Annotated in this window: 24 protein-coding genes and 1 pseudogene; 17 read left to right on the top strand and 8 right to left on the bottom strand. The window is 64.6% G+C overall.

Translation table 11 applies throughout. The features are described from left to right. The 6 genes and pseudogenes from E8F11_RS25230 to E8F11_RS25205 all read left to right on the top strand — a co-directional run. Nucleotides 1–495: pseudogene (locus E8F11_RS25230) on the top strand (calcium-binding protein); the annotation flags it as partial. 833 nt (nucleotides 496–1,328) lie between these two features. After that, the gene (locus E8F11_RS25225) at nucleotides 1,329–12,005 is read left to right on the top strand and encodes a peroxidase family protein (protein WP_280291649.1); all 10,677 of its coding nucleotides are present in this window, start codon (nucleotides 1,329–1,331) and stop codon (nucleotides 12,003–12,005) included. Between the two features lie 854 nt (nucleotides 12,006–12,859). Continuing rightward, nucleotides 12,860–23,290, top strand: coding sequence for a peroxidase family protein (locus E8F11_RS25220; protein WP_280291648.1), 10,431 nt, complete (start codon nucleotides 12,860–12,862; stop codon nucleotides 23,288–23,290). Between the two features lie 279 nt (nucleotides 23,291–23,569). After that, the gene (locus E8F11_RS25215; protein ID WP_280291652.1) at nucleotides 23,570–24,811 is read left to right on the top strand and encodes a glutamine synthetase family protein; all 1,242 of its coding nucleotides are present in this window, start codon (nucleotides 23,570–23,572) and stop codon (nucleotides 24,809–24,811) included. A gap of 60 nt (nucleotides 24,812–24,871) precedes the next feature. Further along, the gene (locus tag E8F11_RS25210) at nucleotides 24,872–26,200 is read left to right on the top strand and encodes an MFS transporter (protein ID WP_280291647.1); all 1,329 of its coding nucleotides are present in this window, start codon (nucleotides 24,872–24,874) and stop codon (nucleotides 26,198–26,200) included. Between the two features lie 99 nt (nucleotides 26,201–26,299). After that, nucleotides 26,300–26,920, top strand: coding sequence for a TIGR04282 family arsenosugar biosynthesis glycosyltransferase (locus tag E8F11_RS25205; RefSeq protein ID WP_280291646.1), 621 nt, complete (start codon nucleotides 26,300–26,302; stop codon nucleotides 26,918–26,920). Between the two features lie 13 nt (nucleotides 26,921–26,933). Here the strand turns inward: E8F11_RS25205 and E8F11_RS25200 are convergent, their stop codons facing one another. The 4 genes from E8F11_RS25200 to flgA all read right to left on the bottom strand — a co-directional run bounded on the left by E8F11_RS25200 (nucleotide 26,934) and on the right by flgA (nucleotide 29,522). Continuing rightward, nucleotides 26,934–27,725, bottom strand: a complete 792-nt coding sequence (locus tag E8F11_RS25200) for a flagellar brake protein (protein ID WP_280291645.1) — start codon at nucleotides 27,723–27,725, stop codon at nucleotides 26,934–26,936. A gap of 47 nt (nucleotides 27,726–27,772) precedes the next feature. Beyond that, nucleotides 27,773–28,240 (bottom strand): flagellar export chaperone FlgN, encoded by a 468-nt coding sequence (flgN, locus tag E8F11_RS25195; protein ID WP_280291644.1) that lies wholly within the window; start codon nucleotides 28,238–28,240, stop codon nucleotides 27,773–27,775. 49 nt (nucleotides 28,241–28,289) lie between these two features. Next, on the bottom strand, nucleotides 28,290–28,631 hold the full coding sequence (gene flgM, locus E8F11_RS25190) for a flagellar biosynthesis anti-sigma factor FlgM (RefSeq protein WP_280291643.1): 342 nt from the start codon (nucleotides 28,629–28,631) through the stop codon (nucleotides 28,290–28,292). Nucleotides 28,632–28,760: 129 nt separating this feature from the next. Continuing rightward, the gene (gene flgA / locus E8F11_RS25185) at nucleotides 28,761–29,522 is read right to left on the bottom strand and encodes a flagellar basal body P-ring formation chaperone FlgA (protein ID WP_280291642.1); all 762 of its coding nucleotides are present in this window, start codon (nucleotides 29,520–29,522) and stop codon (nucleotides 28,761–28,763) included. Nucleotides 29,523–29,594: 72 nt separating this feature from the next. Between flgA and E8F11_RS25180 the strand changes: the two genes are divergently transcribed. After that, on the top strand, nucleotides 29,595–30,527 hold the full coding sequence (locus E8F11_RS25180) for a chemotaxis protein CheV (RefSeq protein WP_280291641.1): 933 nt from the start codon (nucleotides 29,595–29,597) through the stop codon (nucleotides 30,525–30,527). A gap of 45 nt (nucleotides 30,528–30,572) precedes the next feature. Beyond that, nucleotides 30,573–31,400: a protein-glutamate O-methyltransferase CheR gene (gene cheR / locus E8F11_RS25175; RefSeq protein WP_280291640.1), complete on the top strand. Its 828-nt coding sequence runs from the start codon at nucleotides 30,573–30,575 to the stop codon at nucleotides 31,398–31,400. Between the two features lie 144 nt (nucleotides 31,401–31,544). Here the strand turns inward: cheR and E8F11_RS25170 are convergent, their stop codons facing one another. The 4 genes from E8F11_RS25170 to E8F11_RS25155 form a co-directional block, all read right to left on the bottom strand. Continuing rightward, on the bottom strand, nucleotides 31,545–31,970 hold the full coding sequence (locus E8F11_RS25170; RefSeq protein ID WP_280291639.1) for an organic hydroperoxide resistance protein: 426 nt from the start codon (nucleotides 31,968–31,970) through the stop codon (nucleotides 31,545–31,547). Nucleotides 31,971–32,049: 79 nt separating this feature from the next. Continuing rightward, on the bottom strand, nucleotides 32,050–32,895 hold the full coding sequence (locus E8F11_RS25165) for a helix-turn-helix transcriptional regulator (protein ID WP_280291638.1): 846 nt from the start codon (nucleotides 32,893–32,895) through the stop codon (nucleotides 32,050–32,052). A gap of 43 nt (nucleotides 32,896–32,938) precedes the next feature. After that, nucleotides 32,939–34,357, bottom strand: coding sequence for an aminotransferase (locus E8F11_RS25160; protein ID WP_280291637.1), 1,419 nt, complete (start codon nucleotides 34,355–34,357; stop codon nucleotides 32,939–32,941). 40 nt (nucleotides 34,358–34,397) lie between these two features. Beyond that, nucleotides 34,398–35,492 carry a polyamine ABC transporter substrate-binding protein gene (locus E8F11_RS25155; RefSeq protein WP_280291636.1) on the bottom strand — a complete coding sequence of 365 codons (1,095 nt, stop codon included), beginning with the start codon at nucleotides 35,490–35,492 and terminating at the stop codon, nucleotides 34,398–34,400. A 150-nt stretch (nucleotides 35,493–35,642) separates the two neighbouring features. Here E8F11_RS25155 and E8F11_RS25150 point away from each other — a divergent pair, with 150 nt between their 5' ends. The 9 genes from E8F11_RS25150 to E8F11_RS25110 form a co-directional block, all read left to right on the top strand. After that, the gene (locus E8F11_RS25150; RefSeq protein ID WP_280291635.1) at nucleotides 35,643–36,293 is read left to right on the top strand and encodes a TetR family transcriptional regulator C-terminal domain-containing protein; all 651 of its coding nucleotides are present in this window, start codon (nucleotides 35,643–35,645) and stop codon (nucleotides 36,291–36,293) included. A gap of 77 nt (nucleotides 36,294–36,370) precedes the next feature. Beyond that, nucleotides 36,371–37,093: a response regulator gene (locus E8F11_RS25145; protein WP_280291651.1), complete on the top strand. Its 723-nt coding sequence runs from the start codon at nucleotides 36,371–36,373 to the stop codon at nucleotides 37,091–37,093. Between the two features lie 4 nt (nucleotides 37,094–37,097). After that, nucleotides 37,098–37,871, top strand: a complete 774-nt coding sequence (locus tag E8F11_RS25140; protein WP_280291650.1) for a transporter substrate-binding domain-containing protein — start codon at nucleotides 37,098–37,100, stop codon at nucleotides 37,869–37,871. After that, the gene (locus tag E8F11_RS25135) at nucleotides 37,868–40,114 is read left to right on the top strand and encodes an ATP-binding protein (protein ID WP_280291634.1); all 2,247 of its coding nucleotides are present in this window, start codon (nucleotides 37,868–37,870) and stop codon (nucleotides 40,112–40,114) included. Before E8F11_RS25140 ends, E8F11_RS25135 begins: the two co-directional genes overlap by 4 nt. Nucleotides 40,115–40,294: 180 nt before the next feature. Next, entirely contained in the window at nucleotides 40,295–41,692 is a 1,398-nt protein-coding gene (locus tag E8F11_RS25130) for an amino acid permease (protein ID WP_280291633.1), read from the top strand. A gap of 465 nt (nucleotides 41,693–42,157) precedes the next feature. After that, a complete protein-coding gene (locus E8F11_RS25125; RefSeq protein WP_280291632.1) occupies nucleotides 42,158–42,940 on the top strand; it encodes an enoyl-CoA hydratase-related protein in 783 nt (260 codons plus the stop codon). A 19-nt stretch (nucleotides 42,941–42,959) separates the two neighbouring features. Continuing rightward, nucleotides 42,960–44,120 carry an acyl-CoA dehydrogenase family protein gene (locus tag E8F11_RS25120; RefSeq protein WP_280291631.1) on the top strand — a complete coding sequence of 387 codons (1,161 nt, stop codon included), beginning with the start codon at nucleotides 42,960–42,962 and terminating at the stop codon, nucleotides 44,118–44,120. Between the two features lie 74 nt (nucleotides 44,121–44,194). After that, nucleotides 44,195–46,282 (top strand): acetate--CoA ligase family protein, encoded by a 2,088-nt coding sequence (locus E8F11_RS25115; RefSeq protein WP_280291630.1) that lies wholly within the window; start codon nucleotides 44,195–44,197, stop codon nucleotides 46,280–46,282. Between the two features lie 103 nt (nucleotides 46,283–46,385). Next, nucleotides 46,386–46,917 (top strand): thiamine pyrophosphate-binding protein (locus E8F11_RS25110; protein ID WP_280291629.1); only part of this gene is annotated, 532 nt, incomplete at its 3' end.

Here is a 46,917-nt window from a genome sequence, read left to right as displayed (position 1 = left end):
GGCAACGACATCTATGAAGTGACGGATGTCGGCGACGCGGTGATGGAACTGGCCAACGCCGGGCTGGACTCCGTGTGGACCGGGCTCGCGTCATACGTCCTGGGCGACAACGTCGACAACCTGAACTTCGGCGGTACGGGCAACTTCATCGGTGCCGGCAACACGCTGGACAACACCCTGGTGGGGGGCGCGGGGAACGATGTGCTGGCGGGCGGTCTTGGCAACGACATCATGAATGGCGGCCTGGGCAACGACATGTTCGTGTTCGGCAGCGGCCATGATGCGGTGCTGGGCTTCGGCGCCAACCCGGATGGCGCTCATGACCAGATCAACGTCGCGGGGCTGGGCATCACCGCGGCGAGCTTCGCCGCCGATGTGGCCATCAGTGGTGTCGCCGGCAGCACCGTGGTGACCATTGGCGCCAATACCCTGACCCTGGTGGGCGTGGCCGATGCCGCGAGCATCACCCTGGCGGACTTCATCCTCGCGGGTTGATTCATCGAGCTGGTCTGACGGGGTGAAGTGCCTGGCACTTCACCCCGTTTTTCATGGCGGGAGAAGTCTGTCCCCATTGCTTGCGCATCTTTGATCCAGGCTTCCACGCCGATCTGTGATGGACGCCGGAACTGTCGGGGTCACAGCCTGGGTTGCTGCATTTTTCTAGCAAGAAAGATGCCTTTGAAATGCCCGGATTCCTCACTTGAATCAACGGTGGTATTCCGCTGATAAATGGGAGTGTCGCGCGAGCCGCTCTGGAACGGGGCTTTCGGTGGTGTGGAATGTGGCGTGCCAGGACTGCCGGGACAGTATTACCGCATGTTTAAGAGTTCCTGGAGTAGGTGTTTTTAACATTTTTTTTTAAATTCAATTGTTTAATGCATTTTTACATTTTGAAACATGTCGCGACGTATTCTTGACAGTGCTTGGGCACAGAACTTTAGTCAGGAATGAGAAATTGTCATTTCTCGGCAGACTGCATCCAGGACGGGACGTTGCAGCCTTTGGCAGCTTGATCTGCTGGGGAGACCGTCATCATGGATATCGAGTGGTCGGGGCATCGCGTGCTGGAATGCCTACCGATTTGCGTCCGCATTTCGGGCCTGTTCCACGGGCCGCCTACCGCGTGTATCTGACCGCCGCCAAGCAGAGCGCGGCGCGTCATTGATCCGAATCATTCCTCTGAGACCTGAGCCCTTATAAGGGCTCGGTGCTTTCGTTCGCGGATTCGATTCGGTCTTTTCTTCGACTTCTTCGTTGCAAACGTGGAATCGCTCCCGCGTGGGCGTGATTCAGCCTGACTTTTTGCTGTCGGAACTGAGGACATATAAATGGCCAACTTCATTCGATCTGACCTCGAGTTCATTCTTCAGCAGATCCTCATCGCTGAAGCCCACGCAGCCGGCAAGAACCTCGCCTCCCTGTTGCCCAACAGCCAGGTGCCCTTCGGTCTGCGTACCGTCGATGGAAGGTTCAATAATCTGATCCTCGGTAAAGACGGGTTCGGTTCGGCCGATCAATTCTTCCCGCTGATGCTCGAGCAGGCGTTCCGCAATGACCTGGATGGTGACACCATCGACCTCAACGGTCCGGCCCCCGGCGGCCTCGTCACCAACACCAACTTCGCCACCACCGGACCGGTAGCCGGCAACGTGGTCGACGCCGATCCACGGATCATCTCCAATCTGATCGCCGACCAGACCAGCAACAACCCCGCAGCGGTTCAGGCGTTCGTCGATGCCGGACAGGGGGCCTTCGCCGATGGCACCCAGATCGATCCGGCAACCGGCCTGCCATTCGCGACCGGAACCCTGCTGGACCAGAACAACATCCCGATTCCCTCCGGGACGCTGCTGACCATCCCGAACACCGCCCCGGACGTGGGGCTCTCGGCACCGTTCAACACCTGGTTCACCTTCTTCGGCCAGTTCTTCGACCATGGCCTGGACCTTATCCAGAAGGCCAACAACGGCACCGTGTTCATTCCGCTGCAGCCGGATGACCCCTTGTTCGTGCCGGGCGGTGCAAGCAACTTCATGGTCCTCACCCGGGCCGACAACCTCGCGGTGGGGCCGGGAGCCGACGGCATCCTGAACACCGCGGACGATGTGCACCGTCACCTGAACACCACGTCGCCCTTCGTCGACCAGAACCAGACCTATACCTCGCACCCATCGCACCAGGTATTCCTGCGCGCCTATGAGCTGAATGCGGCCGGTCAGCCGGTGGTCACCGGCAAACTGATCACCAATCGCAGCCTGGGCGCTGATGGCCTATTCGGCTCCGCGGATGACGTGGAACTCGGCGGCATGTCCACCTGGGCGGTGGTCAAGGCCCAGGCACGCGACCTGCTGGGGATCAACCTGACCGATGCCGACGTGGGCAGTGTCCCGCTGCTGGCCACCGACTTCTATGGCAATTTCATCAAGGGCCCTAATGGTTTCCCGCAAGTGGTGATGGCGGGGTTCGACGGGATTGGCGGTACCTCTGATGACTTCCTTGTCGAGGGCAATCCAGCGGCCCCCATCAGCCTGGTCGGCGCGGTGCGCACCGGGCATGCCTTCCTCGTCGACATCGCCCATAGTGCCAATCCCTTCGATAGCCAGACCGGGGTCCAGAAACTGCCGGATGCCGATGCGGTCGCCGGCGTCGACGATGGCATCGGCGGCACCTATGACGACGAACTGCTGGGTCAGCACTTCATGGCCGGCGATGGCCGGGTCAACGAGAACATCGGCCTGACCGCCGTGCACCACGTGTTCCACTCCGAGCACAACCGCCTGGTGGACCACACCAAGTCGGTGATCCTGGCGTCCAACGACCTGGCCTTCCTCACCCCGTGGTTGATGCCGGGCACCGCGCCGGCCACCTTCCCGGTCACGCCGGCGGAAATCGCCGCGCTGGACTGGAACGGCGAGCGGCTGTTCCAGGCCGCCAAGTTCGGTACCGAGATGCAGTACCAGCACCTGGTGTTCGAGGAGTTCGCGCGTAAGGTTCAGCCGCAAGTGGATGCCTTCCTCGCACCGGATGGATTCGATGCCACCATCGATCCGGCGATAGTCAACGAGTTTGCCAGCGTGGTGTTCCGCTTCGGCCACTCGATGCTGGTCGAGACCATCGAACGCCGCGATGCCAACCTCTTTCCGGACGAGATCGGCCTGATCCAGGCCTTCCTCAACCCCTTGGCGTTCAATCAGGTCGGCGGCGTAACCGTCACAGCGGAGCAGGCCGCCGGTGCCATAGTCCGGGGCGTGACCCGCCAGCAGGGCAATGAGATCGATGAGTTCGTCACCGAAGCGGTGCGCAACAATTTGCTGGGGTTGCCCCTGGACCTGCCCGCTCTCAACATCAGCCGCGGCCGCGACACCGGCGTGCCCTCGCTTAACGCGGCGCGCCGCGAGTTCTACCAGATGACCGGCGACAACCAGCTCAAGCCCTACACCAGTTGGGTCGACTTCATGGGCAACCTCAAGCATGAAGCGTCGCTGGTGAACTTCATCGCGGCCTACGGCACCCACGGGACCATCATCAATGCGACCACCCTCGCCGCCAAGCGTGCCGCTGCGGCTGCCATAGTGTTCGGCGGCGTCGGCGAGCCTGCCGATCGCCTGGACTTCCTGAACAGCACCGGTGACTGGGCCAATGACTTCAATGGCATCACCACCACCGGTGTGGATTTCGTCGACTTCTGGATCGGCGGCCTGGCCGAGAAGCAGATGCCGTTCGGTGGCCTGCTCGGCTCCACCTTCAACTTCGTCTTCGAGACCCAGCTGGAGGCACTGCAGAACGGTGACCGCCTCTACTACCTGGCCCGTCTCGCGGGGCTGAACTTCCTCACCGAAATGGAGAACAACTCCTTTGCCAAGCTGGTGATGCTCAACACTGATGCGCGGCACCTGCCGGCGGATGTCTTCTCGACCCCGGCATTCATACTCGAGGCCAATCCGCTGCTGCAACGCACTGGCCTGAACGACGCCGGGCCGGATGGTGTCCAGGGTACGGCCGACGATGTGCTTGGCCCGGATGGTTTTCCCCTCAATTCCGACCCGCTCGGCGGCAGCGCCCTGATCCCGCTGGTGATCCGCGATAACCCCGCGACACCCGGCGTCGACACCAACTACCTGCGCTACACGGGCGTAGACCACGTGGTGCTCGGTGGCACCGACCTTGACGACACCCTGATCGGCAGCATCGGCGACGACACAATCTGGGGTGACGCCGGCAACGACCGGCTGGAAGGCGGCGATGGCGTCGACAATATCGAGGGCGGTGACGGCAACGATATCATCACCGACCTGGGTGGCGACGACGTCCTCAAGGGCAATGCCGGCGACGACGTCATCCACGGCGGCAACGGCGAAAACCTCATCCTGGGCGGTGACGGCAGCGACTTCATCATCACCGGCGAAGACGTTACCGAGACCTTCGGCGGACAGGGTAACGACTTCATCCTCGGTTCCCAGATGAACCTGCAGACCTTGGGTAACGAAGGCGATGACTGGATCGAGATAGGTACCTCGGACGGCGCCGGCGGCGACAACTTCGACCCGCTGGAAGCCAGCACCGTGCAAGGCCATGACGTCATCATCACCGGTGGCGGCTTCGACGAGGCCGACGGTGAAGGCGGCGACGACATCATGGTCCTGTCCGACGGCGAAGATCACTTCAATGGCGGTGGCGGCTTCGACTGGGCCAGCTATGACAACGATCCGCTCGGCGTGTCGGCCGACCTGCTGGTCAACGACCTCATCGAGCCGCCGGTGGCGCCCTCGAACCAGGGAATACTCGACCGCTTCGCCTTCGTCGAAGGCCTGACCGGCTCGCAATTCGCTGATGTGCTGCGCGGCGATCATGCCGACGCGGTGGAAATCAATGTACCCGGCGCGCTGAACGGCGGACTCAACGCCGCGGGCATCGCCCGCATCACCGGCCTGCAGGACTTCCTCAACCAGATGCTGGGTACCGCAGCGGTGCCCGTGGTGACCTCCTTCGCTTCCGGCAACATCATCCTCGGTGGCGGTGGCAGCGACATCATGGAAGGCCGTGGTGGCGATGACCTGCTCGACGGCGAGCGCTTCCTCAATGTGCGCATTGCGGTGGCCGGCCACGTGCCGCAGCCGGGGCAACCGGTCATCACCACCGTCGACAGCCTGACCGAGCTGATACCCTTCATGCTGTCCGGCGAAATCACGCCCAGCCAGCTCAGTATCGTCCGTGAAATCAATACGGCCGCCGTTGCCTCTTTCGACACGGCGGTGTTCTCCGATGTCCTGGCCAACTACATCGTGACCACCGATGCGGTCACCGGCGTGACCACGGTCCAGCACCAGGTGGTGGATGTCGATGGCAATGTGGTGGCGGGACCCGACGGCACCGACCGCGTGGTCAATATCGAGCGGCTGCAGTTCGCCGACCAGGCCGTGGTGCTGGTGGCCGGACTCAACGCCGAGCCGGTTGGCCAGCTGACGATCGATGACACTACGCCAGCGGTGAATCAGGTGCTGACGGTCTCGGCGGCGGATATCACCGATGCCGACAATCCGGGGACCGGCGCGATCACCGGCCCCATCAGCTTCGTCTGGCAGGTCGAACGGATCGCCAACACGGGCATTTTCGAGGACCTCCGCGCTGAGGGTGCCAACAACCCGGCGACGGTCCACGGCACTACCTTCCGCGTCACGCCCGATCTCGACGGGCTTTCATTGAGGGTCAGGGCGGTCTACCAGGACGCCAACGGGACGCTGGAAAACGTGTTCTCGGCGGCGACCACGCCGGTCACCGGCGTCATAGTCGTAGCCCCGCCGGCGCCGATTCCGGAGGAGAGCCCCACTGTCAGCCCGGGTAACGGCCTGCACATGATCCGCAGCGACCTGCAGTTCATCCTCGATCAGATCCTAATCTCGGAACAGCATGCGGCCGGCGCGGACCTGCTGTCCCTGCTGCCCAACTCGCGGGTGCCCTTCGGCATACGCACGGTAGACGGCTCATTGAACAACCTGGTCGTGGGACAGACCAACTTCGGTGCCGCGGACCAGGACTTCCCGCTGCTGGTGCCCCAGCAGTTCCGTAATGACCTGGACGAGGCTCCGTTCAATGGCATCACCAACACCAACTTCGCCACCACGGGCCCTGTGGATGGCAATGTGGTCGACTCCGATCCGCGGATCATCTCCAACCTGATCGTCGACCAGACCATCACCAACCCGTCGGCGGTGCAGGCTTTCCTCGAAGCGGGGCTGGGCACCCAGGCGGTAGATCCGGTCACGGGTGCGCTGCTGTTCAATGCCGATGGCACGCCGATCATCCTCGACCTCGCCGGGGTGGTCATCCCGCGTGGCCAGACCCTGACCATCCCCAACACCACGCCTGACGAGGGTCTGTCGGCACCGTTCAACGCCTGGTTCACCTTCTTCGGGCAGTTCTTCGACCACGGCCTCGACTTTGTGCAGAAGGGTGAGAACGGTACGGTGTTCGTTCCGCTGCAGCCCGACGATCCGCTGATCACCCATGGTCCGGACGGTATCGCCGGCACCGGCGATGAGGTGACCAACCCGGCCCTGCAGTTCATGATGGTCACCCGTGCCGTCAATACCCAGGTCCTGCCTGGCGTTGACGGTATACTGGGGACCGCTGACGATGTGCATACGCAGAACAACCAGACCACGCCCTTCGTCGACCAGAACCAGACCTACACCTCGCATCCGGCGCACCAGGTCTTCCTGCGTGCCTATGAGCTGGTTGGGGGGGTGCCGGTTTCAACCGGCCGGCTGATCACCAACAGGGACCTGGTGGACGGCATCTTCGGCAACGGCAACGACATCGAGCTTGGTGGGATGGCCACCTGGGGCGTGGTCAAGGCCCAGGCACGCGACCTGCTGGGCATCGAGCTGAGTGACTTCGATGCCCTCAACGTGCCGCTGGTCCGTGTGGATCCGTATGGCAAGTTCGTTCCTGGCCCGAATGGCTTCGCTCAACTGATCGTTGACCTCGGTGCGGACGGCATCGCCCAGACGACGGACGACGTGCTGGTTGAAGGCGATCCGGCCGCGCCGATCAGTCCCACCGCGGTCGGCGCCCTGCGCACCGGCCATATGTTCCTCGCCGACATCGCCCACAGCGCCAACCCCTTCAGTGCCTTCGGCGTCCCGCTGACTGCGGATGCCGATCTCATTGCCGGAGTCGACGATGGCCTGGGCACCACCTACGACGACGAACTCCTGGCCGAGCACTTCATGGCCGGTGACGGCCGGGTCAACGAGAACATCGCCCTTACCGCCGTGCACCACGTGTTCCACGCTGAACACAACCGCCTGGTCGGGCATATCAAGGACGTGGTGATCGCCAGCAATGACGTCGCCTTCGTCAACCAGTGGCTGCGGACGCCGATCACGACCCTGCCCACCACGCAAGGGGAGATCGACGCCCTGCAGTGGAATGGCGAGCGCCTGTTCCAGGCGGCGCGCTTCGGCACCGAGATGCAGTACCAGCACCTGGTGTTCGAAGAGTTCGCCCGCAAGGTGCAGCCGCAGGTGGACGTGTTCCTGACCGAAGGCCAGGGCTACGACGCGACCATCAACCCGGCGATAGTCGCCGAGTTCGCCCACGCGGTGTATCGCTTCGGCCACTCGATGCTGCTCGAGACCGTGGATCGGCTCGACCCCAACTTCGCCTCCAGCGAGATCGGCCTGGTGCAGGCCTTCCTCAACCCGCTGGCGTTCAATGCCAACGGCACCCTCACCGCTGAACAGGCGGCCGGCGCCATCGTGCGCGGCGTGACCCGGCAACAGGGCAACGAGATCGACAACTTCGTGACCGATGCACTGCGCAACAACCTGCTCGGCCTGCCGCTCGATTTGCCGACCGTCAACATGACCCGCGCCCGCGACACCGGCGTACCGTCGCTTAACAGGGCGCGTCTGGACTTCTACACCACCACCGGCGATGCCCAACTCAAGCCCTATTCGAGTTGGGTCGACTTCGCGATGAACCTGCGGCATGAGTCGTCGATCATCAACTTCATCGCCGCCTACGGCACCCACGTGAGCGTGACCAGTGCGACGACGCTGGCCAACAAGCGCCTGGCGGCCATGGAGCTGGTCTTTGGCACGGATCAGAACGGGGATGGGGTGGTGGCGGCCGACCGCCTCGACTTCCTGAACGGCCCCGCCGCAACCACTGGCGTCGACGACATCGACCTCTGGGTCGGTGGCCTGGCCGAGCGGCAGATGCCCTTCGGCGGCCTGCTGGGCTCGACCTTCAACTACGTGTTCGAAAACCAGATGGAGAAGCTGCAGAACGGCGACCGTTTCTACTATCTGGAGCGCACGGCGGGGCTGAACTTCCTCACCGAACTGGAGAACAACTCGTTCGCCAAGCTGATCATGGCCAACACCAATGCCACGCACCTGCCGGGTGACGTGTTCTCGACACCGGCCTTCATCCTCGAGGCCAACTCCCTGGCACAGCACACCGGCCTGAACGAGGCCGGGCTGGATGGCATCCAGGGGACGGCCGACGATGTGGCGGGTGCCGACGGCCTGTTCGGCAATTCCGATCCGCAAGGCGGTAGTGCCCTGCGTCCGCTAGTGATACGCGATGACCCGACGACCCCGGGAGTCGATGCCAACTACCTGCACTACACCGGCGAAGACCATGTGGTCCTGGGCGGTACCGCAGGCAATGACATCCTCATCTCCGGCATTGGCGACGATACGCTGTACGGCGATGCCGGCAATGACAGGCTCGAGGGTGGCGATGGCGTCGACATGATCCAGGGTGGCCCTGGCGACGACATCATCACGGACCTGGGTGGCGACGACAACCTGCAGGGTGGCGACGGCAACGACGTGATCCATGCCGGTAACGGCATCAACCTGATGCTCGGTGGCTTCGGCAAGGACTTCATCATCACCGGCGAGGACGAGTCGGAGAGTTTCGGCGGCCCGGGCGACGACTTCATCCTGGGCGTACGGCCGAACGAAATGGTGTTCGGTAACGAGGGCGACGACTGGCTCGAGCACGGCATGGCCGACGGCAGTGCCGGCGAGAACTTCGACGCCCGCGGCCTGGACGCCATAGTCGGCAATGACGTGTTCATCGGGCAGGGCACCATCGACCGGATGGAAGGTGAGGGCGGCGACGACATCATGGTCGGCAATGGCGGCCCGACCGACCGCTACATCGGCGGTTCCGGTTACGACTGGGCAGCGTTCAAGGATGATCCGGGCGGCGTGAATATCGATATGCGCTTCCGTGCCTTCAACGAAGCCCCGCTCGGCGCCTCCGCGGCGTCGGTACTGGCCCGCTTCGAATCCACCGAAGGCCTGTCGGGGTCGGCATTCGGCGATGTCCTGCGTGGCGATGATTTCGACGCGGCGGCCATTTCCGTCTCCGGCTTCACCGGCAGCATACTGACCAACCTGGATCTGATCGACGGTCTGCGCGCCTTCCTGGGGGCTGCCGCCGCCGGTCCGGACGGTATCCTGGGCAATGCCGACGACAGCTTCGGCGCCGGCAATGTCATCCTCGGTGGCAACGGTAGTGATCTCATCGAGGGCGGTGGCGGCGATGACCAGATCGATGGCGACAAGTGGCTGAACGTCGCCATCAGTGTGCGTGCCAACATCGATGGCACGGGGGCGGAGATTGCCCGCTTCAGCAACCTTACCGAACTCGTACCCTTCATGACGTCGGGGTTCTTCAATCCGGGGCAACTGGTCATCGTGCGCGAGATCCTGCCGGGTGCAGGCTTCAGCTATGACACGGTCGGCTTCACCGGCAATGCCGCCGATTACACGGTCAGCATCGACAACAACGGCACTGCGCTCGACATCAGTGACGACATCGTCACCGTGACCGACGGGGAAGTCGGCCGGGATGGCGTCGACCGATTGACCGGTGTGGAACGGCTGCAGTTCGCCGATCAGGCAATGCTCCTGGCCCCTTCGGGCAATTTCCTTCCGCAAGGGCTGGTGACGGTGAACGATGTGACGCCTGAAGTTGGCACCCTGATGAAGGCGTCCATTCCCGGAGTCACGGATGCGGACAACCCTGGCGGTTTGGTCACCGGCCAGGTGGCCTACTACTGGCAGGTGGACAACGGTGATGGCCTGTTCAGGGACATCATCCAGATCGATGTCGCAGCTGCGGACCAGACGGCGAGTGGCGAAACCTTCAGAGTGACTGCCGATCTCGCCGGCCAGACCCTGCGGGTCAAGGCGATCTACAGGGATGCCCATGGTGTGGTGGAAACCGTGTTCTCGGCACCGACTGCACTGGTGTCGGCCACTCCGGCCCAGGATGCGGCCACGGGCGAACCAGCCATCAGCGACACCAGTCCGACCGAAAGCCTGGCGCTGGCGGCGTCCCAGGGCACCATCGATGATCCGGATGGTCTCACCACCTCGATCTTCAACTTCCAGTGGCAGGCGTCGAGTGACGGGGTCGCCTTCACCAATATCGCTGGTGCTACCAATCGCAGCTTCACCCCGACTACCGCACAAATCGGCCAGCAACTGCGGGTGGTGGCGAGCTTCACCGATGACCTCGGCGGCGCGGAAACGCGGACGTCCGCGACAACGGGGGTGGTGGGGGCGGTGATCCTGGGGACCCTCGGAGCCGATGTCCTCAATGGCACCATAGGTGGTGACCTGATCAATGCCGGCGACGGCAACGATACGCTGTTCGGCGGTCTGGGCGACGACACCCTCAATGGTGAGTCTGGCGACGATATGCTGATCGGCGGGGCCGGGGCCGACTTGATGGCCGGTGGCCTGGGCAACGACACCTATGAGATGACCGATGCGGGTGACGTGACTGGCGAGTTCTTCGGTAGCGGGGTGGATACGGTCTGGACTTCCGTATCGAACACCACCCTGACGGCCAACGTCGAGAATCTGTACTTCGGCGGCCTGGGCAACTTCGTCGGCACCGGCAATGCGCTGGACAATATCATCGTCGGCGCCATGGGCGATGACCTGCTGATTGGTGGCGGGGGCGTGGATACTCTGTTCGGCGGTGCCGGCAACGATACCTACGAGGTGAGGGAGTTCGGCGATGCCGCGGTGGAGCAGGCCGATCAGGGCATTGACACCGTCTTTACCTCGCAGACGTTCTACGCACTGCCCGTCAATGTCGAGAACCTGCACTTCGTCGCCACGGCCGATGTCGTAGGCATCGGCAATACGCTGGCCAACAACATGGTGGGCGGCAGCGGCAACGATCTGCTCATCGGCGATGCGGGCGCGGATACCATGTCCGGTGGCGCCGGCAACGATACCTACGAGGTGGCGGACCTGGGTGATAGCGTCGTGGAGCTGGGCGGGGAAGGGAATGACAGTGTCCGGACTTCGCTGGGGAGCTACGCCCTGACGGACAACGTCGAGAACCTGTTGTTCACTGGCAGCGGTAACTTCTTCGGTGTGGGCAATGCGCTGGCCAACAACATGGTGACGGGGAGTGGCCATGATGTGCTCATCGGCGGGGCGGGCGCAGATACCATGTCCGGCGGCCAAGGCAACGACACCTATGAAGTGATGGATGTCGGCGATGCGGTGGTGGAACTGGCCAACGCCGGGCTGGATACCGTGTGGACCGGGCTCGCGTCCTATTTCCTGGGCGATAACCTCGACAACCTGAACTTCGGCGGTACGGGCAATTTCCTCGGTGCCGGCAACACGCTGGACAACACCCTGGTGGGTGGCGCGGGGAACGATGTGCTGGCGGGCGGTTTTGGCAACGACATCATGAATGGTGTCCTGGGCAACGACATGTTCGTGTTCGGCAGTGGCCATGATGCGGTGCTGGGCTTCGGCGCCAACCCGGATGGCAGCCAGGACCAGATCAACGTCGCGGGGCTGGGCATCACCGCGGCGAGCTTCGCCGCCGATGTGGCCATCAGTGGTGTCGCCGGCAGTACGGTGGTGACCATCGGCGCCAACACCCTGACCCTGGTGGGCGTGGCCGATGCCGCGAGCATCAACCAGGCGGACTTCATCCTGGCGGTCTGAGGTCTCGCCAGGCAACCGACTAATTGCGGGAAGAGAAAGGGGTGAAGCTCCAGGAGCTTCACCCTTTTTTCATGACTGGAGAAATCCTTCTACTCGATTGGGCACGTCTATTCCAGGCTTCCAAGTCGCTGTGCGATCGGCGCCTGTTTTCTGACGATGCCATCGCATCCGTGCAGCTGTCCAAGCAAGAAAGATGCCTCTGAAATGCCCGGATTCCTCACTTGAATCAACGGTGGTATTCCGCTGATAAGTGGGGAGCGTCCAGCGGACCGCTCTAAATCGGGTGTTTCGTTGGTATGGAGAAGAGCATGCCAGGACTGCCGGGAGAGTGATACCGCATGTTGAATGGATTCTAAGGTTATTTCTTTTGTGTATTTCCTTTTAATTCAAGTATTTATTGAATATTTACATTTTGAAATACATTGCGACGTATTCTTGACAGTGCTTGGGCCCGGAACTTTAGTCAGGGTGTGAACGAGCATGACTATTTTTTGGCAGGTCACTGCGTTGATGGACGTATTCGCCGCAGCAGCCACCAGAAAGCCAGGGAGAACGTCGTCATGAGTATTGCTTCAGGCCCGCGCGGGGGGGCGGCTGTCTCCTCGACCTTTGCCTCCTCGGGGGTCCGCTTCCACGGCCCGCCCTGCGATTGAGCAGTAGTGCCGCCACCGTCGCCGACGGGGCGGGCTGGGACAAATCACCTTAGTCGGAACTGAGCTTCTACCAAGGCTTGGCGGGTTCGGCCGCGACTTCGATTTGCCCGGCTTCATCGATTTCCTACGAAGAAACGTGGAATCGCACCCGCGTGGGCGTGATTCGGCCTGACTAATTGCTGTCGGATTGAGGAAACAAACATGGCCAACTTCATCAAGTCTGACCTCGAGTTCATTCTTGAGCAGATTCTCATCGCTGAAGCCCACGCGGCGGGGGCGGACCTGTCGGCGTTGCTACCCAACGCACAGGTGCCCTGGGGCCTGCGCACCATTGACGGTTCCTACAATCACCTGGTCTTCGGCCAGGAGAGCTTCGGTTCGGCGGATAACTTCTTCCCGTTCATGCTCGATCAGCGCTTCCGCAATGAGGGCGACGATGTCTTCGACCTCAACGGTCTCGCCCCGGGCGGCGAGCTGACCAACAACAACTACGCCACCACCGGGCCCCTGGCCGGCAACGTGGTGGACGCCGATCCGCGGATCATTTCCAACCTGATCGTCGACCAGACCATGAGCAATCCGGCGGCGGTCCAGGCCTTCCTCGACGCTGGTCTGGGCACCCAGGCCGACGGCACCCAGATCGACCCGAGCACGCTGCTGCCGTTCCCGGTAGGCACCCTGCTGGGTGGCGATGGCTTGGCGGTCCAGCCGGGGCAGCCCCTGGTTATCCCCAACACCACACCTGACGAAGGGCTGTCCGCACCCTTCAACACCTGGTTCACTTTCTTCGGCCAGTTCTTCGACCATGGCCTGGATCTGGTGCAGAAGGGCAACAGCGGCACCATCTTCATCCCGCTGCAGGAGGACGATCCGCTCTTCGTTCCCGGGGCCGCCACCAACTTCCTGGTGCTGACCCGTGCCACCAACGTGGCCGTGGGCGCTGGCGCCGACGGCCTCATGAACACCGCTGACGACGTGCACCGTCACCTGAACACCACCTCACCCTTCGTCGACCAGAACCAGACCTATAGCTCGCACCCCTCGCACCAGGTGTTCCTGCGCGCCTACGTCTCGACCGCCAATGGTCCGATGGCCACCGGTGAGCTGATCACCAACCGCAACCTGGGCGTCGATGGCAGCTTCGGCACCGGCGACGATACGCCCATTGGCGGCATGGCCACCTGGGCAGTGGTCAAGGCCCAGGCCCGGGACATCCTCGGCATCAACCTGACCGACGCCGACGTCAACAACATTCCGCTGCTGGCCACCGATGCCTACGGCAACTTCATCAAGGGGCCGAACGGCTTCCCGCAGGTAGTGATGAAGGGCTTCGACGAGATCGCCGGAACCGCCGATGACGTGCTGGTGGAAGGCAATCCACTGGCGCCCATCAGCCTGCTCAATGCAGTGCGTACCGGCCACGCCTTCCTCGACGATATCGCCCACGCCGCCAACCCCTATGACAGCCAGACCGGCCAGCTCAAGGGGGCCGATAGCGACTTGGTCGCCGGGGTCGATGATGGCGTCGGCAACACGTTCGACAACGAGCTGCTGGATGCTCACTACATCGCTGGTGACGGCCGGGTCAACGAGAACATCGGCCTGACCTCCGTGCACCACATCTTCCACGCCGAGCACAACCGCCTGGTGCAGCAGACCAAGGACGTGATCCTTGCCTCCGCCGACCTGGCCTTCCTCAGCCAGTGGCTGCTGCCGGGCACGGCGCCGGCGGCGTTCCCGACCACGCAGGCGCAGATCGATGCGCTGCAGTGGCACGGCGAGCGCCTGTTCCAGGCCGCCAAGTTCGGCACGGAGATGCAGTACCAGCACCTGGTGTTCGAAGAGTTCGCGCGCAAGGTGCAGCCCAACGTCGATGAGTTTCTGGCGCCCAACGGGTTCGACTCCACCATAGATCCGTCCATCGTTGCCGAGTTCGCCCATGTGGTGTATCGCTTCGGCCACTCCATGCTGACCGAAACCATCGACCGCCTGGACCCGAATTTCGCCAACAGCGAGATCGGCCTGATCCAGGCCTTCCTCAACCCGCTGGCCTTCGCCGCCAGCGGCCCGACCGCAGAGGAAGCGGCTGGCGCCATCATCCGCGGGCTGACCCGCCAGCAGGGCAACGAGGTCGACGAGTTCGTCACCGAGGCGCTGCGCAACAACCTGCTGGGCCTGCCGCTGGACCTGGCCACCATCAATATCGCGCGCGGCCGCGATGCGGGCGTGCCTTCGCTGAACACGGCACGTCGCAGCTTCTTCGAGGCGACCGGTGACAGCCAGTTGAAGGCCTATACCAGCTGGGTCGACTTCATGGGCAACCTCAAGCATGAGTTGTCCCTGGTCAACTTCATCGCCGCCTACGGCACTCACGGGAGCATCGTCAATGCGACCACTCTCGCGGCCAAGCGGGATGCTGCGATGCTGCTGGTTTTTGGCGACCTGGATCTCAATGGCGACGGTGTGATCGGTGTGGGAGAACAAGGGCCTATCGACCGTCTGGACTTCTTGAACAGCACGGGTGACTGGGCCAATGACTTCAATGGCATCACCACCACCGGCGTGGATTTCATCGACTTCTGGGTCGGCGGCCTGGCCGAAAAACAGATGCCGTTCGGCGGCCTGCTGGGCTCCACCTTCAACTTCGTCTTCGAGACCCAGATGGAGGCGCTGCAGAACGGTGACCGCTTCTACTACCTGGGACGCCTGGCGGGCCTGAACTTCCTCACCGAGATGGAGAACAACTCCTTCGCCAAGCTGGTGATGGCCAACACCAACGTCACCCACCTGCCGGCGGATATCTTCTCCACTCCGGCCTTTACCCTGGAGGTAGATCCGACCCGGCAGTTCACCGGCCTGGGCCTCACCGGGCGGGACGACCCTTCCGACCCTGCGGCGATGTTCGCGCTGGTGATCCGTGACAACCCCGAGACCGTCGGCCCGGATACCAACTACCTGCGCTACACCGGCGAGGACCACGTGGTGCTGGGTGGCACGGCCGGCAACGACATCATGATCGGCAGCATCGGCGACGACACCCTCTGGGGCGATGAAGGCAACGACCGCCTGGAAGGTGGCGACGGCGTCGATAACCTCGAAGGCGGCGCGGGTGACGACATCATCACCGACCTCGGCGGCGACGACACCATCCGCGCCGGGGACGGCAACGACGTCCTGCATGGTGGCAACGGCTTCAACCTGTTGCTGGGCGGCGCCGGTGACGACTTCATCGTCACCGGTGAAGACGTCTCCGACACTTTCGGCGGCCCGGGCAACGACTTCATCTACGGCGCCAAGACCAACCTGCCGACCGCGGGTAACGAAGGCGACGACTGGATCGAGATCGGCACCCAGGACGGCGCACCCGGCGACAACTTCTCCCCCTTCGCCGCTGATGACGTGTTGGGCAACGACGTGTTCATCACCGGCGGCGGCTTCGACGAGGTGATGGGCGAGGGCGGCGACGACATCACGGTCGCCTCCGACGGCTCCGACCACGTCGACGGTGCCTCAGGCTTCGACTGGGCCAGTTACAGCCGCGAGACGCGCGGGGTGACCGCCAACTTGCTGATCGACGACTTCGTCGAGCCCCCGGTGACGGCATCCAACGCAGGCCTGATGGACCGCTTCGCCGGCGTGGAGGGTCTGTCCGGCTCGGCCTTCGGCGACGTCCTGAAAGGCGACAACTCCGATGCCGACTCCATCCCCGGTGAAGGCGCCAACGGCAGTGTCCTGACCAACATCGCCCTGATCAACGGCCTGCAGGACTTCCTCAACCAGATGCTGGGTACCGCGGCGGTACCCGTCGTGACCTCCTTCGCTTCCGGCAACATCCTCCTCGGCGGCGCCGGCAGCGACATCATCGAAGGTCGCGGCGGTAATGACCTGATCGATGGCGACAGCTGGCTCAACGTGCGGGTGCAGATAGGCGCCAATCCCATCGACAGCGTGCTGACCATCAGGGACCTGATCCCACTCATGCTCTCCGGCGCGGTCAACCCGAGCCAGCTGAGCATCGTCCGCGAAATCCTGGATGACAACAATCACGTGGATACCGCGGTCTATTCCGGCCCCCGCGCCAACTACACCGTCACCACCCTCAACGGCGTCACCACTGTCACCGACAACGTCGGCACGGCCGCCCTCACCGAGGGCACCGATTCCCTGGTCAACATCGAACGCATCCAGTTCTCTGACCAGACGCTGGTGTTCGATGCGGCCATCGGCCAGTTCGTCGAGCCCGATCCGCTGCTGGGCCTCAACAGCCTGCCGGTGGGCACGGTGACCATCCTCGATGCCAACAGCAACGCCGTGGACAACACCCCGGCCGTCGGCCAGCTGTTGCGGGCCTCGGTGGCCGGCGTGACCGATGCGGACATCACCGGCGGAACCCTGGCCGGGCGGCCGGTCACCTTTGTCTGGCAGTTCGAGGTGGCGCCCGGCATCTTCCAGGACATCGTCACCCTGGGCGGCGATGCGCCCTCGACAGCATCCCGCGACACCTTCCGCGTCACCGGTGACCTTGACGGCGTGGCGATCCGCGTCAAGGCGATCTACCTGGACGATGCAGACGTGATGGAGACCGCCTTCTCCACGCCCACCGCCGCGGTGGAGGGCATAGTGCCCACCACGCCGGTGGCGCCGATTCCGGCCGAGAGCCCCACCGACCCCATCAATGGCGGCGTGCACCTGATCCGCGGGGACCTGCAGTTCATCCTCGACCAGATCAGGATCTCCGAGCGCCATGCGGCCGGCGAGAGCCTGGCGGATATTCTGCCGAACTCGCGGGTGGCCATGGGGCTGCGTACCGTGGATGGCTCGTTCAACAACCTGGTTACGGGACAGGAAGAGTTCGGCGCGGCGGACGCTCCGTTCCCGACGATGCTGGATCAGTTCTTCCGCGACGAAAACGACGAGGACCCCTTTGCCGGTACCACCAATACCAACTATGCCCAGGACGGGAACGTGGTGGACTCCGACCCGCGGACCATCTCCAACCTGGTGGTGGACCAGACCATCTCCAACCCGGTGGCGGTGCAGGCATTCGTGGACGCCGGGATGGGTGTGCTGGCTAATGGCACGCAGATCAACCCGGCTACCCAGCTGCCGTTCGCAGTGGGCACGCTGCTGGACCTGAATGGTGCGGCCGTTCCGGCAGGGCAACCGCTGTTCATTCCCAACACCGCGCCTGACGAAGGCCTGTCGGCCGGCTTCAACTCCTGGTTCACCCTGTTCGGCCAGTTCTTCGACCATGGCCTGGACCTGGTACACAAGGGCGGCAACGGCATCGTCTTCGTGCCGCTGGCCGACGACGACCCGCTGGTGCTTGGGGGCGATGGCGTGCTCGGCACCACGGATGACCTGCCGGTGGCACAGCGCTTCATGCTGCTGAGCCGGGCCACCAACACCCTGGTACAGGCTGGCGCTGACACTGTGCTGGGCACCTCGGACGACATCCACCAGCACACGAATCTGACCACCCCCTTCGTCGACCAGAACCAGACCTACACCTCCCATGCCTCGCACCAGGTATTCCTGCGCGAGTACGAGCTGAACGCTGCGGGTGATCCGGTCGCCACCGGCAACCTGCTGGACGGCGCCACCGGCGGCCTGCCCACCTGGGCGGAGGTCAAGGCGCAGGCCCTGATGCTCGGCATCATCCTTACCGATGCCGATGTCACCAACCTGCCGATGCTGGTCACCGACGCCTATGGCAAGTTCGTGCCCGGCGCCAACGGCTTTGCCCAGTACGTCACTACCACCGGGACCGTCGAAGGCGTGGCGGGCGGCCTGGCGGTGCCCGGCAACGTGGTGCGCACCAACCATGCGTTCCTCGACGACATCGCTCACAGTGCCAACCCGCGTAGTTCCACCACCGGGGCCCTGCTGACGCCAGACGCCGACGGCGTCGCCGGCACCGACGATGGCAATCCCAACACTTACGACAACGAACTGCTCGACGCCCACTTCGCCACCGGCGACGGCCGCGGCAACGAGAACATCGGTCTGACGTCGGTGCACCATGTGTTCCACGCCGAGCACAATCGCATGGTCGAGCACATCAAGGATGTGGTGCTGGCCAGCAACGACCCGGCCTTCATCGCCGAATGGCAATTGTCGCCCGGTGTCTGGAACGGCGAACGCCTGTTCCAGGCGGCGCGTTTCTCCACCGAGATGCAGTACCAGCACCTGGTGTTCGAGGAGTTCGCCCGCAAAGTACAGCCGCAGGTCGACATCTTCTTCGCGCCGACCCAGGTTTATGACTCCACCATCAATCCGGCCATAGTCGCCGAGTTCGCCCATGTGGTGTACCGCTTCGGCCACTCCATGCTGACCGAGACCGTGGACCGCCTCGACGCCAACTTCGTCGACAGTTCCATGGGCCTGATCGATGCCTTCCTCAATCCGCTGGCGTTCAACCAGCTGAGCAACGGCGCGGGAGGCACCGTCACGGTCAGCGCCGACGAAGCGGCCGGCGCCATCGTCCGTGGCATGACCCGTCAGCTCGGCAACGAGATCGACGAGTTCGTCACCGAGGCCCTGCGCAACAACCTGCTGGGCCTGCCGCTGGACCTGGCCACCATCAACCTGACCCGGGGACGGGATACCGGCGTGCCCTCGCTCAACGCGGCCCGCCAGGAATTCTTCACCATGACCGGGGACACCCAGCTCAAGCCCTATGCCAGCTGGCTGGACTTCGCGATGAACCTGAAGCACCAGGAGGCGGTGGTCAACTTCATCGCCGCCTATGGCACCCATGTGTCGGTGACCAGCGCCACCACCCTGGCGGACAAGCGCGCCGCGGCCTTCGCCCTGGTATTCGGCGGCGACGGTGCGCCGGCCGACCGGATCGATTTCCTCAACGGACCGGCGGCTGCCACCGGGGTGAATGACATCGACCTGTGGGTCGGCGGCCTGGCCGAGAGGCAGATGCCCTTCGGCGGCCTGCTGGGCTCCACCTTCAACTTCGTCTTCGAGACGCAGATGGAGAAACTCCAGGACGGCGACCGCTTCTACTACCTGGAGCGTACCGCCGGCCTGAACTTCCTCACCGAGCTGGAGAACAACTCCTTCGCCAAGCTGGTGATGGCCAATACCAGCGCCACTCACCTGCCGGGGGATATCTTCTCCACCCCGGCCTTCACCCTGGAAGTGGACCCGACCCAGCAGTTCACCGGGCTCGGTGCCACCGGACGCGATGATCCGCTGGGTACCAGCCCGCTGATCCCGCTGGTGCTGCGCAGTGCCAACTTCCTCAAGTACACCGGAGAGGACCACGTGGTGCTGGGTGGCAGCGCCGGCAACGACACCCTGATCTCCAGCATCGGTGACGATACCCTGCACGGCGATGCCGGCAACGACCGCCTGGAAGGCGGCGACGGCAACGACATGATCTTCGGTGGTGCCGGTGACGACATCCTCACGGACAAGGGGGGTGACGACAACATCCAGGGCGGTGAGGGCAACGACGTCATCCATGGCGGCAACGGCATCAACCTGTTGATCGGTGGCTTCGGCAACGACTTCATCATCAATATCGAAGATGCCTCCGAGTCCTTCGGCGGTGTCGGCAACGACTTCATCCTCGGCGTGCGGGCCAACGAGTTCGTCTTCGGCAACGAGGGCGACGACTGGATCGAACGCGGGATGCCCGACGGCGCGGCCGGCGACAACTTCGATTCCTTCGGCAATGACCCGATCATCGGCCATGACGTCTTCCTCGGCGAGTTCGGCATCATCGACCGCATGGACGGCGAGGGCGGTGACGACGTCATGATGGGCAACGGCGGCGAGGGCGACCGCTACGTCGGCATGTCGGGCTTCGACTGGGCGGTGTTCAAGGATGACCCGGCCGGAGTCAGCATCGACATGCGCCTGCGCGCCTTTAACGAGGCCCCCATCGCCCCCGGCGCCACCTCCGTGCTGTCGCGCTTCGAGTCCACCGAAGGTGTGTCGGGCTCGGCCTTCAGCGACCTGATTCGCGGCGACGATGCCGATGCGGCGCTTATCGCCACTTCAGGCGCCCATGGCAGCGTGATGACCAACTTCAGCCTGATCAGCGGGCTGCAGGCGTTCCTCGGCACGGCAGCGGCAGGGGGGGATACCCTGGTCGGAACGGCCGACGACCAGTTCGGCAGCGGCAACATCATCCTCGGTGGTGCCGGTAGCGACACCCTCGAGGGCGGTGGCGGCGATGACCTGATCGACGGTGACAAGTGGCTGAATGTGCGCATCAGCGTCCGGCAGAACGCCGATGGCACTGGCCCCGAGATCGCCAGCTTCAACAACCTGAAGCAAATGGCCCCCTTCATGGTCAACGGCACCTACAACCCGGGCCAACTGGTGATAGTCCGGGAGATCCTCCAGGCTACCGGGCCCAACTACGACACGGCGGTGTTCCGTGGCAATGTTGGTGAATATGACATCCAGATCGACAACAACGGCACCACGATCGACTTCAGTGACGACGTCATCACCGTCGTTGACTCGGTCGCCGGCCGCGATGGGACCGACCGCCTGACCGGCATCGAGCGCCTGCAGTTCGCCGACGATATGCTGGAGGCCGCCCCCGGCGACAACAGCCTGCCGGATGGACTGGCCAGCATCAATGACATGACGCCCGAGCTCGGCACGCTGCTCAAGGCCTCGGTACCGAATGTCAGCGATGCGGACAACCCCGGCGGCACCATCACCGGCAACGTCGCCTACTTCTGGCAGGTGGACAACGGCGACGGCGTCTTCGTCGACATCGAGACCCTGGCCGCCGGTGGCGAGCTGAACGCGGCGGCCGGACCGACCTTCCGCGTCACCGCTGACCTGGTCGGGCTGCAACTGCGGCTCAAGGCAGTCTACCGCGACGCCAAGGGCGTAGTGGAGACCGTGTTCTCGGCGCCGACCGCTGCGGTGCTCGCCACTGCCGCGCCGGATGCGACCACCGGGGAACCGTCGATCAGCGACATGAGCCCGACCCAGGGCCAGGGGCTGATCGCCGGGCAGGGCACCATCGACGACCCGGATGGGCTCACCACCTCGATCTTCACCTACCAGTGGCAGTCGTCGAGCAATGGGGGCGCCTTTACCAACATGGCCGGGGCGACCAACCGCGGCTTCACGCCGACGGCGACGCATGTCGGCCAGCAACTGCGGGTGGTCGTCACCTTCACCGATGACTTCGGCACGACCACCTCGCGCACCTCGGCTGCGACGGCTGTAGTAGGTGCCCTTATCACAGGTACTGCCGGGGTCGACAATCTGGTCGGCACCATCGGGGCCGACAGGATAGATGCGGGCGACGCCAACGACCTCCTGCAGGGCGGGCTGGGTGACGATACCCTCGTCGGTGAGGGCGGCGACGATATGCTCATCGGCGGCACCGGGGCCGATACGATGGTCGGCGGCGTCGGCAACGACACCTACGAGATGACCGACGCCGCCGACGTGGTCACTGAACTGGCCGGCGGCGGCAACGACACGGTCTGGACGGCAGTGTCGAACACCACCCTGGGTGCCAACCTTGAGAACCTGTACTTCGGCGGCCTGGGTGACTTCGTCGGTACCGGCAACGCGCTGGACAACATCATCGTCGGCGCCACGGGCAATGACTTGCTGCGCGGCGGCGAGGGCATGGATACGATGTTCGGCGGCGCCGGCAACGATATCTACGAGGTGAGGGAGTTCGGCGATGCCGTCATGGAGCAGGGCGGTCAGGGCGAGGACATCGTCTATACGTCGCTGACGACCTATGCGCTGCCCGACAATGTCGAGAACCTGCACTTCGTTGCCACGGCGAATGTCAAAGGCATCGGTAATGCGCTGGCCAACAACATGGTGGGCGGCAGCGGCAACGATATGCTCATTGGGGGCGCAGGCGCGGATACCATGTCCGGTGGCGCCGGCAGTGATACCTACGAGGTGACGGACCTGGGCGATAGCGTCTTGGAGCTGGGCGGGGCTGGCGATGACAGTGTCTGGACCTCGCTCGGGAGCTATAGCCTGACGGACAACGTCGAGAACCTGTACTTCGGCGGTATCGGCAACTTCACCGGTGTGGGCAATGCGCTGGCCAATATCATGGTGGGTGGCAGTGGCCATGATGTACTCATCGGCGGGGCGGGCGCGGATACCATGTTCGGCGGCCAAGGCAACGACATCTATGAAGTGACGGATGTCGGCGACGCGGTGATGGAACTGGCCAACGCCGGGCTGGACTCCGTGTGGACCGGGCTCGCGTCATACGTCCTGGGCGACAACGTCGACAACCTGAACTTCGGCGGTACGGGCAACTTCATCGGTGCCGGCAACACGCTGGACAACACCCTGGTGGGGGGCGCGGGGAACGATGTGCTGGCGGGCGGTCTTGGCAACGACATCATGAATGGCGGCCTGGGCAACGACATGTTCGTGTTCGGCAGCGGCCATGATGCGGTGCTGGGCTTCGGCGCCAACCCGGATGGCAGCCAGGACCAGATCAACGTCGCGGCTCTGGGCATCACCGCGGCGAGCTTCGCCGCCGATGTGGCCATCACCGGTGTTGCCGGCAGCACGGTGGTGACCATCGGCGCCAATACCCTGACCCTGGTGGGCGTGGCCGATACCACCAGCATCACGCAGGCGGACTTCATCCTGTCCTGAGGAGGCAGGCCGGAAGCCGATTATCGCAACTGAAAAAGGGATGGGGCGCATTGCGCCCCATCCCTTTTGCCCGTCTGTGGAAATCGTCCTTGCTGCTGCTTGATATTTCGAACGGCCGGTGCGTATTTTTGTACAGACCGCACTATGGAGCGGCCGTCGTGTACAAGGACAACAATCATGACTAGCAAAGTCCGCAGCCCGCTCGCCGAGCGCCTGGCTGGCGTTGAAGAGGTCGAGTGCGTTACCCCGGACCTGAACGGAGTGATGCGGGGCAAGGTGATGACGGGGGAGGGGTTCCTTTCCGGGCGCCGCCTGCAACTGGCCAGGGGCGTGCTGTTGCAATGCATCATGGGCGGCTACCCGCCGGCACGCTTCTATGGCAGCGATGATGGTGACCTGGCCCTCGTCGCGGAGGCGAGCCAGGTGCACCGCCTGCCCTGGAGCGAAAGGCCGCGCGCCCTGGCTATCTGCGATGCCCAGGAGCTGGATGGCCGGCCATCCGGGCTTTCCACCCGCGGCCTCCTGCGCAAGGTGGTGGAGCGCTATGCGGCGCATGGCTGGAAACCGGTGGTGGCTACAGAGCTGGAGTTCTTCGTCTTTGCGCCCAACCCCGATCCGCGACAGGCCTTCGAGCCGCCGCTGGGCCTGGATGGCCGCCGCGAGACGGGTTGCTCGGCATTCAGTGTGTCGTCCAACAATGGCTTGCGGCCGTTCTTCGAGGAGGTCTATCGCGCCATGGAGGGGTTCGGCATGCCGCGCGACACCTTCATGCACGAGATGGGCATCAGCCAGTTCGAGATCAATTTTCTCCACGGCGACCCGCTCTTGCTCGCGGACCAGACATTTCTCTTCAAGCACCTGCTGAAAGAGATTGCGCTCAGGCATGGTATCCAGGTGGTGTGCATGGCCAAGCCACTGGCACATACGCCGGGCAGTTCGATGCACATCCACCAGAGCGTGGTGACGAGCGATGACGGCCGGAACATCTTCAGTGACGACCAGGGGGAGCCGACCGCTGCGTTCGCGCATTTCATCGGCGGGCAGCAAGCGGCCATGGCGGACTTCACCGCACTGTTCGCGCCCAACGTGAATTCCTACCAGCGGCTCTGCCACCCCTATGCCTCGCCGAACAATGCCTGCTGGTCCCATGACAATCGCGCGGCGGGCCTGCGCATTCCGGCCAGCGCGGCGGTGGCCAGAAGGGTGGAAAACCGCCTGCCCGGGGCCGACGCCAACCCCTACCTGGCCATTGCCGCCAGCCTGGCGGCGGGGCTTTACGGGATGGAACAGCAATTGCGACCGAGCGCGCCGATCCAGGGCGAGTTCGACGCGCCCGACGAACTGCTGCTGCCCTGTACCCTGCATGGGGCCATCGAACGTCTGAAACGCAGCGATCTGGCGCGTGAACTGTTCGGCAAGGAGTTCATCGAAGGCTACATTGCTACCAAGACGATGGAGCTCAGCAGCTTCTTCGATGAGATCACGCCCTGGGAACGACGCATCCTCGCTTCCCAGGTGTGATCGCCCAAGGGCCGTCCGATCGGGCGGCCCTCCCTGTACATGGAGCCGCCTGGAGCGCCGATGCATCGGATCTGGAAGTCGTTTCGCGCACTGTATTTCGCCACCCTGCTCATGCTGATCGGCTCCGGCCTGCTCAGTACCTACCTGGGGCTGCGTCTGGCCGCCGACAAGGTGGACGGGCTCTGGGTCGGCGCCCTGATGGCGGCCAACTATTTCGGCCTGATCCTTGGCGGTAAGCTGGGTCACCGACTGATCGCCAGGGTCGGGCACATCCGTGCCTATGTGGCCTGCGCCGGGGTGGTGACGGCGGCGGTGCTCGGTCATGGGCTGATCGATATCCTGCCGGTGTGGCTGTTCATGCGGATGCTGGTGGGCCTGGGCATGATGTGCCAGTACATGGTGATCGAGAGCTGGCTCACCGAGCAGGCCGACGCCAGCCAGCGTGGGCAGGTATTCGCCGGCTACATGGTGGCCTCCTACCTCGGTCTGGTGCTGGGCCAACTGGTCCTGGTGCTGCACCCGGGGCTGGGACCGGAGCTGCTGATGCTGGTCGCCATGTGCTTCGCCCTGTGCCTGGTACCGGTGGCCCTGACTCGCAAGTTGCACCCGGCGCCCCTGCACCCGGCGCCGCTGGAGCCGCGCTTCTTCATCAAGCGGGTGCCGCAGTCGATGACCACGGTGCTGGTCTCCGGCCTGGTGATCGGTTCCTTCTACGGTCTTGCGCCACTCTATGCGACCGCCCAGGGCCTGCCCATCAACCAGGTGGGCTTGTTCATGGGCACATGCATCCTCGCCGGCCTGTTGGTGCAGTGGCCGCTCGGCTGGCTGTCCGACCGCCATGACCGCGCCGTGCTGATCCGCAGCACGGCGGCCTTGCTCGCACTCTCCGCGCTGCCGCTGGCGATCATGCCCGAGGTTCCGCTGGAGGTTCTGTTCCCGGTGGGCTTCCTGGTCTGTCTGCTGCAGTTCAGCCTTTATCCGCTGGCGGTGGCCTTCTCCAATGACCATATAGAGGCTGAGCGTCGTGTTTCGCTCACCGCGATGCTGCTGATCACTTTCGGTGTCGGCGCCAGTATCGGCCCGTTATTGACCGGCGCACTGATGAAGCAACTGGGGCCGAACATGCTCTATGCCTTTGTCTGCTTCTGCGCGGCGGTCCTGGTGTTGCGGGTGCGTCCGGATGCTGTCACCGGCCTGCACCGGGTCGACGAGGCGCCGCTGCACCACGTGCCCACGCCCGACAACATGATCAGTTCGCCGTTGGTTGCGGCCCTGGACCCGCGAGTCGACGAAAAGTCGGTGCACGACCAGATGCAGAATGGCGATGGGGCACCGCCGTCTGACGTGCCACCCGAGGACATTCCGGAGCAGCCGCAGCCCAACAAGTAGTGGCCCAACGCCACACCGTTTTTGCCCAATGATCGACCGGTGTGGCTACCTGAGCTTCAAGCCCAAGGCCTGCCTTGGGACTTCAAGGAGGAATTGGTCATGATGTTGAGCATCTCCCTGCATTTGCTGGCCAGCGCCCCGCAGGCCGGCAAGCTTGACCCCAGGCTCGTTCCGGCGCTGGGGGAGGAGGGGGTGAGCCGGTTGCATCGACAACTGGTGGCACGGGTTCTCAATCTCCCGCCCATGGGCTTCAGCGAGCGGATCTTCTGGATCGAGGATGGACCGGACGAGGCCCTGGAAGCCCTGGCCGAGGACAATGACTGGATGGTGGTTGGGCAACCGGTCGGGGACCTGGGGGAACGAATGCGCCGCATTGCCGCCTTGGGTCTGTCGGAGAACGATGCTGTGGTGCTCATCGGCCAGCATTGCCCGATGCTGGATGCCGACTACCTGTCAGCCGCCTGCGAGGCATTGGCCGAACACCAGGCCGTGCTGGGGCCGACCGAGGGCGGCCGCTATGTGCTGCTTGGCCTGCGTTGCGTGCATCCGCGCCTGTTCGAGGGCATGCCCTGGGGCAGCAATCAGGTGCTGGCGCGGACCTGCGAACGCCTGCGGCAGCTGGAGTGGCAGCATGGCCTGTTACCGTCGCTCTGGGAGCTGGACCGACCCGAGCATCTGCCGCGCCTTAGTCGGTTGGGGTTCAAGCTCGGGGTCGCCTGAGGCAGGCTGCCTGCTAGAAGAGTTCGTCCTTCTCGAAACGCCGCGCTTCGCGTTGCAGCTGGTAGACGAAGCGCTCGACGTTGCGTTGCACCAGGCCGCTCATGTTATGGAAGCGAATCCCCGCGAAGCTCATGCCGAGCTTCTCGTCGAAGCGCACATGGCGCAGTTCGACGGGCGTGGTAATGGGACCGATCGGCAGCTTGGCGCTGAAGCGTTCATAGACCTGGCCCGGTTGCAGGCGCCCGTTCAAGTCACCTTCGAAGCGCAGTTTGCAGCCAGTGGCGGAGATATCGAGCATCATCCCGTTGATCGGCTCCTTCAGCTTGTCGCCGTCCAGTTCGATAGCCACCAATTGGGTCTGCTTGAGCGTCGCACGGTAGGCATTGCGCCGCTGGTGGTAGGTCACCTCGGCGGGCAGGGCGCACCAGTAGCAGCGGTCGCCTTCGAACTCGCCGATGGTGGCCGGCTGGAGGGTTTCCCAGGCGATGCGTACACCTTCGCGAAAACCTTCGATGCGGAAGGTTTCGCCGCTCTTCAGGAAACGCTCGCCATCGTTCGGGATGATTTCGTCCAGGGCGAGCAGGCCGCGCTCGCGATCCACTTCCACCAGGTAACTCTGGAAGCGTTGGTTGCGGTCATGGAAGGTAATGATCAGCGGATCGCGGTGCTGCTGCAGCAGACGAAGATTGGCCAGGATCTCGACCGGTGCCTTGAGCACCTTGGGCGGTTGCGGGCCGTTTTCTTCGTGGAATGGGTTGGACACGGTCCTGGTCTCTCCAAACGCAAAGCGGGCTGCACAAAGCATGGCGGCATCGTGCCTTCATGTCTCGGTGGTCTTCTTCTAATGTCGTGTCAGGCCTGGCTGAGCGGGCGCTGCTGGCCGATTCTAGCGGCAGCGCCACGGCTGTCATAGAGTCCGGGTGCGTCACTGCCGCGCAGGATACCGAGCATGCTGCCGACCGAAGCCCGGTTGGCGCGAATCAGCCGTCCATTGCGCTGATTGGCGGACTGGCAGCCCTCCAGCAATTGGCCGAGTTCGTCGCTGCGCTCGAGGAGCTCCTGGCCAAGGGGGGAGCGTTCGGCCAACTGTTGCAGGCCGGCGCGGTCGGCGCTGAGGTTGAGGCTGGCGAGCAGCTGGCTGCGCTGGCGGCCGTGCTGGTCGAGCAGGGCGAGCAGGGGTTGCTTGTCGGCGAGGAGAAGCTCCAGGCGGGCCAGGTCGCGCTCGCCCAAGGCCTGGAATTCCTCGTCCATCAGCTCAAGCAATCGCTTGGCGTGGCCGATATCGTCGGTGAACAGCTGGAGCAGGTTGGTGTCGTGCATTACGCGCTCTGGGGATCGGGCGTCCAAGTTCCCCAGCGCCGCCCGTGGACTAGCGCTGGGATTCGAAGTTCAGCAGCTTGCTGGCCACGCGCTTGCTGTCGACCTGGTAAGAGCCGTCGGCAATGGCCTGCTTGAGTTTTTCCACGCGCTCCTTGTCCACTACGGGCAGGTCGCGCAGTTTTTCGCCGGCCTGTTGCAGCACCTGGACATCGCTGCTCAGTTGCACGGAATCGTCGCTACGGGCAACCGGGGCCTGCTCACCAGCATTAGCGGTGGCAGCAGGCTGGCCGCTGGTGACGGTCTCGCTCTTGCCGCCGGCCTGAGTGTTGCCGGTACGCCCCGAGCCAGCGGGCGTGGGGCCGTTATTGAGCCGATTGAAGTCGATAACCATGATGTTGAACCTCGGACGCAATTTGGACGCTTACCGTATTATCGGCCCTGTCCGGGATAACTTTAGAAAATTCTTCGGTACCGGCCGAGTTTAGAAAATCAGCCCTCCCGGGTGCCAGCGGAGTCATCCCTACATATCCACCTGGACTTGCCCCGGGCCCTTGACGCGGGCCTTGACCACGCGGCCGGAGCTCAGGTTGCGCACGCGAATCTGTTCGCCCGGCGCGCCGTTGGCCAGGGCCTCGCCCGGCATGCGCACGTTGATCGCCGTGCTCGTGGCGCTGATCACCACCTGGTCGCCCTTGCTCACCACTTCCGCCCGTTGCAGATGCAGCGGCGCCAACACCTGATCGGGCAGCAGCGCACGGGTGGTCTTCTGGCCGAGGATCTGGCCGGGGTCGGAGAGGAACCCCTGGTTCAGGGTGCCGACGTCCCGCTCGGCCAAGGCAACGTCCTGGGTCCCGATAGGGGCGCCACGGCGCAGCGAGCGGGTCACCACCACCACTTCACGGTAAAGCCTGACCTGGGCCGGGACGAACACCGTCCAGGGGGCGCTGCCGTCGCAACGGACACGCACCGTGACCCTGCCCAGTGGCTGTGCCGGGCTCTCCAGGCTTGCTGCCAATTCCTTGTCGCACAACGCCAGGCGCAGTCGCGGATCGAGGCGGTTGACCCGGATTTCGCTACGACCCTGGATGTTGCCGCGCTGCAGATATTCCTCCACTGCGTACTCAAGAAAGCCCTCGGCCGTGCCGATAAGCACCTCGGGCGAAGTCAGGGTCGCGCTCGACGCCGGGCCGTAGCCGAGACAGCACAAAGCGGGTAAAACAGCCGCAAGCGATTTGCAGCGTTTTGCCATCAGGCGTCGGAAAAGCGTCGTCGTAGCGTTCATGCAAACTGAGAAGCAAGGCTCGTGCCGCCTGCTGGGCTGAGCGTTCAATGGCTTGTAGATAGGAGTCTGGTCATGGCCGGTGTTTTGGATTCGGTTAACCAGCGTACCCAACTGGTCGGGCAGAACCGCCTGGAGTTGCTGCTGTTCCGCCTCGACGGATCACAGCTATACGGGATCAACGTGTTCAAGGTGAAGGAGGTGCTGCAGTGTCCCCGCCTCACCCTGCTGCCCAAGTCCAGTCCGGTGGTACGCGGGGTGGCGAATATCCGTGGGGGTACCATTCCGATTCTCGACCTGTCCATGGCGACCGGGCGCAGGGGCCTGGATGACCTGAAGAACAGCTTCGTCATCATCACGGAATACAACACCAAGGTGCAGGGCTTCCTGGTCCGCTCGGTGGAGCGCATCGTCAACATGAACTGGGAAGAGATCCATCCGCCACCCAAGGGCACCGGTCGCGACCACTACCTGACGGCCGTCACCCGGGTCGACAAGCAACTGGTGGAGATCATCGATGTCGAGAAGATCCTCGCCGAAGTGGCGCCTGCGTCGGAAGTGGTGTCCGCCGGGATAGTGGACGTCGAGACCCAGAACAAGGCTCTCAGCAAGCGGGTGCTGATCGTCGACGACTCCTCTGTGGCGCGCAAGCAGGTGATCCGCTGCCTGGAGTCCGTCGGCGTCGAGGTCAAGGCCCTCAACGACGGGCGCCAGGCCTACAACTACCTGCGAGAGATGGTCGAGGAGGGCCGGTCGCCGGAGCAGGAATTGCTGATGATGGTTTCCGACATCGAGATGCCGGAGATGGATGGCTACACCCTGACGGCGGAGGTCCGCAACGATCCGCGCATGCAGAAACTGCATATCCTCCTGCATACTTCGCTTTCCGGCGTGTTCAACCAGGCGATGGTGAAGAAGGTGGGCGCGGACGATTTCCTCGCCAAGTTCAAGCCGGATGACCTGGCAGCGCGAGTGGTGGAACGTATCAAGGTAACGGATGGGGGCTGACGGCACGGCCCCCTGACATGGAAACTGATTGGTGAGGCGCCCCTAGTGTCTTCAGGCAATGTGGAATTCGAGCAGTTCCGGGTGTTCCTGGAAAAGACCTGCGGCATCCTGCTGGGCAGCAACAAGCAGTACCTGGTCTCCAGCAGGCTGAACAAGCTGATGGAGCAGAATGGCATCAAGACCCTGGGCGAGCTGACCCAGCGCATCCAGGGTTTCTCCCGTGGCGGCCTGCGCGAGCAGGTGATCGACGCCATGACCACCAATGAAACCCTCTGGTTTCGCGATACCTATCCCTTCGAGGTGTTGAAGAGCCGGGTATTGCCCGAGCTGATCAAGGCCAACCCGAACCAGCCGCTGCGGATCTGGTCGGCGGCCAGTTCCTCGGGGCAGGAACCTTTCTCCATTTCCATGGCGATCGACGAGTTCGAGAAGGTCAACCTCGGCCAGCTCAAGGCCGGTGCGCGCATCGTCGCCACGGACCTGTCGAGCTCCATGCTGGCGGCCTGCCGCTCCGGCGAGTACGACAGCCTGGCCATGGGGCGCGGATTGTCCCAGGAGCGTCTGACTCGTTACTTCGACCCGAAGGGACCGGGGCGCTGGGCGGTGAAGCCGGCGATTCGCAGCCGGGTGGAGTTCCGCCCGCTGAACCTGCTGGACAGCTATGCGGTGCTGGGCAAGTTCGACATCGTCTTCTGCCGCAACGTGCTGATCTACTTCTCCGCGGAAGTGAAGAAGGACATCCTCACCCGCATCCACGCCACCCTGAAACCGGGCGGTTACCTGTTCCTCGGCGCCTCCGAGGCGCTCAACGGCCTGCCGGATCACTACCAGATGGTCCAGTGCAGTCCGGGGATCATCTACAAGGTGAAATGAAAGAGGGGAGGCCGGTGGCCTCCCTTTTTCATTTCCTGTGCCCACCCGCCTTTGGTGGACCGGTGAAGCGTGGTCCACACTACAGGGGCGCCGTGTAGGGTGAAAATCCGCGTAGCGGATTTCCACCACCTGATGCTCGCGGGACTAGACCAGCGTCAGGGTCACGTTGATATTGCCGCGCGTGGCATTGGAGTAGGGGCAGACGATATGCGCCTTGTCCACCAGATCGCGGGCCGCCTGCTTGTCCAGCCCGGGCAGGGAGATCTTCAGCTCCACCTCGATGCCGAAACCGGTGGGCAGGGTGCCGATGCCGACCGCGCCTTCTATGGAGGTGTCCTCACTGAGGGTGATCTTCTCCTTGCCGGCGACGAACTTGATGGCCCCTAGGAAGCAGGCCGAGTAGCCGGCCGCGAACAACTGCTCGGGGTTGGTGCCGTCACCGCCAGCGCCGCCCAGTTCCTTGGGCGTGGTCAGCTTCACATCCAGCACGCCGTCCGATGACACGGCTCGGCCTTCGCGGCCGCCGTAGGCTTCGGCGTAGGCGGTGTACAGGGCTTTTTCGATGGGCATGGCAGGTCTCCAGGTTGGTGGCAGAGACATGCAAGCCTAGTCAAAGGAATCGATCCGCTCCGTGTTCCCTGACTGAAGGTCAGGCCGTCAGCCAGTCGATGAAGAGGGCGAAGAGTTCCGCCTGGGAGCTGATTTCCAGCTTGGTGTAGAGATTCTTGCGGTGCATGCGCACGGTCTCCGGGGAGATTTCCAGGACCTTGGCGCTGGACTTCACCGAGTGGCCGCGCAGCAGCAGGTGGGCGATTTCCCGCTCGCGCTCGGTCAGGCGGTCGCTGCCGAAGTTCATGAAGGCTTCGCGGATCTGCTGGTTGAGGCCGACCGGAGCGCCGCCGGGAGTGGGCGCCGAGCCGTGTCCGTCCAGGCAGCGAATCAGGCCGCCGCGCTCGTCGAACTGGCGGATCAGCTCGCGTACCAGGGGTTGCGCGGCCCGCAGCAGGTCCAGCTCGGCGCTGCTGAAGCGCCCCCCGCTGCGGCCCTGGTAGACGCACAGGGATACCTTGCGCTGGCCGCCCAGGTCGACGATGAAGTGGGCGTCCTCCACCGAGCCGCAGCGCAAGTAGTAGGTGCGGTAGTACTCGCTGTTGAAGAAGTCGTCCGGAGCGATTTCCGAGAGGTGGTAGAAGCCTTCCGCCAACCCGTTCTCCAGGGCCAGGCAGAAGGGGTCGAGCATATAGCCGCGGGCGTAGTAGCGCTCGATCAGCGCCTCGCGGTACTCCTCCGGGATGCCGCGCTGGTAGATCGGGCGCGGCGGAAGGCCCTTGCATTCCAGGCCGAGCAGCATCGACTCGATGGGCACCAGGCTGGCCAGCGCTTCGGCCAGGCACTCGCAGAAAACCGGCTCGGCGACGCTGGCCATGGCCCGCGCCAGCCCCGCATGCCAGGCATGCAGGGCGGCGGACGAGGGGTTGGAGGCGGTATCGGTCATGCCGGGCAGTCTAGTGGCGCCGCCCGGCCGTCGCCAGAGGGCATCAGCGGCCGGCATAGTCGCCGCTGCGCTGCAGGTCCGCCGCGGTTTCCAGGATGGCCTCGCGCAACGTCTCGACTATCTCGTCCACCTGGGCGCGGGTGATGGTCAAAGGCGGCGACATCACGTTCAGGTGCACGATCGGCCGTACCAGCAGACCGCGTTTCTGCGCCCGCAGGTGGATCTGCTCACCGATGTTCAGTTCGTCGGGAAACAGCGCCTTGCTCGCCTTGTCGGCGACGAACTCGACGCAGGCCATCAGTTTCTTGCAGCGCACGCTGCCCACCAGCGGAAGCTCGGCCAGGGTCTGCAGGCGCTCCTCCAGGTAGGCGCCCACCTCGATCACATGGGGCAGCAGGTTTTCCCGCTGGATGATCTCGATGTTCTTCAGCGCGCTGACGCAGCTCACCGGGTGACCGCTGTAGGTGAAGCCATGGCTGAAGCAGCGGCCCTTGCCCGGCTCGCCGATCACCTGCCAGATGCGCTTGGAGAAGATGCAGGCGCCCAGCGGCAGGTAGCCGGAGGTCAGGCCCTTGGCGGTGGTGATGATGTCCGGCACCACGCCGAACACCTCTTCCGAGGCGAAGAAGGCGCCCAGGCGGCCGAAGGAGGTCACCACCTCATCCGCCACGTAGAGCACGTCGTGGCGCTGGCAGACTTCCCACATGCGCTTGTGGTAACCGGCCGGCGGGATGATCACGCCCCCCGAACCCATGATCGGCTCGGCGAAGAAGGCCGCCACCCGGTCCGCGCCCAGGGTGAGGATCTTGTCCTCGAACTCGTTGACCAGGAACTCCAGGAACTGCGCCTCGTCCATGCCCGCCGGCGCGCGGTAGGGGTTGGGGCAGGAGATGTGGTGGATACGGTCCTTGAGGAAGTCGAACTCCGCCGGTCGGTCGGCCGCCTTGCCACCCAGGGACATGGTCAGGTAGGTGGAGCCGTGGTAGGCGTTGATACGGGTGATGACGTGTTTCTTTTCCGGCTTGCCGCGGCAGTTCTGGTAGTACTGCACCAGCCGGTAGGCGGTATCCACGGCGGTGGAGCCGCCGGTGGTGAGGAATACGTGGTTCAGGTCGCCGGGCGCGAGCTCGGCGAGCTTCTCGCAGAGCTCGATGGCGGTGACGTTGGCCATGTCGCAGAAGGGGTTGGAATAGGCCAGGCGGCGCACCTGGTCGGCGATGGCCTCGGCCATCTCCTCGCGGCCCAGGCCGATATTGGTGCACCACATGCCGCCCACCGCGTCCAGGTAACGGTTGCCAAGGGTGTCGTAGATATAGGCGCCTTCTCCGGCGGCGATGTTCAGCGCGCCGTTCTCCCGGTGGTCGTCGAAGATGTGGTAGCCGTGCATGTAGTGCGCCTTGTCGGCGGCCACCAGGCGCTCATTATCGAACTGGGCGAAGAAGTCGGCGTTTGCGGTAGTCATGGTCGTTACCTCGGGTCCATCTGATGCTTGGCGGTTCAAATCACTTGCCGGTCTTGACCGCATTCCAGGTGCGGGTGATCAGGCGCATGGCCTTGGGTGACTGCGGCTTCTGGGTAAAGAGTCGGGCGCGGGTGGCGTCGTCCGGGTAGATCGCCGGGTCGTTGCGGACCTCGGCCATGACCAGCGGCGTCGCGGCCTGGTTGCTGTTGGCGTAGCGGATGTAGTCGGTGACCTCGGCCATCACCTTGGGTTGCAGCATGTACTCGATGAACTTGTGGGCGTTCTCCACATGGGGCGCATCGGCCGGGATATAAAAGTCGTCGAACCAGATCAGCGAGCCTTCCTTGGGAATGAAGTAGTCCAGCTTGACCTTGGCGCCGGCCTCCTCGGCGCGGGCCTGGGCGGTGGCGTAGTCGCCGGACCAGGTCATGGCGATGCACTGGTCACCGTTGGCCAGGCCGTTCAGGTAGCTCATGGAATCGAACTTGCGGATGTAGGGACGCACCTTCATCAGCAAGTCCTGGGCGGCCTTGAGGTCCTCCGGCTCCACGCTGTTGGGGTCGCGGCCGAGGTAGGCCAGCGCCAGCGGCAACACGTCGGTGGGCGAGTCGATCAGGGTCACGCCGCAATCGGCGAAGCGCGAGACCACTTGCGGATCGAAGATCATCGCCAGGGAGCCGATGGGCGCATCGGGCATGCGCGCCTTGATCATCTCGACGTTGTAGGTGATGCCATTGCTGCCCCAGGTGTAGGGTGCCGAGTAGGCCACGCCCGGATCGTAGTGTTCGAGGCTGGCCAGCACCTGCGGGTCCAGGTTGCCCCAACTGGGCAAGCGGCTCTTGTCCAGCGGCTGGAACACCCCGGCCTTGAGCAGCGGCGGCACCAGCGCGGCGTTGAGTACCACCAGGTCGTAGCCGGAGCGGCCCGGCAGCAGCTTGCCCTGCACCGTCTCGTAGGAGTCGAAGGTGTCGTAGACCACCTTGATGCCGGTGGCCTTCTCGAAGTCGGCGAGGGTGCGTTCCCCCATGTAGTCCGACCAGTTGTACAGGCGCAGGGTATTGCCATCGTCGGCCGGGCTCAGGGCCGGCAACAGGATAAGCGTCGCGCCAAGTGCTGCAACCAGGGTCTTGCGCATGTCGGTTCCACCTGTGTTGTCGTTATCGGGTCACCTGTGGCTACTCTGTGCCGGTTGCCGCGCAGCGGCCATAACCCGAACGGGTAGGTGGAATGGATGTCTTCCTGTACATTCGTTCAGATTCGCCGTATCACCACAGGAACTGTCGGCATGACGACCCAGGATGTGCGCTATTCCCGTCTGGACCCCGAGCTGCGCAAGGCCCACCTGATCGAAGCGACCCTCATCTGCCTCAAGCGCCATGGCTTCCAGGGCGCATCGATCCGCAAGATCTGCGCCGAGGCGGGCGTCTCGGTGGGGCTGATCAACCATCACTACGCCGGCAAGGACGAGCTGGTGGCCGAGGCCTACCTGGCCGTCACCGGAAGGGTGATGAAGCTGCTGCGCGATGCCATCGACGACGCCGAGCCCAGCCCGCGGGCGCGGCTGTCGGCGTTCTTTGGCGCGTCCTTCTCCGCCGAGCTGCTCGACCCGCAGCTGCTGGAGGCCTGGCTGGCCTTCTGGGGGGCGGTGAAGACCGCCCAGGCCATCAACCAGGCCCACGACCATTCCTATGGCGAGTACCGCGCCATCCTCGCCAAGGTCCTCACCGAGCTGGCGGTGGAGCAGGGCTGGCAAGGCTTCGATGCGGAACTCGCAGCCATCAGCCTCAGCGCTTTGCTCGACGGCCTCTGGCTGGAATCCGGCCTGAACCCGCAGACCTTCACCCCGGAGCAGGGCGTGCAGATCTGCGAGGCTTGGGTAGATGGTCTGCAGGCCGGTGCCGTGCAGCGATTCCTGCGCCCCGTCGGAGGCCGTTGATCGGTCGTTCAGCTGACGATAACCTCCTGCCACTCCAACAATAAGAACGCCCCGCCGACGCGCGGAGGCGGAGGGTAATTGCAATGTCTGCCAGTGTGCTGATCGTCGACGACGATCCGCTGATCCGTGAACTGCTCCAGACCTACCTGACCCAGGAGGGCTACCAGGTGCGCTGCGCCAGCACCGCCGAACAGGCCGAAGCCTGCCTGGCGGAAAGCCCGGTGGACCTGGTGATGCTGGACATCCGCCTGCCCGGCAAGGACGGCCTGACGCTGACCCGCGAACTGCGTGTGCGCTCGGAAGTGGGCATCATCCTGATCACCGGCCGCAACGACGAGGTGGACCGCATCGTCGGCCTGGAATGCGGCGCCGACGACTACGTGGTCAAACCCCTCAATCCCCGCGAACTGGTGTCCCGCGCCAAGAACCTGGTGCGCCGGGTGCGCCACGCCCGGCAACCGGCCCCGGCGGCCACCACTGCCCAGCTCAAGCGCTTCGCCGACTGGATGCTGGATAGCGACCGCCGGCGCCTGATCGACCAGGATGGCAGCGAAACCCTGCTCACCCACGGCGAATTCCAGCTGCTCAGCGTCTTCCTGCGCAACGCCGGCCACACCCTCAGCCGTGACCAGCTGATGGATCAGATCCGCAATCGCGAATGGCTGCCCAACGACCGCTCCATCGATGTACTGGTGGGGCGCCTGCGCCGCAAGCTGCGGGACGATCCCGCCGAGCCCCAGCTGATCATCACCATCCACGGTGCGGGCTATCTGTTCACTGCCAATGCCTGTGCCGCCTGAAAGCATGAAGGCCGGCGCGCTGCTGGTGTCGCTCCTCCTGAGCTGCACGGCGCAGGCCGCGCAACCCGTGCGTTACTGCGACCATCCGGTGTATCCGCCGATCTCCTGGAGCGACGGCAAGCAGATGCGCGGCCTCGCCCCGCTGATGGTGCATGCGGTAATGGCCAAGCTGGGATTCGACGTCGAACTGGTGAAGCTGGGAAACTGGAAGCGCTGCCTGCTGGACGCCGCCGAGGGGCGGGTGGACGTGGTGCTGGCCTATCGCACCCAGCCGCGTGACGGCTTCCTGCAGTTCGCTTCCGTGCCGGTGCTGCGCGAGGAAGTGGCGATCTTCTATAACCGCCAGCATCCACTGAAGGTCGAGCGCCTGGAGGACCTGACCCGCTATCGCGGTGGCCTGCTGTTCGGCGAAAGCTACGGCGAGGCCTTCGACCAGACGGTGGCCCGCGCCGGCAATATCGAATGGGTCTCCGACAGCCGACAGAATTTCGGCAAGCTGATCCGTGGCCGCATCGACTTCATCCCCCACGAACGCCGAACCGGCCAGCTGTTCATCGAGCACCTGCCCGGCGGCGGCGACATCGGCACCTTGCCCACCGCGGTCGCGGTGGACTACCTGCGGCTGGCGGTCTCCCGCCACTCACCCCTGGCCGCGCGCATGGACGAGATCGACCGCGAGCTGCAAAGGCTGACCGACTCGGGCCAGATCGAACGCTGGCTGAACCAGAGCGAAGCCACCTACCGCGACATGGTCGTGCAACCGGAGCCACAGCCATGACCCGGCTGAAACCCGTCAGTGGCCTGCTGCGCAGGCTGCTGCTGTTCATCCTGCTGTTCAGCCTGTGCTTCACCCTGGTGGCCAGCGCCGTGCAGCTGCACCTGGAGTACCGCCGCGAGATGCGCGAGATCGAGGCGCGACTGGAACTGATCCGCACCGGTTATCTGGCCAGCTTCGAGCGCAGCTTGTGGGACCTCAACCAGGAGCAGCTGAAGATGCAGGTGCGCGGGTTGGCGGACTTTCCGGACATCGCCCTGGTGCACCTGACCAGCGCCGACTTCGACCTGCAGGAGGGCGCGCGCGACCCGGCGGGCCCGCTGCGCCGCGAGCGCTTCCCCCTGGTCTACCAGCCGCCGGGCGGCGAAGAGCGCCATCTGGGCGAGCTGGAAATCGCCATCGACCTGGGCGCGGTCTACAAGCGCCTCTATGCCACCGGCCTGACCAGCCTGCTGTGGATGAGCGTGTTCCTCTGCGGCCTGGCGGTGGCCTTGTCCTGGCTGTTCCACCGCCTGGTCACCCGTCATTTGCGGGTGATGGCCGACTTCGCCCGGCGCATCGCCTCCGGCGACTGGCACGAGGCCCTGCATCTGCACCGCCGGGCCGGGCGCAGCGTTGACGAGATCGACACGGTGGCCCAGGCCCTGGACGACATGCGCCGGGCCATCCTCGACGATATGCAGCGCCGTGAAGACGATCGCGCCGCCCTGCAAGGCCTGGTGGAGCGGCGTACCGCCAGCCTGCAGCGGGCCAAGGAAGAAGCCGAAGCGGCCAACCTGGCCAAGTCGCGCTTCCTCGCCACCATGAGCCATGAAATCCGCACCCCGCTCAACGGCATCCTCGGCATGGCCGAACTGCTGCGCGGCGCGATTCCGGGTGAACGCGACCGCCAGCGCCTGGAGGCCCTCCACAAGGCGGCCGAAGGTTTGCTGGCGATCCTCAATGAAGTGCTCTATTTCGCCCGCCTGGAAGAAGGGCAGAGCCGCCCGGAGCAGCTGGATTTCTCCCTGCCGGCGCTCCTGGACCAGGTGCTGACCTTGCTCGAACCCAGGGCCAGTGCCAACGGCACCATCCTGCGCTCGCGGCTCGACCCACGGGTGCAGGGCCGCTGCCATGGCGCCGAGCAGTTCCTCCGCCAGGTGCTGAGCAATCTGCTGGCCAACGCGGTGAAGTTCACCGAGGAGGGCGAAATCCTGGTGGAGGTGCAGCTACTCGAGGAACTGGCCGACGGCCAGCGCCTGCGCATCAGCGTCACCGACGACGGCATCGGTATCGCCCCCGAAATGCAGGCGAAGATCTTCGAACGCTTCACTCAGGCCAGTGAAACCGTGGCCCAGCGCTATGGCGGCACCGGGCTGGGCCTGGCCATCAGCAAGCGGCTGGTGGAGCTGATGGGCGGACGCATTGGCGTGGAAAGCGTGGAAGGCGAGGGAAGCTGTTTCTGGTTCGAGGTGGCCCTGGGCGCCGCACGCAACCCGATTGCGCAGACAGCCGTCGTGCCTGCGTTGCGGACCCTGGAAGTGCTGGTGGTGGAGGATGTCGCCCTCAACCGCGACGTGGTGGCCGGGCTGCTGGAACGCGATGGCCACCGCGTCACCCTGGCCGAGGACGCCGAGCCGGCCCTGGCCTTGTGCCGGCAGCGGAGCTTCGACCTGATCCTTCTCGACTTGCACCTGCCGGGCATGGCCGGTACCGAGCTGTGCCGGCTGATCCGCGCCGACAAGCTGGGCGCCAACCGCGACAGCCGCATCCTCGCCTTCACCGCCAGCCTCCAGCCGGCCCTGGTGCGCAGTTGCCTGGATGCCGGGATGCAGGGCGCCCTGGCCAAGCCGCTGAAACTGGACGACCTGCGCCGCGCCCTGGCCGGCCAGACCCGGTCGCAGCCGCTCGCGGGGGATACCGAGTTGCTCGACCTGCAGTTGCTGGACACCCACCGTGGCCTGCTCGGCGAGCAGAAGCTCCAGGGACTGCTGGGCCTGCTGCGGCGCATGCTCGACGAGCACCGCGCCGGGCTGCTGGAGGCCCTGGCGGCACAGGATTGCGCCGAGGTCGGGAACCTTTCCCATCGCCTGGCCGGCAGCGGCGAGTCCCTCGGCCTGCGTGCCCTGTCTGCTTGCCTGCGGGAGCTGGAGTCGGCGGCCCAGGCCGGCGATACCGCCGCCTTGCTGGCCCTGAAGCCGCGCCTGGAAGCGCTCCTGGCGGACTCCGCCGCTGTGCTCGACGGCCTGCTGCAACCGGTCCCGTGAAAATCGAACAATTTCCTTACGACTTTTTACAACTTCGATCCCGGCTAACAACGGCGTCTTACAAGTCCTTCCAATAATCGGCCCGAACCGCGCTCGAACGCGGTCCCAGTGGCCTATTGGAGACAAGAATAATGACCCGCAAAGCCCGCCTGCGTCGCCACCTCACCATGGAGGTGCGCCATGTCTGAGGAACGCATCCAGCTCACCCGCGCGCTGAAGAGCCGCCATATCTTCATGCTGTCCCTGGGCGGCGTCATCGGCACCGGCCTGTTCATGGGCTCCGGCTTCACCATCAATCAGGGCGGCCCAGCCGGTGCCGTGCTGGCCTATCTGGTGGCCGGCCTGCTGATGTACCTGGTAATGGTCTGCCTGGGTGAACTCTCGGTGCAGATGCCGGTTTCCGGCTCCTTCCAGGCCCACGCCACCCGCTACGTCGGCCCCGCCACGGGGTTCATGGTGGGCTGGGTCTACTGGCTGAGCTGGGCCACCACCGTCGGCCTGGAGTTCACCGCCGCCGGCATGCTGATGGACCGCTGGTTCCCCGATGTCCCTGTCGCGTACTGGTCGGCCCTGTTCGTGGTGCTGCTGTTCGGTATCAACTCCCTCAGCACCCGCGCCTTCGGCGAGGCCGAATACTGGTTCTCGGGCGTCAAGGTGGCGGCCATTCTGATCTTCATCGTCGTCGGTGTCCTGGCCATCTTCGGCGGCCTGCCGCTGGCCAATGGCGAGCCGGCGCCGAAGTTCTCCAACCTGATCGGCGACAGTCTGTTCCCCAATGGCATCTCCGCGGTGCTCGCCGTGATGATGACGGTGGTCTATGCCTTCCAGGGCTGCGAGATCATGGGCGTCGCCGCCGGTGAGACCGACGAACCGGAGAAGAGCATCCCCCGCGCCGTACGCAACGTAGTGTTCCGCGTGCTGATCTTCTACGTGCTGGCCATTATCGTGCTCTCGGCCATAGTGCCCTGGCAGCAGGCGGGCCTCGTGGAGAGCCCCTTCGTCCAGGTGTTCGACATGGTCGGTATACCCTTCGCCGCCGACCTGATGAACTTCGTGATCCTCACCGCCATCCTCTCGGTGGGCAACTCCGGCCTCTATGCCTGCACGCGCATCCTCTGGGCCATGTCCAAGTCCGGCATGGCGCCACGCGGGCTGACAAAGCTCAACAAGCGTGGGGTGCCGGTCTACGCCCTGTCCATCACCCTCTGCTTCGCGCTGCTGTCCTTGCTGACCAGCTTCGTCGCCGCGGACACCCTGTTTGTGGTCCTGACCGCCATCAGCGGGCTGGCCGGCACCGTGACCTGGATCGTCATCGCCCTGGCCCAGTACCGCTTCCGCCGCGAACACTACAAGGCCGGCGGCACTGTGCAGGACCTCAAGTATGCCGCGCCGCTGTTCCCGCTGATTCCGATGGCGTGCATCCTGCTGTGCGTCTCGCTGTTCGTGTTCCTGGCCTTGGACCCGACCCAGCGTCCGTCGCTGTACTGGGGCTTCGGCTTCATCGCGCTCTGCTATGGGGCTTACTACTTCCTGCAGTTCAAGCGTCAGCGCAGCCCTGCGCCTATCCCGGCGACCTGACCCCCGGCGATACCTGAAAAAGCGCGGCAGAGCGATCTGCCGCGCTTTTTTGTTGGGCCTGCGCGGACTGCCCCCTCTCCCTTCAGGGAGAGGGCTGGGGAGAGGGTGGCCAGGACTCCGCTGGGACTTCGCTTGTCAGGCCTTCGGCCTGCTTCGCGAATGAATTCGCCCCTACAGGAACGTGCGAGGCCATCGGCCAGCACGGACCGCCCCCTCTCCCTTCAGGGAGAGGGCTGGGGAGAGGGGGCGGGGCCCGCTGGCTCTCCCCGGTTCCGAGTTGTTCAAAGATGTAACAACAACGTCGGCGATTTACCCTTCTTTAACAAAAAATCCTTTTAAAACAAAACGTTAATAATTTTGATGGGACGTTACATACCCCATTCGGGCAGGATTGCCGTCTTGTTGAACACTCGTTTAGGATCGCTTCAATTTCCTCATCATCAAAGACAACAAGACGAGGGCTCCATGACCACACTGCTCAGCCAGGTCGACGCCGGTATCGCCCGGATCATCCTGAACCGCCCCCAGCAGCGCAACGCGCTGGATATCCCCACTCTGAAAGCTCTGCTCGAACTGCTGGACGCCCATGAGGCCGATCCGGCCGTGCGCGTGGTGGTCCTGAGCGGGGAGGGACGCAGCTTCTGTGCCGGCGCCGACCTCGCCGAATGGGCCGAGGCCGAAGCCCGGGGCGAGCTGGAAACCTACGGCTGGACCGAAACCGCCCACGCCCTGATGAGCCGCCTGCATGGCCTCGACAAGCCGACCATCGCCGCCATCAACGGCACCGCCGTCGGCGCGGGGATGGACCTGGCGCTGTGCTGCGATTTCCGCATCGCCGCCGCCTCGGCGCGCTTCAAGGCCGGCTACACCGGCATGGCTTACGCCCCGGATGCCGGCGCCAGCTGGCACCTGCCGCGACTGATCGGCGCCGAGCAGGCCAAGCGCCTGTTGTTCCTCGACGAACTCTGGGGCGCCGAGCGTGCCCTGGGCGTCGGCCTGGTGGGCGAGGTCTGCGCTGATGAGCAACTGCAGGAAGTGGTCGGCGAACTGGCGGCGCGCCTGGCGGCCGGCCCCACCTTCGCCTTCGCCCAGACCAAGCGGCTGATCCGTGACAGCGCCAGTCGTTCGCTGGCCCAGCAACTGGAGGCCGAGCAGGCTGCCGGCCTGCTCTGCGGCCGCAGCGAGGATGCGGCCGAGGCGCTGCGCGCCGTGGCCGAGAAACGTTCCCCCCAATTCAAAGGCCGCTAAGCGCCGGCAGGTGACCACCATGGATTTCAAGCTTACCCAGGAACAGGAAATGCTCGTCGAGGCGGTGAAGAGCTTCGTCGAGAAGGAATTGCTGCCTTATGAGGAAGAAGTGGACCGCGCCGACGCGGTGTCCCCGGAGCTCGCCGCGCAAATTCGCGGCAAGGCCATCGCCGCCGGCTTCTACGCCTTCAACATGCCCGAGGAAGTCGGCGGCGGCGGCCTCGACTACCTGTCCCAGGCGCTGATCGAGCGCGAGCTGTCGAAAGTCTCCTGGGCGCTGCACGTGTTCGTCGCGCGCCCCTCGAAGATCCTCATGGCCTGCAAGGGCCAGCAGATCGAGGACTACCTGCTGCCTTGCGTACAGGGCGAGAAGATCGACTGCTTCGCCCTCACCGAGCCGGGCGCCGGCTCCGACGCCAATGCGATCAAGACCCGCGCCGTGCGTGACGGCGACGACTTCGTGCTGAACGGCAGCAAGCACTTCATCAGCCACGCCGGGCATGCCGACTTCGCCATCGTCTTCGCCGTCACCGACACCTTTGAACACAACGGCAAGAAGCGCAACGCGGTGACCTCCTTCCTGGTCGACAAGGGCACCCCGGGCATGACCATCCGCCGTGGGCCCAAGTGCGTCAGCAACAAGGGCTACCACACCTACGAGATCTTCTTCGACGACTGCCGCGTGCCGGCCTCCAAGGTCCTCGGCGAAGTCGACAAGGGCTGGGAAGTGGCCAACGCCTGGCTCACCGCCGGCCGCGTGATGGTCGCCGCCAACTGCGTCGGCCAGGCCCAGCGCGCGCTGGACCTGTCCCTGCAATGGGCGGCCGACCGCAAGCAGTTCGGCCAGCCCATCGGCACCTACCAGGGCATCTCCTTCAAGCTCGCCGACATGGCCACGCAGATCCGCGCGGCCGAGCTGATGACCCTGCACACCGCCTGGAAGATGGACCAGGGCAGCATGACCGATGGCGAGGCCGGCATGGCCAAGCTGTTCGCCAGCGAAGTGCTGGGCAAGGTTGCCGACGAGACGGTGCAGATCTTCGGCGGCATGGGCCTCATGGACGAGGGCCCGGTGGAGCGCATCTGGCGCAACGCGCGGATCGAGCGGATCTGGGAAGGCACCTCGGAAATCCAGCGCCACATCATCTCCCGCGAACTGCTGCGGCCGCTGCTGCGTTGATGCCTCGCGACCCTCTCCCGCTTGCGTGAGAGGGGTTGGGGGAGAGGGAAATGAGCCTTTTGCCGAGACCTGACATGAATCGTGAAAACCTCAAGCGCCTGCTGGCGCCGAAACACCTCGCCTTCATCGGCGGCCGCAGCATGGCGCGCGCGCTCAAGCGCTGCGCCGAGGGCGGCTTCAGTGGCCAGATGTGGCTGGTCAACCCACAGCACGCCGAGCTCGAAGGTGTGCCCTGCGTGGCCAGCGCCGCCGACCTGCCGTGCGGGCCGGATGCGGTGTTCATCGCCACCAACCGCGAGCTGACGCTGGACGTGGTCGCCGCGCTTGCCGCCAAGGACGCCGGCGGCGCCATCTGCTACGCCTCCGGCTTCGCCGAGACCGGCGAGGAAGGCCAGGCCCTGCAACAGAAGCTGCTCGCCGCCGCCGGCGAGATGGCCCTGCTCGGGCCGAACTGCTACGGCCTGCTCGACTACCTGCACGGTGCGGCCCTGTGGCCGGTGGCCCACGGTGGGCAGCTGGTGGAGAAGGGCGTGGCAGTGCTGACCCAGAGCGGCAACTTCGCCTACAACCTGTCCATGAGCGACCGCTCGCTACCGGTGGCCTACATGGCCTCGGTGGGCAATCAGGCCCAGCTGGGCGTGGCCGAGCTGATGGACGTGCTGCTCGATGAACCACGCGTCACTGCCATCGGCCTGCACCTGGAAGGCCTGAAGAACGTCCCCGGCTTCGCCCGCGCGGCCTACAAGGCCCTGCAGAAAGGCGTGCCGGTGATCGCCCTGAAGACCGGTGTCTCCGAGATCGGCGCCGAGCTCGCGCTCAGCCACACCAGTTCCCTGGCCGGCTCCGACGCGCTCTACGACAGCCTCTTCGAGCGCCTCGGGGTGATCCGCGTGAGCGGCCCGGTGAGCTTCATGGAAACCCTCAAGGCCGCCGCCTGCGGCAACCTGCCGGCCGGCCCCAGCCTGGCTGCGCTGGCCTGTTCCGGCGGCGATGCCGGGTTGATCGCCGACTACGCCGAACGCAACGGCCTGCCGCTGCCCAAGCTCGACAACCTGCAGCGCGAAGAATTGGCCCAGGTGCTGCCGGACTACGCCAACATCGCCAACCCGCTGGACTTCACCACCGCCATCTGGGGTGACGGCCCGGCGCTGGAGAAGATGCTCGACAGCGCCCTGCGCACCCCGGCCGACGCCGCGCTGCTGGTGCTCGACTACCCCGGTGAGGAAACCGGCGAGCGCCCGCAGTGCGACCTGCTGCTGGAACTCTACTGCGCGGCGCTCAAGCGTCACGGCAAGGTTGGCTTTATCGCCTCGGCCTTCCCCGAGTTGCTGCCGGCCCACGCCCGCGAACTGCTGCACGCCCAGGGCGTTGCCGCGCTGCAAGGAGTGGAAGATGGCCTCGCCGCCTGGGGCCGCATCGCCCATTACCGCCAGCGCCGCGACGCGCTGCTGGTTCGAGGTGACGCGGCGCTGGTGCCGATCTGCCCGTTACCCCTGGAAGGCCAGGGCCGGCTACTCGATGAGTGGCAGTCCAAGCAGGCCCTGAAACCTTTCGGCGTACCGCTGCCCCAGGCCGTGCTGAGTACCCCGGGCCAGGCCCGCGAGGCGGCTGCTGACCTCGGCTTCCCGCTGGTGCTCAAGGCAGTCAGCGCAGACTTGCCGCACAAGACCGAAGCCGGTGGCGTCGCGCTCAACCTGCGCAACGAAGCGGCCCTGGAAGCGGCGTTGTTCGACATGCGCGAGAGCCTGGCCCGGCATGCGCCGCAGCTGGCCTTCGAGCAGGTGCTGCTGGAGCGCATGGCGAGCCCGCCGCTGGCCGAGCTGATCGTCGGCATCAAGCGCGAGAACGGCTTTGCCCTGGCCCTGGTGATCGGCGCCGGCGGGATTCTCGTCGAGCTGCTCAAGGACAGCCGCAGCCTGCTGCTGCCCACCACCGACGCGGCGATCCGCGAGGCCCTGCTGAGCCTGCGCAGCGCGCCACTGCTGACCGGCTTCCGTGGCCGCCCGGCGGTGCAGATGGACGCCCTGGTGGACGCAGTGCGCGCCGTCGCCGACTACGCCTGCGAGCACGCCGACCAGTTACTGGAACTGGACGTGAACCCGCTGCTGGTCAACGCCGAAGGCGCGGTGGCGGTGGATGCGCTGATCCGTATCGCGGAATGACGCTCCTGTAGGAGCCAGCTTGCTGGCGAAAGTCCGGCGCACGGCCGTTCGCGAGCAAGCTCGCTCCTACAGGTCTTGGCAATCGCTTTCGAGGAGACACCTCATGCAACAACAGAACACCCTCACCGGCGGCCAGGCCCTGGTCCGCCTGCTGGCCAACTACGGCGTCGACACCGTGTTCGGCATTCCCGGGGTGCACACCCTGGAGCTCTACCGCGGACTGCCGGGCAGCGGTATTCGCCATGTGCTGACCCGCCACGAGCAGGGCGCCGGCTTCATGGCCGACGGTTATGCGCGAGTCAGCGGCAAACCCGGCGTGTGCTTCATCATCACCGGCCCGGGCGTGACCAATGCCGCGACACCCATCGGCCAGGCCTACGCAGACTCCATCCCGATGCTGGTGATTTCCAGCGTCAACCACACCGCCAGCCTCGGCAAAGGCTGGGGCTGCCTGCACGAGACCCAGGACCAGCGCGCCATCACCGCGCCGATCACTGCCTTCTCGGCAGTGGCCTTGAGCGCCGAGGATCTGCCCGAGCTGATCGCCCGCGCCTATGCGGTGTTCGACAGCGAGCGGCCGCGCCCGGTGCATATCTCGGTGCCGCTCGACGTGCTGGCCGCCCCGGTGGCGCGGG

Origin of the sequence: Pseudomonas sp. BN417 (assembly GCF_029871205.1) — a bacterium.
Classification (GTDB): Bacteria; Pseudomonadota; Gammaproteobacteria; order Pseudomonadales; family Pseudomonadaceae; genus Metapseudomonas.
This window is presented reverse-complemented; position numbering and strand designations above follow the sequence as displayed.

Bases quoted from the DNA above. Each gene is read 5' to 3' on its own strand.
- E8F11_RS25225 (WP_280291649.1), top strand. From the start codon at position 1,329: ATGGCCAACTTCATTCGATCTGACCTCGAGTTCATTCTTCAGCAGATC.
- E8F11_RS25220 (WP_280291648.1), top strand. From the start codon at position 12,860: ATGGCCAACTTCATCAAGTCTGACCTCGAGTTCATTCTTGAGCAGATT.
- E8F11_RS25215 (WP_280291652.1), top strand. From the start codon at position 23,570: ATGACGGGGGAGGGGTTCCTTTCCGGGCGCCGCCTGCAACTGGCCAGG.
- E8F11_RS25210 (WP_280291647.1), top strand. From the start codon at position 24,872: ATGCATCGGATCTGGAAGTCGTTTCGCGCACTGTATTTCGCCACCCTG.
- E8F11_RS25205 (WP_280291646.1), top strand. From the start codon at position 26,300: ATGATGTTGAGCATCTCCCTGCATTTGCTGGCCAGCGCCCCGCAGGCC.
- E8F11_RS25200 (WP_280291645.1), bottom strand. From the start codon at position 27,725: ATGCTTTGTGCAGCCCGCTTTGCGTTTGGAGAGACCAGGACCGTGTCC.
- flgN (WP_280291644.1), bottom strand. From the start codon at position 28,240: ATGCACGACACCAACCTGCTCCAGCTGTTCACCGACGATATCGGCCAC.
- flgM (WP_280291643.1), bottom strand. From the start codon at position 28,631: ATGGTTATCGACTTCAATCGGCTCAATAACGGCCCCACGCCCGCTGGC.
- flgA (WP_280291642.1), bottom strand. From the start codon at position 29,522: ATGAACGCTACGACGACGCTTTTCCGACGCCTGATGGCAAAACGCTGC.
- E8F11_RS25180 (WP_280291641.1), top strand. From the start codon at position 29,595: ATGGCCGGTGTTTTGGATTCGGTTAACCAGCGTACCCAACTGGTCGGG.
- E8F11_RS25170 (WP_280291639.1), bottom strand. From the start codon at position 31,970: ATGCCCATCGAAAAAGCCCTGTACACCGCCTACGCCGAAGCCTACGGC.
- E8F11_RS25165 (WP_280291638.1), bottom strand. From the start codon at position 32,895: ATGACCGATACCGCCTCCAACCCCTCGTCCGCCGCCCTGCATGCCTGG.
- E8F11_RS25160 (WP_280291637.1), bottom strand. From the start codon at position 34,357: ATGACTACCGCAAACGCCGACTTCTTCGCCCAGTTCGATAATGAGCGC.
- E8F11_RS25155 (WP_280291636.1), bottom strand. From the start codon at position 35,492: ATGCGCAAGACCCTGGTTGCAGCACTTGGCGCGACGCTTATCCTGTTG.
- E8F11_RS25150 (WP_280291635.1), top strand. From the start codon at position 35,643: ATGACGACCCAGGATGTGCGCTATTCCCGTCTGGACCCCGAGCTGCGC.
- E8F11_RS25140 (WP_280291650.1), top strand. From the start codon at position 37,098: ATGAAGGCCGGCGCGCTGCTGGTGTCGCTCCTCCTGAGCTGCACGGCG.
- E8F11_RS25135 (WP_280291634.1), top strand. From the start codon at position 37,868: ATGACCCGGCTGAAACCCGTCAGTGGCCTGCTGCGCAGGCTGCTGCTG.
- E8F11_RS25130 (WP_280291633.1), top strand. From the start codon at position 40,295: ATGTCTGAGGAACGCATCCAGCTCACCCGCGCGCTGAAGAGCCGCCAT.
- E8F11_RS25125 (WP_280291632.1), top strand. From the start codon at position 42,158: ATGACCACACTGCTCAGCCAGGTCGACGCCGGTATCGCCCGGATCATC.
- E8F11_RS25120 (WP_280291631.1), top strand. From the start codon at position 42,960: ATGGATTTCAAGCTTACCCAGGAACAGGAAATGCTCGTCGAGGCGGTG.
- E8F11_RS25115 (WP_280291630.1), top strand. From the start codon at position 44,195: ATGAATCGTGAAAACCTCAAGCGCCTGCTGGCGCCGAAACACCTCGCC.